Genomic DNA, 55,119 nt, shown 5'->3' on the forward strand with positions numbered 1-55,119 from the left:
GGTGATCTCCTCCGAACTCCCCGAACTGCTGGGCCTGGCCGACCGGGTGCTGGTCATGCAGGGCGGCCGGATCACCGGCGAACTGGACCACGCCGAGGCCACCGAGGAGTCCATCCTCGCCCTGGCGATGTCCGACGACCTCGCTGCGGCGCCGAGAGCCTCTGGCGTGCCGGAAGCCACTGCTGTTCCGGACACCTCGGTCGCGCGGGAAGCCGCGGTCGCACCGGAAGCCACGGCCGCACCGGAAGCCGGTGTCACGCCGAAAGCCCCTGCCACCCCCGGGGCCACTTCATGACCCCCCTCGCCCCGCTCCCCCGAAGCCCCCTCACCGCCGCACTCGGAGCCACCTCATGACCCTCACCAGCCCCGCGTCACCAGCGACGAAGGACGACACCGCATCGGCCGGCCGTCCGCCCGAGCGCTCCGGCCTGCGCGGCCTCCTCGCGGGCATCGGCGGCCAGAACCTGAGCCTGGTCGGCGCGCTCGTCCTGGTCCTGGCCCTCTTCGGACTGCTCAACGACAACTACCTCACCCTGCCCAACCTCCAGGTGATCGCCGAGGCGGCCACCATCACGGGCCTGCTCGCCCTCGTACAGACCGTCGTCATCATCTGCGGCGGCCTGGACATCTCCGTGGGCTCGCAGGTCGGCGTGGCCTCCGTCGTCAGTGCGATGGCCTTCACCGCCTCGGGTTCGAACGCCCTGGTCGGCATGGTGGCGGCGCTGGCCGTCGGCGTCCTGGTCGGCGTGCTGAACGGCCTGGTCATCGTGTACGGGCGGGTCAACCCCACCATCGCGACACTGGCCGGCCTCGCCGCGTACAAGGGCCTGGCCCAGCTCCTCTCCGACGGCCGGGCGCAGGGCTACGTCCTCAACGACGACGTCTTTGTCTTCCTGGGACGCGGCAAGATCGCCGGGCTGCCGGTCATGGTGTGGATTCTGGTCGTGGTCGCCGTCGCCGTGCACCTGCTCCTCAAGTACACGGACATCGGACGCAACATCTACGCCATCGGCGGCAACGACACCGCCGCCCGGCTGGCGGGCATCAACATCAACAAGTACCTGGTCTTCGTGTACGCGCTCATCGGCGTCGTCGCGGCCGTCGCCGGAATCCTGCTGACCGCCCGCACCGGCTCCGGCCAGCCCACCTCCGGCAGCGAGGGCCTGGAGCTGAAGGCCATCACCGCGGCGGCCCTGGGCGGCTGCGCCCTGAAGGGCGGCAAGGGAGGCATCGGCGGAACGCTGCTGGCGGTGGCCCTGCTGGGCGCGCTGGAGAACGGCCTGACCGTCGAGGGCATCAACACCTTCTGGCAGAACGTGGCACAGGGGGCGCTCCTGGTGGGAGCGGTGGTCATCCAGCAGCGCCGCACCGGCGGCCGGGCGGTGGGCCTGCCCCACTGACCCCACTGCCCCACGGGCCACACTGACCCCACTGCCCCACGGGCCGCACGGGCCACACGGCCCGACGGCCCGGACCCCGCGATCGCGCGGGGCCCGGGCCGCACCCGCTACTGCTCCCCCGCACCTGCCCACATGCTGACCGGCAGGGGCTTGCCCGTCTCGGCGTACGTCTTGAGGTTCGACAGCACCATGGTCCAGCCCCCGGCGACCTGACGGCGCGCGCTCTCGTCGGGGAGGTCCACATGGGTGACCGTGAGCCGGACGGTGTCCCCGAAGGGCTTCAGCTCGAAGGTGACCCGGGACGTGCGCCCCGCGTCCTCGTCGCCGGGTTCGGCCCAGGTCAGGACGAGCCGACGCGGCGGAACCGTCTCGACGACCGTGCCCGCGACGTCGGCCGTGCCCGACCCGTCCAGCCGCTGGTGCTCCCACGCGGACCCGGTCTGCCAGTCGGAGACGTTGCGGTGGCCCCAGTAGGCGGCGGTGGCATCGGGGTCGGTCAGGCACTCCCAGACCTTCTCGGGGGTGGCGGCGATGTAGGTGGTGTAGACGAACTGGGGCTTCGGGGTACTGCTCATGGCGGTCTCTGCTTTCTCTTTCAGCGCGCTCAGCGCTCGCAGGCGGGGGCGTTCGAACCGGTCGATCCACCGCTCCTGGATCTCGTGGAGCGGCACGGGGTTGAGGTAGTGGAGTTTTTCGCGGCCCCTGCGGATCGTGCTGACGAGGTTCGCGGCCTCCAGCAGCCCGAGGTGCTGGGTGGTCGACTGCCGGGCCATGCCGACGCCCTCGCAGAGTTCGCCGAGGGTCTGGCCGTTGTTCTCGCGCAGCCGGTCGAGCAGGAGGCGGCGGGTCGGATCGGCCAAGGCCTTGAAGACCTTGTCCAGGTCGTTGCTCACCCCTCCATCATGCAGGCAAATGCCTGCATGTCAAGCGCGCCCTCCGTCACACGCCGACCACCCACGGCGACGGTCACACCCGCACGTGGTGCGCCTCCCAGCGCCCCGGCCCCAGCTCGACGGTGAAGGACACGTGCTGCCCCTCGGCGAGCACCTGCGGCTCCGCCTCGACGTCCTCGCGGCGCACGAAGATCGGGTCGCGCCGCCCGAAGGGGACGACGAACCCGTACCCCTGGCTGCGGTTGAAGTAGTCGACGTACCCCTCGCACCTGGCTTCCACGGCCGTACTCCCTCCGACGACGACATGCGCATCCCCGAGCCCCTCCCAACATGCCGCAGACGGCCCTGTCCCGCCTCAGGAGAGACGGGACAGGGCCGTTCGGGTGAAGCCGGTTCAGCGGTGTCCCGGACCTGACACGACGATCGGGGCGTTCGCCTCCGCCCAGGCCTGCGCCATGACGGTGTGGTCGGAATCGTCCGGCACCTCGCCCACCTGGTACTCGGAGCGTGCCAGCAGCTCTTCCGTGAGCCGTACGCCGGTCAGGCGCTCGGCGAGCGCGAAGACGGCCGCCTTCCCGTCGACGTCGGCAGTGAAGCCACCCACGAGGTCATCGTCGTCGACGAGGCTGAAGCCGACCTGCGTGAGCTGGTCGTTCAACGCGTCGGGGGTCGAGCCCCACCGGCTCGTCGGGTACTCGAAGCCGGTGCGCAGCTCGCCGTCCTCGTACCAGGAGAAGTGGTCCATGGGCTTTCCGCCGTTCGTCGTGTGCGAGACGGCGCGCGAACCGGCGGAGAGCGCTTCCAGGAACTCCGGCTCCATGCCCACTCCGCCGTCGAAGTGCAGGACCACCGCCCAGTCCCCGCCGTCGCCGGGCACGGTGAACACTCCGGCGAGGAAGTCGTCGGACCAGTAGTCGTCGACGTCCAGCAGGGCCGCCTGCCGATCGGCCAGTTCGGCGGCGCCCGTGCACGCCTCGCGCTGCTCGGCACCCATGGCCCGGAACACCTCGGCGGGCGTCACGCCCCGTACGAGCGTCATGGTGTAGCCGCCCTCCAGGGCATGGCGGAACACCGACCCGTGGTCGCGTATCCAGAGGTAGTCGGCGGCGGTGACAGCTGCGGCGGCGGCAGGACCCGTACGAAAGTTCATACGAGTAGCCTGCCACCGCCCACTGACAACGGTCCCCGGCCCGACTGCGGGTGACGGGCGGTCAGGGCGCGATCGGCAGCTGGCGCTTGTGCTCGGTGGCGCGGTAGCGGCGCACGATGATGTCGTACGCGGCCGGGTCGATCGCCCTGCCCTCCAGGAAGTCGTCGATCTGCTCGTACGTGACGCCGAGCGCGTCCTCGTCGGCCTTGCCGGGGCTCAGCGTCTCCAGGTCGGCGGTCGGCACCTTGCCGACCAGCTCGCCGGGCGCGCCCAGTTCGGCGCCGACGGCGCGCACGCGGCGCTTGGTCAGCCCGGTCAGCGGCACGACGTCGGCCGCACCGTCGCCGAACTTGGTGAAGAAGCCGGAGACCGCCTCGGCCGCGTGGTCGGTGCCGACGACGAGGCCGCTCTTGGCGCCCGCGACCGCGAACTGGGCGATCATCCGCTGCCGGGCCTTGATGTTGCCGTGCACGAAGTCCTGCTGGTGGGCGTCGCGGAATTCCGTCCCACCGGCGATCAGGGCCTCCAGCGAGGCATCGCTCGCACCCTTCACGTCCACGGTGAGCACCTCGTCGGCCCGGATGAACTCCAGGGCCCGCTGGGCGTCCTTCTCGTCGGCCTGGACGCCGTACGGCAGCCGCATCGCGTAGAAGGTGGCCTCGCCACCGCCCTCCCGCACCCGCTCGACGGCGAGCTGGCAGAGCCGTCCCGCGGTCGTCGAGTCCACGCCGCCGCTGATGCCCAGCACCAGCGAGCGCAGTCCGGTGGAGGTGAGCTGCCCGGCGAGGAAGGCGACCCGCTTCTCGATCTCCTGCTGCGCGTCGAAGGACGCGCCGACGTGGAGATCCCGGGCGATTTCCTGCTGCTCGGACGTGGGCGCCTGCTCGGTCACGGTTGCTCCTCGATCGGAGTTCGGGCCCCGTGAAGGGAGGTGCCGGGGGCGAGTGACGCCTCCGGACCGGGGGCCGCCGGGGTGTCTAAGGGGACAGACAGCACTCTAAGCGACGCGAGTGGTGTCCTGATCAGGGCATACGGTCAGGCCGTTCGGGTCGTACGTACGAGACCGCGCGCTCAGTGTTCGACCAGCCCGCCGAGCGGAACCGGGGGAACATGACCGGAGGCCGGGGCGTCCCGCTCCAGCGCGAGCCCGACGTCGACGAGCGACGAACGCCGCAGCGCGGGCACGTCGGCGAGCGGCGTCCAGACCGACTCGGCGGTCTCACCGTTCGGTTCGGGCCGCATGCGGCCGCCGGTGATGCGGACCCGGTAGAAGACGCCCACGTTGTGGAGTGCGGGACGCCCCGCCACATGACGTTCCGCCGCGGGAACCGTGCGGGAGTCCACCCCGAGGATGCGCACCACTTCGGCATCGAGCCCGGTTTCCTCGGCGACCTCCCGCACCACCGCGTCGACCGGGTCCTCACCGCCCTCCACCTGACCACCGGGCAGCGTCCAGACCTGCTCCCCGTCGGGCTTCACGGCGTGGGCGAGCAGCAGCCTGCCGTCCTCGATGCACACGGCGTACGCCGCCAGTCGCAGATCCATCGGGCGAGGCTATCGGGCACCCCTCACCCCCTCGCCAGCACCGCCACCGCGTTGTGGCCGCCGAAGCCGAAGGACGTGGTCAGGGCGATGGGGCCCGGTGAAGGGCGGGGGTGGGCCATGACGGCGTCGATGTCCAGGGACTTGTCCAGCTCCGTCAGGCCCGCCGTCGGTGGGACCACGCCCGCGTTCAGGGCGAGCACCGTGAGGCCCGCCTCGATCGTTCCGGCGGCTCCCATCGTGTGGCCGAGGGCGCCCTTCGACGACGTCACCGGGGGGCGGTGGGGGAAGACGCGGTGCAGCAGGGCGCCCTCCACCGCGTCGTTGCGCGGTGTCGAGGTGCCGTGTGCGTTGATGTGGGCGATGTCCTCGGGGAGGAGGGAGGCGTCCGCGAGGGCGGCCCGTACCGCGCGTTCCGCGCCGCGGCCCTCGGGGTCCGGGGCCACCAGGTGGTGGGCGTCGGTGGAGGCTCCGTACCCGATCAGGCGGGCGAGCACCTGAGCCCCCCGCGCCTGGGCGTGTTCGGGGCGTTCGAGGACCAGCGTGCCCGCGCCCTCCGCGATCACAAAGCCGTCGCGTTCCGCGTCGAACGGGCGGGAGGCCCGGTCGGAGAGCGCCCCGAGCTGGGTGAAGCCGGTGACGATGAGCCGGGTGAGGGGGGATTCCGCGCCGCAGACGAGGGCGATGTCGCACTGGTCGGTGGCCAGCAGGTCGCGGGCCGCGCCCAGGGCGGTCGTGCCGGAGGCGCAGGCCGTGGAGAGGGCGACGGTCGGACCCGTGACGCCGAAGCGCAGGGCGATGTTGGCGCACGCCATGTTGATCAGGTAGCCGGTGAGGAAGTACGCGGAGACGCTCCCGGGACCACGTTCGGCGAGTCGCGCGGTGGCCGCCGCCTCGGAGTGGACGCCCCCGGTGCCGTGCCCGGTGACGACCGCGACCCGGGTCCCGTCCCACTCGGCGGGGTCCAGACCCGCCTGCTCCAGGGCCTGCGCGGTGGCGGCGAGGGCGAGCCGGCCCACGGGGTCGAGGGCGGAGGAGCCGCGGTGGCGCAGGACGGGGTGGTCGAACTCCGGGACCCGGCAGGTCAGGGACACCGGAAGGTCGTGCAGGCGCGGGTCGGGTGCGGCGGTGGAGCGGCCCTTGCGGACCGCGGCCCAGGTGGACTCCCGGTCGGGACCCGCCGCGGTGACCAGCCCGATGCCCGTCACCACCGGGGCGAAGGCGGGCTTCACGCGCGGGCCCTCCGTTCGTCGACGCGGGAGACGAACTCGCCGAGGGTGAGGTCGCGCAGGTCCTCCTCGCCCAGCTTGACGCCCAGTTCGTCCTGGAGGGTGATGGCCATCTCGACCACCATGAGGGAGTCGATGAGGAGCGCGGTCATCGGGGTGGCTTCCCGGACGTCGGCGGGGTCGGCCTCGAACTTCCCCACGAGAAGGCCGGTGACGATGTCCAGGGTGTCCCGGGTGTCCAGCTGTGCGGAGGTACTCATGTCGCCCTTCCACGGGGTCATTTGAGAGTTGGTCGGGGGTCGTTTGAGGGTCGGTCGGGGTGTTTGGGGTGATTCGGTGCTGTCCGGCACTGTATCGACAAGTTCCGGGCACTCCGTCGACATACTTGGCCAATTCCCCTATTGGGCTTCTGAGTACGTGAGGCGGACTGGCCGTGCAGGAGTTGGATTCCGTGCAGGAATGGGTGGAGGACGTCGGCGACAAAGCGCTGCGGGGGCTGCTGGCCTGGCTCTCCGAGGCGTATTTCCGGGTGGAGACCTCCGGAATGGAGAACATTCCGGAATCGGGTCCGGTGATACTTGTCGCCAATCATTCCGGAGCCTGGGCGCTCGACGGTTTCATCCTGAATGAAGTGCTGGACCGGGACCTGCCGCGGCAGGTCGACATCATGGCGTCGAGTCTGGTGTTCAGGTTCCCCGTCGTCGCCTCGACCGCGCGCAAGGCCGGAATCTTCGAGAACGACCCGACGGTGGGGCTGAGTCGGCTGACGGAGGGCCGGGCCGTCGGGCTGTTCCCCGAGGGCTTCGCGGGCGTGCGCAAACCGTTCCGGCAGCGGTACCGGCTGCGTACGTTCAGTACGGGATTCGCGGTGACGGCGATGCGGGCCGGAGCGCCGGTGGTGCCCGTGTCGATCGTGGGCGCGGAGGAGGCGTATCCGAAGCTCGGCGAGGTCGATTTCCTGGCGCAGTTGACCGGGCTGCCCTATTTCCCGGTCACCACGCTGCTGCCGCTGCCGTCGAAATGGCTGATCTCCTTCGGGAAGCCGATTCCCGCTCCCGTACGGTCGGACTCCTTCGCCGAACGGGCCGCGGCGGCACGGCTGTTGTGCGACGAGGCGCAGGCGACGGTGCAGAAGATGGTGGACCGGGACAGGGCGCGGCGGACGTCGCCGTTCCACTGACACTGACACTGGCCACCCGGTGGGCACCCGGTGGGCACCCGGCTCAATGGGCCAGCCAGCGCGCCGCGTTCCGTACGTCGGCCGCCGCGCGGCGGCAGCGCTCCGCGTGGGCGAGCAGCAGCATCCGGGAGCGTTCGCCGACGGCGTCGTGGTTCCAGCCGCTGTCGCGGGCGCACTCGGCGAGCCGCTGGGCGTGCTCTTCGAGGCTGCGCGCGCTCTCCCTGCTCAGGGCCGCGTAGTGGGCGGGGGTGCGGCCCTGGGCGGGGGCGGGCGCGGGCTCGGCCGACGGGGCCGGAGCGGCGGGGTCCGTACCGGTGAGGGCGATCGCGAGGGCGGCCGGGGGCAGGCTCGTGGGCAGGTCGTCCGGGTCGAGGCGGGGTGCCAGTACGACGGGTTCGACGGCGTCGACGAGGGCGCCGACCAGCGCGCGGGCGGTGAACACGGCCAGGTCCGCCGCCTCGCACGTGCCCGGCACCGCGCACAGCGAGGGCGCCGCCGCGCCCGGGCCCTCCGCGAGGTCGTTCAGCCAGGCGGTGGCGCACAGGACGTCCGTTCCGGCCTCGATGGACACGTCGTGCCAGCGGAAGGGTGCGAGCACCTCGTAACTCGTCGCCGCCCGGGGCGGATAGCGGCGCAGCGCCTCGTCGACGGCGGCTGAGACCCGTTCCTCCGGAGGCATGACGGGCTGCACGGCGAGCAGTGCGAGGGCCTGGCGCGCGGTGTGCGTGGTGGCCTGGGTGAGCAGGTCGAGGGTGTGCTCAACGGCCGCGGCGGTCTCCTCGCCACCCACCGTCGACGCGTCCGACAGGTCCGCGAGGCCGCCGCCGTCGCGCAGGTACGGGGCGAGGCGGCGGCGCAGCGCGGCGGCCCGGTCGGTGTACTCGTGGGCGTCCTCGGAACTGCCCGCCGCCGCCAGCAAGTCGCTGAGCAGGGTGTCGTCGGCCGCCGCCGCACCCAGCACGACCCGCCTGACCAGGCGTCGCGCCACCGTGCACCAGTCCTCCCAGGACACGGTGGCGTCGGCGTGCCGGGCGGCGATCAGGTGCGCCGCCTCCTGGGCGGCGAGCGTGTGCACGTCCCGCAGGAACGACGGCGGTACGGGGAGCGCCGCGTGCGGGGCGACCGGGTGGCGGCGGCCGTCGGGGGTGAGGTGGTCGGCGCGGCCGAGCGCTCCCGCGTCGTGGGCGTGGCCCAGCAGGTCGGCGGCGTCGTCGGCGTCGAGCGGGGCGAGGTAGGCGCCGAACGGGGTGTGCAGCCGGACCGGGCGGCCCGAGGTGCTGCCCTTGAGGTGGGCCAGGAGCTGCCGGGTGAGGCTCTCGCGGGTGAGGGGCGTCAGCCCGAGCGCGCGGGCGGGCGCGTCGATCCACGGAATCCGCTGGGCGGCCAGGGCGGCACCGAACAGGACGTTCTCCAGCGGCCGGGCGGTGGCGGGCCCGCGGGACTCACGGGACTCGGTCGGGTCGTCGAGGACGGTCATCGGGCGGCCTTTCGTGGCGTACGAGGGCGTGGTGGGCCGGTGGGGACGGACCGGGCGGGGCCGGGGGGCGACGCGGCCCGACGGGGCGGCTACTTGTCGAGCAGCAGATACGGCTGGTTGCCGACGATCTCGCCGTCGTAGTCAGCGATCAGCGCGTTCACGTGCTCCCGGTGCTGGGGCATGGCATTGCGCAGCGTGCCCGAGTACGACTGGGGCGCGTGGGACAGCGGATAGTCGTACGTGTCGTCCAGCCACGCCAGTTCGACCCAGTGCCCGGGAATGTCGTTCGGGGACGAGGGGCCCCGTCCGTCCAGGTTGGGGATGACGTCGTACTTGTTGACGAGGCTGATGACCTGGGTGTTCGGGTCGGCGGGCCGCTTGTTGTCGATGGGCGAGCCGACGGTGACGATGTGCGTGAGCCGGTACGTCGACACCAGGTCGAGGTCGGTGGCCAGGTTCATCGCGGTGATCCCGCCGAGGCTGTGCCCGACGACCATCAGGTCCGAGCCGACCGGGACACCCGAGCGCAGCAGCAGTTGCTTCGCGGCACGCGTGTACGTCGTGTCGGTGCGCAGCATGCCGTCGAAAGCGCCGACGACGTCCTGCGGGGTGCTGTTGCGCAGTCGGCCGAAGCTGGTGCCGGGCAGCAGCAGGACGTGCCGGACGGTGCCGTCGGCGCACTCGATGCGGCGCAGCAGGGCCAGGCCGTGGTTGCCGAGGGCGGCGATGTCGTCGATGTAGCTGACGATCTCGTTGCTGGAGCGGGTCAGGCAGCGTTCCAGGATGGCGTCGGGCTCGGTGCGTTCGGCGCGGCCGGGGCCGGGGTTGAGGTAGCGGATGAGCCCGGCGGGCAGACCGACGAAGGGATCCGTGTCGGGAACACCGCCGGCCAGGGTCACCCAGGCGAAGTCGTCGTTGGCGGGGTTCTCGTCGAGCAGGGCGATCAGCGCGAGCAGCTCCATGAGGACGGGGCTGACGGTGGTCAGGGTGCGGGTGAGGCCCATGAGGTCGACCAGGCGGCCTGCCGCGCGGATCGCGTCGAGCCGTCTGCCCGCCACCAAGGCGTCGGTGAGGTCCTTGGCCAGGGGCGCGGCGAGGTTGGGGTGCTCGACGGCGGCGGCCTCGATGCGCATCGCGAAGGCGTCGACGGCCATGGCGACGGGGGTCGACCTGAGCCGGGCGAGGGCGGCGGCCGAGCGGGTGGTCTCGCCGACGACGCCCCCGTTGGCGGTGAAGCCGAGCCCGCCGGGGTTGGTGAGCGCGCGGGCGGTGGCGGCCAGGGCGCCCATGGCCCACAGGGGCCGCTTGAGCGCGTCGAGGCCGACCCGCCAGCTGAAGGTGGCGGCGGTCATCTCGGCACCGGCCTGCTTGGCGGCCAGCGCGGCGTCGGCGAGCAGCACGGACGCCCTGATCAGGAGCTCGGGGTCGGTACCCCCGGGCGGCGGGTCCACCGGCGCCTCCAGCACGGCGGGCGCGACCGCCCCGGCCTCCTCGGACGCCCCCTTCCGCCCCGCCTTGTGCCGTACGTCGGTGTCCTTGCTGGCCGTACGGGTTGCCATCGCGGCCACCTCTATCCCTGTCGCGGTGCCTGTGTGCCCGTGCCGTGCGTGCGCGCTTCCGTACGCATCCACGCGTACCTACGGAGGCGTTACGTTCCTACACACACCCGCACCACTCCACCGGAGCCACGCACACCCGGCAACGGGACGACACCCGTTCGGGGCACAGGGCGCTCCGGCGGCCAGGGGAAACTCCGTGGCCACCGTCCCGCGCGGTGCCTGGCCTTCTGCCACCCGGCGCGCATGCGCCGCCCCCTGCACGCATGCCCATCCGGCGCACCTGCGCCCCCCTGCACGAGAGCGAGCGGACCACACCATGGCGACCGACCGGCCGACGACGACCCTGTGGCGCCCCACCGGGCCCGTGGAGCTGGAGCTCGTGCGGGAGCTGGGGTGGCGGGCGTGGCCGCCCCGGCTGCCGGAGCAGCCGATCTTCTACCCGGTTCTCAACGAGGACTACGCGATCCGCATCGCCCGCGACTGGAACGTCAAGCACGACGGCGCGGGCTTCGTGACGCGGTTCGAGGTCGAATCGGAGTTCCTGCGCCGGTATCCGGTCCAGCAGGCGGGTGGCCGGACGATCCTCGAACTGTGGGTTCCGGCCGCGGAGTTGGCGGAGTTCAATGCGCACATCGTCGGTGGGATCACCGTCGTGCACGAGTTCCGCTGAGGGGTGCGTGCACGTGGGACACCCTGCCCGTACGGTCATGTCCCGTACGGGCAGGGTGCGTTGGGGGGGGGAGGGGCGGGGTTAGGGGAGGGCGTGGACGTGGGGGCCGACCGCGTTGGACCAGGCGTTGGCGGCCGTGGCGTCCCAGTTGGTGGACCAGGTCATGGCGCCGCGCAGGGCGGGATAGGTCTTGCTGGGCTTGAAGGTGCCGCAGCCCGTGCCCTTGGCGAGGCAGTCGAGGGCGTTGTTGACGACGGCCGGGGAGACGTAGCCGCTGCCCGCGCCCCGGGTCGAGGCGGGGACGCCCAGCCCGACCTGGGAGGCGTCGAGGCCGCCTTCCAGCTGGATGCAGGCCAGTGCGGTGAGGAAGTCGACGGAGCCCTGGCTGTAGACCTTGCCGTCGCAGCCCAGCATGGCGCCGGAGTTGTAGTACTGCATATTGACGACGGTGAGGATGTCCTTCACGGCGAGGGCGGACTTGAAGTACTCGGTGCCGGTGGACTGCATGTCGATGGTCTGGGGGGCCATCGTGAGGACCATGTTCGGGCCCGCCTTGGCGGAGAGCTGGCGCAGGGCCTTGGTCAGGTAGGTGGAGTTGATGCCGTGTTCGAGGTCGATGTCGACGCCGTTGAAGCCGTACTCCTGCATGAGCGCGTAGGCGCTGTTGGCGAAGGCGGTGGCGGAGGCGTCACTGTTGATGGTGACGTTGCCCTTCTCGCCGCCGATGGACAGGATCACCGACTTGCCCGCCGTCTTCTTCGCGGCGATGTCGGCCTTGAAGTCGGCGACGTTGGCGTAGCCCACCGCGGGGTCCAGGTTGAAGGTGATCTGGCCGGGCGTGGCCGTCGAGTCGGCGAAGGAGACGGCGATGATGTCGTACTGGGCCTGTACGTCGCGCAGCTTCTGGACGGTCGCGCCGTTGTTGAAGTTCTGCCAGTAGCCGGTCAGGGCGTGCTTGGGGACGTTGGGGTTGGGGCCGGGTCCGGTGTCGACCTTGGCGGTGCGGCCGCTGACGGCTGTCGACTTGGCTGATTCGCCTGCCGCGTTCACCGCGGTGACCTGGAAGTCGTAGGCCGTGTCGGGGGTCAGGCCGGTGACGGTGGTGGACGTGCCGGTGACCGCGGGGAGCTTCGTGGCGCCCCGGTAGACGTTGTACGAGGTGGCGCCCGTGGCGCCGGACCAGGAGAGGGTGAGGGAGGTCGAGGTGGGCGAGCCGACGGTCAGGCCGGAGGGGGTCGCGGGGATGCCGGGCTCCGGGTCGGTGCCGCCGCCCCCGTCCGGGCCGAAGACCGAGACGTCGTCGACGAAGTAGGCGGCCTGGCCGTACCAGCCGTGGGTGTAGACGGTGACGGTCTTGGTGTTCGGGCCCGCCTTGAAGGTGGTGGTGAGCTGCTTCCAGTCGGTGGAGCCGGGGGACCAGGTCGACACGTCGGTGGTGCCGGTGCCGCTCGCGCCGAGGTAGGCGTAGCCGCCCTGGGTCCAGGCGGAGAGGGTGTAGGTCGCACCGGGCTTCACGGCGACGGCCTGGGAGCAGCGGGCGTTGTCCTGACCGGCGGGGGTGGCCTGGAGGGCGGAGGCCCCGGTGCGGACGGGGGTGGCGGTCGAACTGCCTGCCGTACAGGTCCAGTTGGCGAGGCCGGATTCGAAGCCCGCGTTCTTGGCGACGTTGAGGTCGGCGGCCTGGGCGGTGGGGGCGGTGGCCATGCCGACGGCGGCGAGCGCGGCGGTGGTGAGGGCGGCCGTGAGGGCGGAGCGGCGGTGTCTGGGGGCGGGGGTGCGCTGGGGGTCCACGGGGTGCCTCCGGGGAGAGGGGTGGTGGGGAGGGGGTGTGGATACGGTGGCCACCGTGGGGGGCAATCTGGTCCAGACCAATGGGCTTGTCAAGACCTTTGGCGGAGAAGGGGAATGGGGGGTTCGGGGGTTCTGTGTGCGGGCGGGTGGGTGGGTGCTGTTCGTGCCGGGGGCGCTGCCCCCGGACCACCGGGTTTCGCCCCGGTCCCGCCCCTTCACCCAGAGCGCTCGCCGCGCGGCTTGTGATGGGTTGCTCGCGCAGTTCCCCGCGCCCCTGGCGGGGCGCTCAGAGGTGGGGGTGCAGGAAGGCGGCCAGGCCGGGTCGGTCCAGTGGGCCGGAGATGGTGGCGAGGGGCTCTCCCCCGCGGAGCAGGACCAGCGTCGGGGCTCCCGTCACCCCGTACCGCTTCACCGGCAGCGGGCACCGTGTGATGTCCGCCTTCAGGACGGTCAGGCGGCCCGCGTACTCCTCGGCCGCCTCACCCACCACCACGTCCATCTCCTTGCACACCTGCACCGCCTTCGGCCACGTCCCGCCGAAGTACGCCAGCACCGGGCCCTCCACCCTCGCCAGCACGAAGTCGAACTCGGCGCTCTCCCTCGGCTGATGCATCCTGCTCGCCACCGGCACTCCTCTTTCGTTCCGTTCGCGTCCGCACATGTGCGCAGGTTCCATCATCCCCGGCGCGCAGCCTTGTCCCGCCGCAAGCGGAGGGAGTCCGGGATTCCGCGCACCACCCGCCGGGCGGGCGGCTAGGGGGCGTCGGTGCGCGTGCGGTACGAATGGGTGCCGTGCACCCCGAGAACGGCCTCCCCGAGAACTCCCCCACCACCCGCGTCTTCGTCGCCCTCGCCCCTCCCGACCCGGCGAAGGACGAGCTGGCGCGGGCGCTGGGGCCCGCCTACGCGGCGTACCCGCGCATGCGGTGGAACCGGATCGAGGACTGGCATCTGACCCTCGCCTTCCTCGGTGAGCAGCCGGTGGCCGCGGTGGACCTGCTGCGTGCCCCGCTCGCGGAGCTGGCGGCGTCCCGGGCGCCGCTGTCCTTCGCCCTGACCGGCGGCGGGCACTTCGACGAGCGGGTGCTGTGGAGCGGGATCGAGGGGGACCTGGAGGCCTTGCAGCTGCTGGCCGAGGAGGTGCGGGCGCTGGTCAGGGAAGCCGGGATCGCCTTCCCGGAGCGTCGGCTGCGGCCGCATCTGACGCTGGCCAGGACCCGGCGGGACGATCCGGCGTCCGTCGTGGAGGTCGCCGCGTCGCTGAGCGGGTTCGCCGGGACGGCCTGGCGGGCGGCGCGGCTGCACCTGGTGGCCAGCAACTTCGGGCGCGGGCCGGGGCCGATCCGGTACCGGGATGTGGCGTCCTGGGCCTTCCGGGATCCGGCGGCCGGCGGTCACAGCCGCTAGTCGCTCTTGACCAGCTTGCCCGCGTCCACCTTGTCGCCCGCCGAGTCCTTCGTGACCGACTCCGGGATCGGCTTGTCCTCGCGCAGCGACTGCCAGAGGACCTGCGACTGCTCCTTGAGCGGGATCACCCGGTACTTGTCCTTGGCGTCGTAGTCGATCGGCAGCGTGATCATCGTCATGTCCTTGGCGCCGATCCCGCTGAGCGAGTTGCCGAAGGTCAGGAGCGAGGGGACCGAGCCCAGGCCAGAGTCGGTGGTGACGGTGCGGGTGGCGCTGTCCGCGAGGTCGTAGAGCTTCTTCGGGTTGCTGATGATGCCGACGTCCTTGACCTGCTCCATCAGCGCCTTGACGAAGGCCTGCTGGAGCTGGATGCGGCCCAGGTCGCTGCTGTCGCCGACGGTCTTGCGGGTGCGGACCAGGCCGAGGGACTGCTCGCCGTTCAGCTGGTGGGTGCCCGCCGGGAGTCGCAGCTTGCTCTTCGGGTCGTCGATGTCCTTGGTGGTGGTGATCGAGACACCGCCGAGTTCGTCGATGAGCTGCTTGAAGCCGTTGAAGTCGACTTCCAGGTAGTGGTCCATGCGGATGCCGCTGAGCCGCTCCACCGCCTTGACCGCGCAGACCGGGCCGCCTATCTCGTACGCCGTGTTGAACACCTGCCGCTCCGCCTCGGGGCGCAGCTTGCCGCTGTTGCTCTGGCACTCGGGGCGGGTCACCAGGGTGTCGCGGGGTATGGAGACGACGCTGGCCTTCTCGTGGCCCGCGTGGACGTGGACGACCATGGAGATGTCGGCGCGGGCGCTGCCCACGTCCTTGCCGTACGCGCCGTTGGGGCCGCGGCGGGAGTCGGAGCCGAGGACGAGGATGTCGAGCGAGCCGTTGTCGACCTCGGCGGGGCGGTTGGTGCCGAGCGCGCCCTCGATGTCGACCTGCTTGAGGTTGCCGTCGAGGCTGAAGTAGACCCAGGCCATGCCGGTGCCGCCGAGCACCACCAGCGCGGCCAGCACCCACTTCAGCGTGCGGAACCGGCCGCGCGGCCTGCGCCTGCCCCGCCGGTTCGCGGCCCTGCCCCCACCGCCCCCACCGCCCTGGGCACGGCGGGCGGCGGCGCGGCCCTGGTAGGGCTCGGCGGGCTCGGCGTGGGACTGGCGGGTGGGCTCGTCGTACGAGCGGGCCCTCGGTGACGGCTGCGCGCGGCGGCCCCGGCTCGCCGCCCCGCGACTGTTCTTGCCTCTGCTCCCCATGCCCCGACCAGCCCCTCACCGCTTGCCCTCGCACCCCCTGCCATCACGGAATTGGGGACGGAAAAATCGACATTTTGTCCGCGCCTGACGGCAGGCGCTGCACGGTCAGACATCCGAGGAGATCGAAAGGTTGTACGGGAATTTGATTTTCCTTTGCGATCACTTGCCCTGCTGCTGACCAGCTGTTTTATTCATGGTCACCGGTTTGTTCACGGTCACCCGCCGCGCGCCGTCGCAGGACCCGGGCCGTCGCCGCCTCGTGCGCCTCGCGCAGCAGCCGGTGCAGCGTCTCCGTCGTGCGGGCGGCGGGGTTGACGACGCAGAGCCAGCCGAGCTCCCCGTACACCGGGTGCGGCAGCACGACGTCGGCGGCCGCGTGATCGCGGGGCAGCGCGAGGCTCCGGGGCTCTTCCCCGGTGAACGCCCGGAAGGTCGCGCGGTCGACGTGGACGTTGACCCGCCAGCGGCCGGGGGCGTCGAGGGCGGAATCCGTGTCGCCCGGGTAGTCCTTCGTGACGACCGTGGCGTACGGCTGGACGGTCTGCGGCACCTGTCCGTCGGGCGCGTAGTAGCAGAACGCGTCGCCCCACACCTGCTCCGGAGTGCCGTCGCCCTCGCGCGGTTCGAGGATCAGCGCGCCGGGGAGGGTGCGCACGGCGGCCAGGATCTGTTCGATACTCGTGTCGTCGGTCATGGTTCAAGTGTTGGCTTCAAGTGCTTGTGTGGGGTTCGGGTGGACGGTGGTGACCTCAGGACGGTCGACGTCGCGGCGGCGTCGGGGTATTCGGTGCAGCAGGTACGGAATCTGGAGCGGCTGGGCGTGATCCCGGTGGCGGTGCGCGGAGCCAACGGATACCGGCGGTACGGGCCTCTTCACGTGCGGGCCCTGCACGCCTACCGGGCGCTCGCGGTGGCCGCCGGACCCGTCGCGGCCCGGCGACTGCTCACCGACGCGTGGTCGGGGACGCTCGCCGAGGCCGCGGCCGCGATCGGTGAAGTCCACACCGGTCTCGCGCGGGAGCGGGAGCTGACGCTGCGCGCGCAGGAGGCGTTGCGGGCCATTCGGGGCGAGGTGCAGACGTACGAGACGGACAGCTCCGCCGACTCCATGACGATCACCGAACTCGCCGGGGCGCTGCGGGTACGGCCCTCCACGCTGCGGTTCTGGGAGGACGAGGGGCTCGTGCTGCCCGAGCGGGTGACGTCGCTGAAGGCCCGGCGGTACGGACCGTCGGCCGTCGCGGCGGCGCGCATCGTGGCCGCCCTGCGCGCCGCCGGGTACGGCGTACCGGCCGTGCGGGAGGTGATGGGCGCGCTCGACCGGCTCGACGGGCCGGGCTCGGCCGCGTACCTCCTCGGACGCAGGCTCGACGACATCGCCGCGCGGACGGTGGCACTGCTGCGTGCGGGAGCGGACCTGGCGGCGGTGGTCGAGGCCCGCCGCTGAGCGAACGGCCAAAGCCCGCCGGACGCCCCTGTCCCGCTCTGCGCGTTGCCGAACTCCCCTATCCCGTATGCGCGTTGACGTGCACCGACATCAGGGCGATGTCGTCGTTGCCGTCCGGCGGGAACCTCTCCAGGAGGTACGCACACAGGGCCTCCGGCGTGCGCGGGCCCTCCGCGTGGGCGGCGGCGAGCGCCGTCAGGGAGTCGCGGACGTCCTGGTGGCGGCGCTCGATCAGGCCGTCGGTGACCAGCAGGAGTTCCGAGCCGGGGGGTACGGGCACGCGCAGCGCGGGCGGGTGCGGCAGGCCGACGCCGAGCAGCGGGCCGTGCTCCTCCAGGAAGCGGGCCTCGCCGTCGGGGGTGCGCAGCAGGGGCGGCAGATGACCGGCGTTGGCGACCTGCACGGTGTCGCTGTCGTCCTCCAGGAGCAGGATGCACAGGGTGACGGTGACGCCGGGCTGGGTGTTGCGGAGCAGCCGGTCCAGGAGGCGCAGGACGACGTCGGGCGGGTGCCCCTCGGTCGCGTACGCCCGCAGCGCGTGCCGCACCTGTCCCATCACCATCGCCGCGTCGAGGGAGTGCCCGGCCACGTCGCCGACGGCCACGACGAGGCCCGCCGGACAGACCAGGGCTTCGTAGAAGTCGCCGCCGATCTCGGTCTGGCGGCTCGCCGGGAGGTAGCGGACGGCGAGGTCGGCGCGGGTGGTGTCGGGCAGGAACTCGGGGAGGAAGCCGCGCTGGAGGGTGAGCGCGAGGGCGTGTTCCTCGCTGTACGCGTTGAGCGCCTCGAGGGCGAGGGTGCAGGCGTGGGCGAGCTGGGCGAGGAGTTCCTCGTCGTCGAGCCCGGTGATGGCGGTGGCCGGAACGACCAGGTGGACGGGCGGTCGGGCCGGTTTGGCACGGGCCGAGACCAGGGTGAGGAGCGGGTGCTCGGCCAGGACGCCGGGTACGGAGGACCACTGGCCGGGGACGAGGGTGCGCAGCCTGGCCCCGAGGAGGAAGGTCGCCGGGGGCGCGAGCGAGGGGTAGCCGGACCGCCCGGCCACGCCCCGCGAGGCGGTGCGGCCGGAGTCGGGCGATGCGGCGGGCGGCGCGTCCGGTGCGGGCGACGTCGCCGGGGAGGCGGCGGTGTGCGGGGCGCCCTGGGGCAGTGTCAGGGACACGGCGGCCGGGGTGCCGAGAAGTTCGGCGGCGCTGTCGGCCGCCGCCTGCGCGAGGGTCCGAGCGTCGGGGGCGCTGTAGAGGGCGAGGGTGGCCTGGTTGAGGCGGTGCAGGCGGCGGGCGAGGGCCTCGGCTCGGCTGCGGGCGCGGGCGTAGCGCAGGGTCGCGGTGACCGTGGCGAGCATCTCGACGGGGGCGATCGGCTCGGTGAGGTAGGCGTCGGCGCCCCGGTTGAGGCCCTGGGTGCGGTCGGAGACGGTGATGGCCGACGCGGAGATGTGGATGACGGGGATGCTGGTGGTCGCCGGGTCGGCCTTGATGTGCTCGCACACCTCGAAGCCGGTCATGTCCGGCAGCCGTACGTCCACGATCGCGACCTCGGGCAGCGGGTCGGCCTCGCGGAGCACGGCGAGGGCCTGGGTGCCGTCGGCGGCCTCCAGTACGCGGTGTCCGGCGCGGAGCAGGGTGGTGCTCACCACGTAGCGGTTGGTGGGGTTGTCGTCGACGACCAGGACCAGTGCGGGGGCGGCTTCGGAGAGGTGTGTCATGCGGTGTCGGTCTCCTGCGCGGGAGGGCGGGGCGTGCCTTCGGTGGCCGGCGCCCGCTGGGCCAGGGCCGCGGTGATGCGGGCCGGTGTGAGGTGCGTCTTGCCCAGGACCGCGCGGGCATGTACGAGCCGGGTCCGGTCGACGTCGGTGGCGTCGGCCGAGGTGATCACCACGACCGGCAGCCGGGCCGTCGCGGGGTCGGCGGCGAGGTGCTGGAGTATCTGGTAGCCGTCGAGGGCGGGCATCATCAGGTCGAGCAGGACCGCCTGGGCCGCCGCCCGCTTGACCGTGTCCAGCACGGCCGTCGCGTCGTACACCTCGCTGATCTCGGTGACGCGCGGCGCGATCCGCTCCAGGGTGGGGCGCACCGAGGCGAGGAACGCGGTGTCGTCGTCGATGACGACCAGGGACTCCAGCAGTGCGACACCGGGCTCCGGCAGATCCGGGGCGGCATCGGACAGCCGGGTCTCGGCGGGGAGTTCGACGGTGACGACGGTGCCCTCGCCCGCAACGCTGGTCAGGGAGAGACGGCCGCCGAGGAGTTCGGTCAGCTTGCGGGCGTACGGAAGCCCGAGGCCGGTGCCGCTCCTGCCGCGCTGGTGCGGGCCGCGCACCTGGTAGAACTCCTCGAAGATCCGCTCCAGTTGGTCGGCGGGGATGCCGACCCCGGTGTCGCGGACGGTGAAGCAGAACCAGCTCTCGCCGTCCCGGTCCTCGGTGTCGAGGGTGAGGCGGACGGAGCCGTAATCGGTGAACTTCAGGCCGTTGGAGAGGATGTTGCGCAGGACCCGGGTGAGCATGACCTCGTCGGTGACCAGGTGCAGGCCCTGCGGGACGTCGGGGATGGCGAGGACGACGCCGGGCTGGGCGGTGCCCAGCAGGGTGCCGCGCAACTGGTGGAAGAGGGTGGTGAGGTCGGTGGGGACCAGGAGGGGGTCGAGGCGGCCCGATTCGGCCTTGGCGACGTCGAGGAGTTCCTCGACCAGCGCGAGCAGGGTGTTGCCGGAGGCGGCGATGAGGGAGACCTGGCGGCTCTGCTCGGCGGAGAGGGGTTCGGCGTCGGGGGCGAGCAGGAGGCGGGCGAGGGATATCACCGAGTTGGCCGGGGAGCGCAGCTCGTGGCTGACGTTCGCCCAGAAGCGGGTGCTGGCCTCACCGGCGAGCCTCAACTGCCGGGTCTTGTCCTCCAGTTCGGCGTACAGGGCGACGACACCGCTGTTGGTCTTCTCCAGTTCCTGGGCCAGCTCGGAGTAGAGGGCGACGACACCGCTGTTGGTGTCCTCCAACTCCTCGTTGAGGTGCTGGAGTTCCTCCTGCTGCCGCTTGGACTCCTCCAGGGAGAGCAGGAGTTCGTGGTTCTGGGTGCGCAGCGCCTCGACCAGGTCGACGTCGTCGGTGCGGTGCAGGGCGCTGCGGGCGCACTCGGTGCGTTCGGCGAGGGTGAGGCCGGTGGCGGGGAGGCGCTCGGCGAGGGTGACCGACGCGAGGGGGAGGGATGCGCCGGGGGTTGCCGGGGCGTCCCCGGGAACGTAACGGCAGTCGTCGAGCAGCCGGGTCGCCGCCTGTACGAGGGAGGGGTCCAGCGGCGTGTTCCCGCGCCAGTGGAACCGTACGACGAGCAACGCGTCCGGTGTGCCGTCGGCCGAGGTGCCGTGGGCCGGTGTGCCCTCGGCGGGGCCCGCGACGCGCAGCGACACCGTGAGGCCCGGTGCGCCCAGCAGGCTCTGGCCGATCTCGCTCACCACGGTGACCATACGTGCCGTGCCCGCGCCGCTGAGGCCGAGCACCTTGCAGACGGAGAGGCCGGTGCGGCGCAGGCGGAGCACGTCCTGCGCCGAGCCGAGCGCGACCTCCAGGAGATCGCGCCCGGCGTCGGGAGCGCCAGGGACTACGGGAACGCGGTGGTCGTTCATGACGCGGGCGAGGTGATCACCACGATGCCCGCGTCGTCGCGCCGCACCCCTGCCTGGCCGAGGATCTGGCCCGCGATCATGACGGGCTGGCGGGTGAACAGGCCGGGGAAGTCGGCGGGCGCCCAGCGGTCCTTGAGGCCGTCGGAGTGCAGGACGACGGTGCTGCCCGGGGGCAGTTCCGCGTCGAAGGTGCGCAGCGAGGGCAGGTGGCTGCCCACGATGCCGGGCAGCGAGATCAGGGCGGTGCGGCGGTCCCCGTCGACGACGAACGCGCTGACGTTGCCGGCGCCGCACACCTCGACGCGGCGGGCGACGAAGTCGGCGGAGACGAGGCTGACGGCCGCGCCCCGGGTGCCGCGCAGCGCCAGGTGGATCTCCTGGAGGATGTCCCGCAGGTGGGTGCGGGTGGTGCTCTGGAAGACCTGGCGGGCGCGTTCGCTGGCGCGGGCGGCGAGCGGGCCGTGGCCCAGGCCGTCGCACATCATGGCGGTGACCCGGCCGGGCGGGCGCTCGCCGGAGAGCCCGACCGTCTCGGCGAGTTCGGCCCTGGCCGCCCAGGCGTCGCCGCACACGGTCTCGCCGCTGATCGGGCGGGTGAGCCCGGCGACGTGCCGGGCGGCGGCACGTGCCACCCGGCTGCCGGAGTCGCCCGCGCTCCCCGGTGCCCAGAAGCGGGCGAGGACGAGGGTGCCCCGGCCGTGCAGGGAGTGCACGTCGAAGTCGTCCGAGAGCCGGGAGATCGCGCCGAGCCCGATGCCCAGGGTGCCGCCCTGGGAGTGCCCGTCGCGCAGCGCGGCATCGATGTCGGGGATGCCGGGGCCGGTGTCCAGGGCCAGGATCTCCAGGGCGGCGCCGTCGGCGACCCGGCTGACCCGAAGGATCAGCGAGCCGTCGTCGGCGTGCCGCAGGAGGTTGGTGGCCGCCTCGGTGGCGGCCAGCTCGACCCGGGCGGTCCGGTCGGCGCTCATGCCCAGGCGCTGGGCGAGCGCCCCGGCCTCCCGGCGGGCGGACAGGGCCAGGGCCTCGCCCGCCCGGAGCCAGACGACGTCTTCCGCTGCGGAGAGCAGCGGGGCGTTCACCGTGCCCATTTCACGACACTGACGGTGGTGCCCTTGCCGGGCGCGGACTCCAGCTCGAACTCGTCCACGAGGCGGCGTGCGCCGCTCAGGCCCAGTCCCATGCCGCTGCCGGAGGTCCAGCCGTCGGTGAGTGCGAGGCCCAGGTCCGGAATGCCGGGCCCCTCGTCCTCGAACAGTGCCCACACGCCGGTCCTGCTGCCCTGGGTGACGACGGCGATGCGGGCCCGCCCGCCGCCCCCGTACATCAGGGTGTTGCGGCCCAACTCGCTTGCCGCGGTGACCAGTTTGGTCTGGTTGACCAGGGAGAGACCGCTGCGCTGCGCCAGCGTGCGGACCGCCTGGCGGGCCTTGACCACGTCGCCGCTGCCGGTGATCGGGATCGTCTCCGCCTGTCCGGCGGCGACCTCGTACTCCCTCACCTGCTGGCCGAGGGGTTCTGGTTCAGACGCTTGATCTGCTCCATTCCCCTTTCCAGGGTGAGCGCGGTGCGCACGCCGGGCAGCGACAGGCCCAGCTCCACCAGGGTCATGGCGACGGCGGGGCGCATGCCGACGACGACGGTCTCGGAGCCGAGCACCCGGGAGATGGCGGCGATGGTGGCGAGCATCCGGCCGACGAAGGAGTCGACGATCTCCAGTGCGGTGATGTCGATCACGACGCCCTCGGCGTTGGTGTCGACGATGCGCTGGGAGAGGTCTTCCTGGAGGTCGAGGACCATCTGGTCCTCCAGGTCGGTCTGGATGGACACCAGCAGGATCTGGCCGATCTTGAGGACCGGCACGCGGTCGGTCACAGCAGCCCCTCCTTGCGGAGCGAGGCGGCCTCGTCGATCTCGGCGAGCGCGTCGTGCAGGGCGGCGGCGAGCGTCGCCTTGGTGGCGATGTCGCCGAACTCGATGCCGAGCGCCACGATCGTCTGCGCGATCTGCGGACGGATGCCGGAGATGATGCACTGCGCGCCCATCATGCGGGCGGCGACGACGGTCTTCAGCAGGTGCTGGGCGACCTGGGTGTCGACGGCGGGCACACCGGTGATGTCGATGATGGCGTGCGTGGAGTTGGAGTCGAGCAGCCCCTGCAGGAGCTTCTCCATCACGACCTGGGTACGGGCGGAGTCCAGGGTGCCGACGAGCGGCACACCGAGGATGCCGTCCCACAACTTGACGACCGGGGTGGACAGTTCGAGCAGCTGCTCGGCCTGCGAGGAGATGATCTCCTCGCGGGTCTTGGAGTGCTCCTCGACGGTGAACAGGCCCAGGTCGTCGAGCAGCCGGGCCAGCTGGAGGTACGCACGGGCGCCCTCCGGCGACTCGGTGAGCGCCTCCTCCAGCACCTGCTTGAGGGAGAACACGCTCAAAGCGGTCTCGGTCGGCGTGAAGCCCTGCCGGGCGCGGCTGCGGGAGAGCTCTATGAGCAGGCTGCGGACCTCGCTGAAGTGCTCGCCCCGGCCGACCAGGCCGCCCTGCTTGAGCGCGCCGAGGAGGGCGTTGTAGATCTCGCTGAGCTCCTGCGCCGCCTCGGCCGCGCTGAGCCGGCCGCGCAGGGTGCCGCTGACGGAGCGCACCCAGCCCTGCACGAACTCGTCGCGCCGGGACTCCATCAGGTCGAGCAGCCCGACGGCGCCCTCGTCATTGGTCACGTTTTCGGTCGTCACGCCTGTTGCACCCGCCCCACATCAGATTTTCACAACTGTTCTTGACAGTACGCCATGGTCGCGCACGTCCTCCGCGCTTTGGACGGGAGGTACGCGAACGAGGCCGACGCACGGATGCGGACCCGGTCCCCCGGCCGCTCCTGCCCCCTCTGCGGTTACTCATGCGTTCCGCACGGGCGGACGGTGACAGCGGTGACTGTCCGGCCCCCGGCGCCCCGTGACACCGTTCCATCCGTCAGCGGGTCCGGGAAGCCTCCACGAGGCTTCCGGGCACTTCCACGAGGCCGGGGAGAGCGCGTGAACAAGGGGTACGCCGTGTTCTGCGACGCGGACCGGCACTTCTACGACGCTCCGCACCGGATGGCACACACCGACCGGGGAGGCCTCTACCCGGTCGCCACCGCACCGGTCCCCGAGGGCTGGCAGCGCCACCGCACCGGCGACTGGCTCGCGCTGCGCCCCGTGGCGACCCGCCTGCCGTCCCAGGGGTGGAAGATCCACGTCTCGGCCACCCTCGACACCGCCGAGGCGGTGCTGGAGCAGGTCATGGCGTACTGCGTGCCGCGCTCGGTCGCCTTCAAGTTCGTGCCGAGCCGCTATCTGCTGCACACCCGCAACGCCAAGTACGCCGACCGGGCGGGCAGCGGCAAGTTCATCACCGTCTACCCGGCCGACGACGCCCAGTGCGCGGCCGTCGCGGCGGACCTGGACGGGCTGCTCGCCGGGTCGCCGGGACCGTACGTCCTCAGCGACCTGCGCTGGAACAAGGGGCCGGTGTACCTGCGCTACGGCAGCTTCACCCGCCGCGACTGCTACGACGACAAGGGCGAGCTGCGGCCCGCGCTGGAGAACGGCGACGGCGTGCTGGTGCCCGACGTGCGCGGCCCCGCCTTCCGGATGCCGGAGTGGATCGACCCGCCCGGCTGGCTGCGCCCGCACCTGGAGGCGCGCGCCGCGACCACCGTCGCGGACATGCCCTACACGATCGAGAAGGCGCTGCACTTCTCCAACGGCGGCGGGGTGTACGTCGGTTCGGACACCAGGACCGGCAGGAAGGTCGTCCTGAAGGAGGGCAGGCCGCACGCGGGCCTCGCCGCCGACGGCGCGGACGCCGTGACCCGGCTCAGGCGCGAACAGGACGCGCTGGAACGGCTGTCGGGGCTCGGCTGCACCCCGGAGGTGCTGGACGCCTTCGAGCTGGGCGAACACCGCTTCCTGGTCATGGAGTTCGTCGAGGGCAGACCGCTGAACTCCTTCTTCGCCCGCCGCCACCCGCTGATCGAGGCCGACCCGACGCCGGAACGGCTCGCCGAGTACACGGCGTGGGCCCGGCGCATCCACGGTCTCGTGGCGGAGGCGATGGCCGCCGTGCACGCCCGCGGCGTGGTCTTCAACGACCTCCACCTCTTCAACATCATGGTCTCCGAGGACGAGTCGAAGGTCGTGCTGCTGGACTTCGAGGCCGCCGCACCCGCCTCCGAGAACCGCCGCCAGACCGTCGCCAACCCCGCCTTCGTGGCCCCCGCCGACCGGCGCGGCGTCGACGTCGACCGCTACGCGCTGGCCTGCCTGCGCCTCGCCCTCTTCATACCCCTGACCAGCCTGCTGGTCCTGGACCGCACGAAGGCGGCCCACCTCGCGGAGATAGCGGCCCGCCAGTTCCCGGTGGCGAAGGCCTTCCTGCGGGAGGCGGTCGAGGAGATATGCCGGATACCCGACGGCACCGCACTCGTCCCCTCCCACCCCTACCTCCCCGCCGCGCCGGGCGACTGGCCGCGCAGCCGCGACTCCCTCGCCGACGCGATACGGGCCTCCGCGACCCCCACCCGCGAGGACCGCTGCTTCCCGGGCGACATCGCCCAGTTCGCCACCGCGGCCGGCGGGCAGAACGTCGCGTACGGCGCGGCAGGCGTCCTGTACGCCCTCGACGTGAGCGGCGCCGGCCGCTACGAACCCGGCGAGGAATGGCTCCTGTCCCGTACGAAGGAACTCCTGGCCGGCAAGGGGGAAGCGGCGTCCGGCACCCCGCTCGGCTTCTACGACGGGCTCGCGGGCATCGCCTGGACCCTGGAGCACCTCGGCCACCGCGCCCGCGCCCTGGAACTCGCCGAACTCGCCCTCGCCCAGCCCTGGGAGGCCCTCGCCCCCGACCTGCACGGCGGGCTCGCGGGACTCGGCCTCGCCCTCGACGCGCTCGGCGCGGCCACCGGTGAACGCACCCTGGACGACGTGGCGTTGCGCTGCGCCGACCTGGTGGCCCGGCCGCACGAGGCCGCCGCGCGGGCCGGGCTGCTGCACGGGGCGACCGGCGGCGCACTTCTCTTCCTGCGCCTGTACGAGCGCTCGGGCGACCCGGGCCTCCTCGACCTCGCGGCCGACGCCCTGCGCCAAGACCTCGCCCGGTGCGTGCGCAGCGCGGGCGGCACACTCCAGGTCAACGAGGGGTGGCGCACGATGCCGTACCTCGGGGCGGGCAGCGTCGGCATCGGCACGGTGCTGGACGACTACCTCGCGCACCGCCCCGACGACGAGGAGTTCGCGCGGGCCCGCCAGGACATCGTCGCCGCCGCGCAGGCCACCTTCTACGCGCAGCCGGGACTGTTCCGGGGCGCGGCGGGCATGGTCCTGCACCTGAGCCGCACCACCGCGCCGGGCCCCGGCACGGGTCCCCGGGCCGTGCGCCGCCAGATCGACGCGCTGGCCTGGCACGCCGTACCGCACCGCGGCCGACTGGCCTTTCCGGGCGAGCAGATGATGCGCCTGTCCATGGACCTCTCCACGGGGGCGGCCGGATGCCTGCTGGCCCTGGCCGCCGCGTGCGAGTCCCCCTCCGGAACGGCACACCTGCCGTTCCTGCCGCCGCTCGGGCGGCCCCAGAGCCGGCCCCTTCCGGGGGCCGAACCAAAGAACACCGTCCCCAGTGAGAGGAATCATCATGAGCATTCTTGACCTCCAGTCGATGGAGACCCCGACCGAAGAGGCGAACGGCGACGTCGAGCACGGCGGCGGCGGCGGCGGTGGCGGCAGCCGGGCCAGCCTGCTCCTGTGCGGCGACAGCAGCCTCAGCGTGACGACCTGTCACTGACCCTGCGGGTCCCGGCTGTGAGGGACCTCGGGCGCGGATACCGCGTCCGGGGTCCCTCCCCCTGCGGGCCGGGGCGGTGCACGGTCCCGTGCGGGTACGTCGTGGCTGGTCGCGCCCACGCGGCGAAGCCGCACATCGGCAGAGCCCCGCGCCCCTGATATGCCAGCCCTTCGGGCGGCATTCAGGGGCACACCAGCACCTCAGAAGCACCAGCACCTCAGCCCTGGCCAGGCACTTCAGCCCGTCGAGGGGGTACCCCCTGTTCGAGCGAAGCCGAGAACTTGGGGGAGTTTGAGGACGCGCGGCGAAGCCGTGCAGGGGGCGAGGGGCGTAGCCCCGTCAGGAACAGCAACCCCCACCAACAGCCTCGCGAGTTTAGGTGAAGGGGCGGGGCTGGGGCGAAAACACCCCGGTGCCGGGTGAGGGCACAGCAGGAGCCGGTGCGCAGCCCCGCACCCCGGTACCGCCTGCCGCCCCCGCCCCCGCCCCCGGCGACCAAAGGAGCCCCCGTGCAGCCCGACACGGGCAAACCCACCCCCCACCGCCTCCTCCTCACCGCCGCCCGCCACCCCCGCACCCTCACCCCCACCACCACCCTCCTCCTCACCTCCACCCTCTCCGCCGCCTCCGCCCTCACCCTCCCCGCCGCCGTCGGCCGCACCCTGGACCTCCTCCTGGCCCGCGACGCGGCCGCCCCCCGCTGGCTGGCCCTCTGCGCCCTCCTCGTGGCCGTCGGCGTCCTGGCGGAGGCCGCCGAAGCCCTCTGCTCCGGCACCGCGCAGGCCCGCGCCACCGCCTGGCTGCGCCACCACACCCTGACCGGCCTCCTCGCCGCCGCCCCCCGCGACGCCGCCCGTTTCCCGCCCGGCGACACCGCGACCCGCCTCTCCGCGAACGCCACCGAGGCGGGCGCGGCCCCCGGCGCGGCGGCCGCCCTCGCCGCGTCCCTGATCGCACCGGTCGGCGGCCTCACCGCACTGGCCCTGATCGACCCCTGGTGCGCCCTCGCCTTCGCCGCCGGGCTCCCCCTCCTGCTCCTCCTCCTGCGGGCCTTCGCCGCCGGTTCCTCCGACAGCGTGGCCCGCTACCAGCGCGTGCAGGCGACCCTCGCCGCCCGCCTGGCGGAGGCCCTGACCGGCGCGCGCAGCATCGCCGCCGGGGGGACGCTCGCCCGCGACCGTGCTCGCGTCCTGGCCCCCCTGCCCGAACTCGGCGTCCAGGGACGGCGGATGTGGCAGGTGCACGGCCGGGCCGTGGCCCGCAGCAACATCCTGCTCCCCCTGCTGATCACGGCGGTCACGGCCGTCGCGGGGCTGGGCGTGGTCTCCGGCCGCCTGACCGTCGGCGAACTCCTGGCGATTTCGCGGTACGCCGCCCTCGCCGCCGGAATCGGTGCTGTGGCCACCTTCCTCGGCACCCTGATCCGCAGCCGCACCGCCGCCGCCCGCCTCTGCGCCCTCCTCGCCCTCCCCGCACTCCCCTCGGGCACCCGGCCGCTCCCCCCGGACGGCCCGGGCACCCTGGAGCTGCACGAGGTCGGCGTGGCACAGGACGACACCCCCCTCCTCACCGGCGTCACCCTCACCCTCCCCGGCGGCACGACGACCGCCGTGGTCGGACGCTCCGGCTCCGGCAAGTCGACCCTGGCGGCCGTCGCGGGCGGCCTGTGCGCCCCGACGTCGGGCACCGTACGACTCGACGGCGTACCCCTGCCGGACGTCGAACGACACGATCTCCGCCGCGCGATCGGGTACGCCTTCGAGCGCCCGGCGCTCTTCGGGGAGACGCTGGGCGAAGCACTCGCCTCGGGCGCCCGCCGGGCGACGCCGACCGAGGTGCGGGCAGCGGCGCGGGCGGCGGGTGCGGACGATTTCGTACGGCTGCTGCCCGACGGGTACGACACTCCGCCCGCAGCGGCTCCCCTGTCCGGCGGCGAGCACCAACGCCTGGGCCTGGCACGGGCGTTCGCGCACGCCGGGCGGCTGCTCGTCCTGGACGATGCGACGTCCAGCCTGGACACGGCGACCGAGCGCCGCATCGAGGAGGCCCTGTCCCGGGACGTGGGCCCGGCCACCCGGCTGGTGGTCGCCCACCGCCTGTCGTCCGCCGCGCGGGCGGACCGGGTGGTGTGGCTGGAGGCGGGCCGGGTGCGCGGCGTGGGCCCGCACGAGGACCTCTGGGCGCAGCCCGCCTACCGGCGGGTCTTCGCGGTGGACACGGAAGGTCCCGCATGACCGGACGCCACCCCTCCCGCGCCCGGCTGCGCGCCGACGGACGCCGCTTCCTCGCCCGGCACCGGGGGGCACTGGCCCGCCTCACGGGCTGGTCGCTCGCCGAGTCGGCCCAGACCTTCCTGGGCGGCTACTGCCTGGCCCAGTCCCTGGACCGGGGCTTCCTCGCCGGTCACCCGGGCACGGGCCTGGTCTGGCTGGCCGTGGCGGCGCTGGCGATCGTGGCCGGGGGCCCGGTGGCGCGCGGTGTCTTCGCCCAACTGGCGGCGCTGGTCGAACCGTTCAGGGACGGCCTGATCCGCAGGACGGTCGACCAGTCCCTGCACGCGGCCACGGCGACGGGGACGACCGGCCCCGCCCGGGCGAGCACCCCCGGCACGGCCGTCTCCCGGCTCACGCAGCAGACCGAGATCGCCCGGGACAGCTTCGCCGGGCTGGTGCTCACCGCACGGTCCTTCGTGTTCACGGCGGTCGGTGCGTTCGCCGGGATGTTCGCGCTCGCGCCCGAACTCCTGCTGGTCACCCTGCCTCCCCTGGCCCTCGGGCTCGGCCTCTTCCTCGCGGCCCTGCGGCCCATGGCGCACGCCCAGCGGGCCGCGCTGGACGCGGAGGAGGCGTACACCGACCGGGTGCGGGCGGCGGCGGCCGGGCTGCGGGACGTGACCGCCTGCGGGATCGCGGACGAGGTCGGTGCGGCGACGGACACCTCGGCGGAGGCTGCCGCCCGGGCGGCGCGGGTGCTGGCCCGCTGGGCCGCCGTACGGACGATCGCCCTGGGCATCGCCGGTCAACTGCCCCCGCTGCTCCTCCTCCTGACGACCCCGTGGCTCCTGGAGCGGGGAGTCGGGGCAGGGGTGCTGACCGGGGCGCTCGCCTATCTCGTCCAGTCGCTGCTGCCCGCCCTGCACACGCTGATGACCGCCCTGGGCGCGGCGGGAACACGACTGCTCGTCGTCCTGGACCGGTTCATGGAACCCCCGCACCCGAGCCCGGCCCCACCCCACACCCCGACCGGACCCGCATCGGACCACCCGCCCGCCGCCGAACTCCACCGGGTCACCCTCGCCTACGGGCCCGGAGCGCACCCCGTCCTCGACGGCCTGTCCCTCGCCATCGGCCCGGGCGAGCACCTGGCCGTCGTCGGGCCCAGCGGCATCGGGAAGTCCACCCTGGCGAACGTCCTCGCCGGGCTGCTCGTCCCCGACCGGGGAGCCGTCCGGATCGCTGGGCGGCCCCCGTGCGGGCCCGCCCAGTGCGCCCTCGTTCCGCAGGAGGCGTACGTCTTCACCGCGAGCCTCCGCGAGAACCTCACCCACCTCCGCCCGGGGGCGACGCCCGCCGAGGTCGCGGCGGCCGTCGACGCGCTCGGCCTGGGCCCCCTGGTCGCGCGGCTCGGCGGGATGGACGCGGAGATCGACCCCGGCCACCTCTCGGAGGGCGAGCGGCAGTTGGTGACCCTGGCCCGGGCCCACCTCTCCCCCGCCCCCCTCCTGGTGCTGGACGAGGCCACCTGCCACCTCGACCCCGAGGCGGAGGAGCGCGCCGAACGGGTGCTGGCCGCGCGGCCGGGGGCGCTGGTCGTGGTGGCGCACCGGATGACGTCCGCGCTGCGGGCCGACCGTGTTCTCGTACTCGACGGGACCCGGGCGGACTGCGGAACGCACGCCGAACTGCTGGAAAGGTCGCCGCTGTACCGGGATCTGACGGGCTGTCGACCGCAGGTCCCCGCGCCACCCTTCTCACATCCAGCCCGCCGCACCCGCGATGCGGATCGCGTCGACCCTGTTGCGCGCGCCGGTCTTGCGGATGGCCGCCGCGAGGTAGTTCCGTACCGTTCCCCGGGAGAGGTGCAGGTCGAGCGCGATCTCGGCGACGCACGCGCCCTGCGCGGCGAGCGAGAGCACGCCCAGCTCCCTTGGGGTGAGGGGAATCTGCGTGGCGCGCAGGAGCCCGACGGCGAGTGACTCGTCGACGTACCGCTCCCCTCGCGCGACCGCGTGGATTCCCTCGACTAATCGACAGGGGGAACCCTGCTTGTCGACGTAGCCCAGCGCCCCCGCGTCGAAGGCCCTGCGCAGCACTCCGGGGCGGTTCACGGTGGCCAGGACGAGGAGTCCGGCGTCCTCGGGGGCGTCGCGGTGCGGGGCTCCGCTTGTCGTTCGGCTGGGCCGGGGCGTCAGTTCCTCCGCGTCGGCCACCCGTACGTCGACCGGCGGACAGTCCGCCGCACGGGGACCGGAGACCGCGTCCCGGCACGACACCTCCAGGCCTTCCTGGTCCCGCAACAGCGCCACCAGCGCCGACCTGAACAGACCTGCCGCATAGGCGACTTGGACACGGATCACTGCCACTCCTTCAGTGGGGGATGACACCAGTGCCCAGCCCTCCGGCGAAGGAACGCTTCTGCGCCCGCCTCGCGAAGCACAGGGGGCACATGGCCCGCCACTGTGCGCCACCGTGCGCCCTAAACACATGTGCGACCGCGTTCCGCTTCGCCCCTTATCTCAAGGCCGGAGAAAACTTACTCATCGGTATGCCGTGACTTCACAGGCCCCAAGTAGTACAACTCGCTCCTCTTCCCACAAGAGTGAGGAACCTCCCGTGAGCGACTTAACCTCGCAGACCTCGCAGACCTCGCAGACCTCGCAGACAACACAAGCAACGTCTCCCTCTCCCGGCACCTCCCGCCGCCTCTTCCTCACCGGCACCGGCGCCCTCCTCGGCACCGCCGCGCTCGCCGGCCCCTTCTCCCCCGCCGTACACGCCGCACCCCGACGCCCGGCCCTGACCAACGGCGAGCACGTCCCGGCCCTGGTCATCGGCACCGGCTACGGCGGCTCCGTCACCGCCCTGCGGCTGGCCCGCGCCGGGGTCGACGTCCACATGGTCGAGATGGGCATGGCCTGGGACACTCCGGGCCCGGACGGCAACATCTTCGCCAACACCACCAAACCCGACTACCGCTCCTTCTGGCTGCGCACCAGAACCAAGCAGCCCCTGTCCAACTTCCTGGGCTTCCCGCTCGACAAGGACGTCCCGCGCCACACCGGCATCCTGGACGCGGAGGACTTCAGCGGCATCACCGTCTACCAGGGCCGGGGCGTCGGCGGCGGCTCCCTGGTGAACGGCGGCATGGCCGTCACCCCGCGCCGCGAGCGGTTCGGCGCAGTGCTCCCCTCGGTCAACATCGAGGAGATGTACGCCACGTACTACCCCCGCGCCAACGCCGGGCTCGGCGTCACCGAGGTCGACCCCCGGTGGTGGGAGTCGGCTGCGTGTTACCAGTACGCGCGGGTCGGCCGCAAGCACGCCGAGCGCTCGGGGTTCCCGTTCGTCTTCGTACCGAACGTGTACGACTGGGAGTACATGAAGCAGGAACTGGCGGGCCTGGTACCGAAGTCGGCCCTCAACGCCGAGGTCCTGTACGGCAACAACTACGGCAAGAAGTCCCTCCAGAAGACCTATCTCGCCCAGGCGAAGGCCACCGGACGCGTCACCATCTCCCCTCTCCACAGGGTGACTTCGGTGACCCCGGCGGCATCCGGCTACACGGTCCTCGTCGAGCAGCTCGACACGACCGGCACGGTCACCGCCACCAAGTCCGTGACCGCCGACCGTGTCTTCTTCGCGGCGGGCAGCGTCGGCACCAGCAAGCTCCTCACCAAGCTGAAGGCGACCGGAGCGCTCCCGCGCCTCAACGACGAGATCGGCCGGGGCTGGGGCGACAACGGCAACGTGATGTGCGGCCGCGCCAACCACATGTGGGACGCCACCGGCAAGCTCCAGGCCTCCATGCCCACCGCGGGCATCGACAACTGGGACGCGGGCGGCGCGTTCGCCGAGGTGGCCCCGCTGCCGACCGGCATCGAGACGTACGCCTCCTTCTACCTCTCCATCACCAAGAACCCGCACCGCGCCCAGTTCACCTGGAACGCGTCCGCCGGTCGGGTCGACCTCGACTGGCAGACGGCCTGGAAGCAGCCCTCCATCGACGCGGCGAAGACCATCTTCGACACGATCAACAAGAAGGAGGGCACGATCTACCGCACCGACCTGTTCGGCGCGTACAAGATCTGGGGCGACCACCTCACCTACCACCCGCTCGGCGGCGCGATCCTCAACAGGGCCACCGACAACTACGGCCGCCTGCACGGCCATCCGGGCCTGTACGTGATGGACGGAGCCCTCATCCCGGGCAACACGAGCGTCAACCCGTTCGTCACCATCACCGCCCTCGCGGAACGCAACATCGAGCGCATCATCACGGACGACCTGCGGCTGTAGCCCGCCGGGTCCGCACCCAGCGGAATCCCTCGTGCAGGAGGGTGATCGAGAAGGCGAGGCCCAGGCCGACGGCCACGCCGAGCAGGGGTTCGTCCTCGAAGGCCGCACCGCCCAGGAAGCCGAGACCGGCGGAGTAGACCGCCCAGGTCGAGGCGGCGACCGCGTCGTAGCGCGTGAAGGAGCGGCGCGGGAAGCCGGTCGCCCCGGTGGTGAGCGTGGCGGCGGTGCGGCCGCCGGGGATGTAGCGGGCGACGACGAGGACGAGCCCGCCGCGCTGTTGGAGGAGGGCGCCCACTCTCTCGTACGCCCGTTGGGTGCGGCTGCCGGGCTTCAGCCGGGCAAAAATGCGGCTGCCGGAGGTGCGGCCTATCGCGTACGAGATGTGGTCGCCGGTGAAGGCGCCGAGCGCGGCGACCAGGACGATCAGGGGCAGCGAGGGGTCTCCGGTGGAGGCCGCGAAGACTCCGAGGGTGATGACCAGGGTCTCGCTGGGGACGACGGGGAAGAACCCGTCGAGGGCGGCGATGCCGAAGAGGAGCACGTACACCCAGGGGGTCGTGACGAATCCTTCGACTGCGTGGACGATGGCGTCGTTCATGGTCGCCACGCTAGGAATCGACGGGGGTCCGGCGCGGTGCACCTTCGTCCCGCGCCGACCCCGACTTTTGTCAGGGTCGGGGGTGGGGTTCCCGCCAGGGGCCGTGCGGTGGGTGGCGGTCAACTTCCCTTGATGCGAAGGGACTTCAGCAGCTGGTCGTCCGTGATGGTGCCCCAGGTGTCCGGCGGCGCGACCTTCACCGGGCGGCCGAGGCCGCCGATGACGATGCCGTCGGCGCCGCCGATCGTCCCGACGCAGTCGCCCTTGCCGTCGCGGCGGACGGCGACCTTGTCGCGCGAGCCGTCGGGGGAACGGAGGGTTCCGGTCATGGTGTACGTCCCGGAGGCGCGCAGTGCGGTCAGGGCGTCCCGCAGCTGCCGCCGCTCGGGGCTCGCCGCCTCGGCCGCCGGGGTGTCGCAGGCCGGCGTCCCGGCGATCGCGGCGAGGGACGCGACCCAGGCCGCCGCTCTCCGACTCCGGCCGACCCGTCTTCGTAAGCCCATGATCCCCCCCACTCCCGGCAGCGTTCACCCTTGCCTTCGCACGCTAAGCCCCCTGCGGCACAATCGGCAGCGTGACGATCTCCGCGCATGAACTGAATCGGGCCACTCTGGGCCGTCAACTCCTCCTGGATCGGCAGGACTTGACGGTGCCGGAGGCGATGACGCGCGTCGTCGCGCTCCAGGCGCAGCACGCTCCGTCGCCGTATCTCGCGCTGTGGAACCGCGTCGCGGACTTCGAGCCCGCCGACCTGGACGCCGCGTTCGCCGCGCGGGCCGTCGTGAAGGCGACGCTGATGCGGATCACGCTGCACGCGGTGGCGGCGGACGACTACCGGCCGTTCCGGTCGGCGGTCCATCCGACACTGTTCGGGTCGGGGCTGGGGACCCGGTTCACGGACACCGGGCTGACCCGCGCGGACGCCCGCGAACTGGCCGCGGAACTCCTGGTGTTCGCCAAGGAGCCCCGGACCTCCGCCGAGGTGCAGGATTGGCTGACGGAGCGGGTCGGGGCTGAGCGGAGGAGCGGCGCTTGGCGGGGCGTGCTGGTGTACGCGCCGCTGCACCATGTGCCGACCGGGGGCCCGTGGGCGTACGGTGCGCGGCCGTCGTTCGTCACGGCGGAGGCGGAACCGGCGCGGGAGGGCCGGGAGGTGGACGTACCCGCGTTGCGCCAGTTGATCCTGCGCTACCTGGAGGGGTTCGGTCCGGCGTCGGTGGCGGACGTGGCCCAGTTCGGTCTGGTGCCGCGCGGACCGGTCCGCCAGGTGCTGCGGGAGCTGGACGGGGTGGTGGAGGAGCTCCGGGGAGAGGACGGGACGCTCCTGTACGACCTGCCGGGCGCGCTCCGGCCGGATGCGGACACTCCGGCTCCGGTACGGCTGATGCCGATGTGGGACAGCACGCTGCTCGCGTACGCGGACCGGAGCCGGATGATCCCGCCGGAACTGCGGAAGGCGGTGATCCGCATCAACGGCGACGTGCTGCCGACGCTGCTGGTGGACGGTTACGTCGCCGGGGTCTGGCGGCTGCTGGACGACGGCATCGAGGTGACCGCCTTCCGGGACCTGCGGCCGGACCAGTGGGAGGAGGTGGCGGCGGAGGCGGGGGCGCTGGGTGCGCTCCTGACGGCCCGCGACCCGCGCACGTACACCCGCTACCACCACTGGTGGCCCAAGCTCCCGACCGGCGAGACCCGGACTTTCCCGCTCTAGAGAAGGATCGCCCCTTCAGGGGCGCGGGGAACTGCGCGAGCAACCCCCCACCCACCCGCACGGACACCCTTGAGCCCCCGCGGGTTGAGGTGAAGGGGCGGGGCTGGGGACCCCATGCCCCGGCGGGGCAGACCCGAACGCACCCGCCGCCGCGAGCCCCAGCCGCCTCAGGAAACCCTCTGGGCAGACTCAGCCCTCGCCCCCTCCCCCAACCTCGCCCGCCTCAGCTCCGGAAAGGCCACCGCCACCACCACCGTGGCCAGCACACAGACCACCCCACCCGTGATCACGGCCCCCCGCGCCCCCGTCACCCCCGCGAGAAATCCCAGCCCCGCGTTGCCCAACGCCGGAGAGACCGTCGCCTGCACCATCCACAAGCTGCTGACCCGCCCCCGGAGCTCGTCCGGCGTCCCGTGCTGGAGCAGAGCCGACCGCAGGGTCTCCGAGATCAGGTCCCCGAAGCCCGCCAGCGCCAGCAGCAGAAGCGCGACCGGAAGAAACGACGTCGCTCCGAAGCCGGTAAGCCCCAGCCCCCACAGCAGAACCGCACCGATCAGCGCATGACCCCCCGCACGCCCCGTCCATCCGCTCGTGGCCGCCCCGACCAACGCACCGAGTGCAGGAGCGGCGTACAACAGCCCGAGAACCCCGGGCCCACCCCCGAACTGTTCGTCCGCCAGCACCGGATACAGCGCCTGCGGCATGGTGAAGACCATCGCTGCCGCATCGATGAGCAGCAGCCCGATGACGATCCGGTCCCGGCGCACATACCGCAGCCCCGTGCCGATCGACGCGAAGGCCTGGCGGACACCCCTGCCGCTGGGGGCCGCCGCCGGCGGCAGCGGACGTACGAAGAGCAACGCGACGGAGAAGACCAGGAAGCCCAGCGCGTCCACCGCGAAACAGGCCGCGAGGCCGGGGCCCGCGATGAGGACACCGCCCAGTGCGGGCCCGAGCAGGGCCGCCAGCTGCGTGGACGAGGCCGTCAACGCCCCTGCCGCAGCCAGGCGTTGAGTACCGACGAGGGCGGGTATCGCCGCGAGCATGGCGGGGCCGCCGAGCCCCGCGAGGAGCCCCGTGAGGCCGGTGCAGAAGTAGATGATCCAGAGGTACGGGTCCGGGAGGAGCGCGTTGAACGCGAGGGCCGCCGCGACCAGGGTCAGCGGAAGCCGGGTCCAGAGCATCAGCGCACGCCGGTCCCGCCGGTCGGCGAGCACACCGCCCACCATGACCCCGGCCACCAGCGGCAGCGCACGGGCCAGGCTGACCAGGCCGACGTGCGCGGCGGAGCCGGTCAGGTCGTACACCTGCCAGGCGACGGCGACGCTGGTCATGAGCGTGCCGAGGAGCGCCCCGAGGAATCCGGCGTACAGCAGGCGGAAGTCCCGGCTCTCGCGGAGCGGGGTGAGGTCCATGGCTAAGGACATGGGTGACTCCAGGGGGAGTTAGGCGACCCTTACCCCGGTCACTCTGGCGAGCCACCTCCTTAAAGTCAACATGTGTGAAGTTCCACGCGGAGGACTCCCGGCTTGCTAGCCTCTAGTCCCGATGAGCAGCGACAGCCCCCAGCCCCCCACCCGCCGACGCCCGACCCACCGCAAGGGGCGTGCCACCCTCACCCGTGACGCGGTGGGGCGGGCCGCGCTGGAGTTCCTGGGGTCGCGGGGTCCGGCGGAGCTGACGATGCGTTCGCTGGCGGACCAACTGGGCGTCTCTCCACGGGCGTTGTACAACTACGTCGAGGACCGCCACGACCTGATCACCCTGGCCGCCGAACTCTTCGAGGCCGACTGGCTGCCGCCCGCGCTCGACCCCGCGCCCGACCGGTGGCGGGCGAGCCTGGCCGCGTTCTGCCACGACCTGCGGGCGCACTACCGCCGCCATCCCGGCATGACCACCCTCGCCCTGCGCGAGAACGTCACCCTGGCCCGGCACCCGCAGATGCTGCGGAACGTGGACGCACTGATCGGCTTCCTCGCCGCCACCGGACTGCCCCTGCGCGACGCCCACTTGGCGTGCATGGAGACGCTGCGGATGGTGGTCGGCTTCGTGGAACTCCAGGACACCCCGCACGACCGGCCGCCCACCCACCTGGACCCCGCCCTGCTGGAGGAGCCGGTGCCGCCGTGGCTGCGCGCGAAGGACGGGGCCGAACTGCCGCACCTCGCCGAGGCGGCGAAGCTCCAACCGGCCACCCCCGACGACCAGTTCGCCTTCGCGCTGGACGTGCTGGCGGAGGGACTCGCGGCGCGGGCACAGCGCTGAGCAGCCCGCGCCCTTCGCTGATCCCCGCCCCTCACCGGCTCGACGTCCGATTCCCGCCAGCCCCCGCCGCCCCGCCCGGCGAGGCTGGCCCCATGAACGCGTACACGCCCCTCGCCATCCCGCCCGCCGCCCTCGACGAACTGCGCGCCCGTGACGACGCGGGGCGGCCCCCGGTCCCGTACACGGCGGGCACCGACGACGCGCATCCCGACTGCGTGGGCAGCCCCCTGCGCTGCTGCCTGCGCGAGGGCGCGGACGGCGACCGGGTCGCCCTCGTCTCGTACGCCCCGCTCCGCCGCTGGGCCGCGGCCACGGGCGTGGACCCCGGAGCGTACGACGAGGTGGGCCCGGTCTTCGTGCACGCCGACGCCTGTACGCGACCGGCTTCCCCGGGACACCCCTTCACCCGCCCCGGCGCCCAGCGCCTCCTGCGCCGCTACGACGCGCGCGGCCACATCCTCGGCGGCACGCGCCTCGAACTCCCGCTGGACGCGGACCCCTCCGAGGCCCTGGACGCCGCCCTCGACGCGGCCTTCGCCGATGCGCGGGTGGCGCTGGTGCACGTACGGGCGGTGGAGTACGGCTGCTTCCTGTTCGAGGTGCGGCGGCCGTAGCGTCGCAGGTCAGGCCGGGTCCCCGGCACCCTCGGGCAGCGCGTACGCGAAGGTGTAGGGGACGGACTTCTCGCCCTGCGGGGCGACGAAGGTGCCCTTGCCGGTGAGACCGGTCAGCTCGTCCGTGCCCGAGCCCGGGACGACCTCGAAGGTGCAGTGCACGGTGCCGTCCGTGCCGAACCAGCCCCGCTCCTCGACCACGAACCGGCCCTCGCGGCCGTCGAGTCGGCCGGCGAAGTACTCCATGCCGGCGAAGGCGCCGGTCGTCTCCGTGGCGTAGGCGCAGATGTACTCGCACGCGGTGTCGGTGGCCTCGATGCCGCCGGTGAAGGTGTTGACGACCGAGGCGTGGGCGATCCGGGGGCTCGTCCCGGCTTCGGTGACGCTCTTCTCGTCCCAGCTCGCGAAGGTGAAGTGGCCGGTGACGGTCGTGGTCGCCGTGGTGGTGGCGGTGGTGCCGGTCATGGTGTCCCCCTGGGGATCGGTGCGGAGTGCGCGGGCCGCCTCTCTCGCTGCGCACCACTCTGGTTCCCGTACCTGACATCTTCTGTCAGGTACGGGAGGACAATGGAGGCCATGCGTGCCGACCGCCTCCTGTCCCTGCTCCTGCTGCTCCAGAACCGGGGCCGCATGACCGCGCCCCAACTTGCCGAGGAACTTGAGGTGTCGGTACGGACGGTCTACCGCGACATCGAGGCGCTCGGCGCGTCCGGCGTGCCCGTGCGGGCGGACCGGGGGCCCGACGGCGGTTACGAGCTGATGGCCGGATACCGCACCCGGCTCACCGGCCTCACCCGCGCCGAGGCCGAGTCGCTGTTCCTCGCGGGAGCACCCGGTCCGGCGCACGACCTGGGGCTCGGTGCGGTGCTCGCCACGGCCCGGCTCAAGCTCCAGGCGGCGCTTCCGGCCGAACTCGCGCAGCGGGCAAGGGCGTTGGAGGACCGCTTTCATCTCGACGCGCCCGCATGGTTCCGGGAGGCCGACCCCGTTCCGTACCTCTCGGAGATCTCGCACGCGGTCTGGGAGCAGCGGACGCTCGCCGTGGACTACCGGCGCTGGAACGGTGAAGTCCGGCGCGTGCTCGACCCGTTGGGGCTCGTGCTGAAGGGCGGGATCTGGTACTTGGTGGCGCGGGCGGACGGTGCGGACCGTGCCGACGGCTCGCGCGCCTCCGGCGGGGCGGTGCGGACGTATCGGGTGTCGCGTTTCCTTTCCGTACGGGAGACGGGCGAGGTCTTCGAGCGCCCGGCCGGATTCGCGCTGGCGGCGCACTGGGAGGAGTCCTCGCGGCGCATGGAGGCCAAGCGCTATCAGGGCGTGGCCGAGCTGCGGGTCTCCCCGGCGGCGCAGAAGCTGCTGCCCGCGCTGTTCGGGGCGGCCGGGACCGAGGCCCTCGCCGGGGCGGGGGCGGCGGACGCCGAGGGGTGGGTGCGGGTGGAGCTGCGGGTCGAGTCGCCGTCCGTGGCGGTCGCCGACCTGCTCAGGCTGCGCGACGGGGCGGAGGTGCTGGGGCCGCCGGAACTGCGCGCGGCGGTCGCGGACACGGTGGCGGCGCTGGCGGCCCGCTATGCGGCGACGCCCTGAGCGAGGTGGGCGGCGATGCGGGTGAGGGTGGTGGCGTTGTCCTCGAAGAGGTGGGCCCGCAGGCCCGCCGCGCGGGCGGCCTCGACGTTCGGGGCGGCGTCGTCCACGAAGAGGCAGTCCTGCGGGCGCACGTCCAGCGTCGTACAGGCGACGGCGAAGGCGCGGGGGTCGGGCTTGAGGATGCCGATCTCGTGGGAGTAGACGAGGTGTTCGGGGCGCTCGACCAGGGTGTCGAGTCGGTAGCGGTCGGCCTCGCGCTCGCGGGCCCCGACGAAGCTGTTGCTGAGGATGCCGATCCTGAGCTGCTGATGCCTCGTCAGGTCTCTGACGTACGAGAGGAGTTCCACGTTCGGTGAGCCGAGGTACTCGTCCCAGAGGTCGGCCATGAAGGCGTCGAGCTGCGTGGTGTCGAGGTGGAGTGCGGCGGCGGTCCGGGCGCGCACCTGCGCCTCGTCGACGTGGCCGACGCTGCCCGCCCGCCAGGTCTCACCCAGCAGGCTGTTGACGGTGCCGGGGGCGAGACCCAGGCGCTGCTCCCAGTCGGGGAGCCAGCCGGTGTCGGGGGTGAGTTCGAGGACGCCGCCGATGTCGAGGAGGAGGCAGGCGGGGCGGGGTGCGGTGGCGGTCACGGGGACTCCCTCAAGGGATGCGGTGCGGACGTGTACGTACGCACCGTGGGGCTTCCCCCAGGGGCAAGGTCAACCGCGTACGGCCTCCGAGACGTCCGCGAGCAGCTTCTCCGGGTCCGCGCCCCAGCGGGAGCTGACCACCAGGTCGCGGGCGGGGTCGACCCAGAGGAGGTGCGCGCCGCCGTTGCCCCGTGCGCAGCGGCCGGTGGCGGGGGCGGTGGGCCAGACGGTGCGGTCGTCGTTCAGCCACCAGGACAGGCCGTAGTTGGGCTTGACCCGGCACGGGGTCCACAGCTCCTCGATCCAGCGTCGGGACAGAACGCGTCGGCCGTCCCAACTCCCTTGCTGGAGGGTGAGTTGGCCGATCATCGCCAGGTCGAAAGCGCTGATCCACAGACCGCCGCCCCAGTGCGCGCCGCCGGACACGACGGGGACGGGGGTGCCGTCGACGTCGGCGAAGGAGTTCGCGTACCCGTGCCAGGACCAGGTGTCGGACGCCCCGATCGGGTCCATCACCCGCTCGCGGAGCGCCTCCGGGAGGGAACGGCCGAGGAGGACGGTCAGGGCGAGGGCGGTGAGGTTCACGCGGACGTCGTTGTACGCCCAGCCCTCGCCGGGCGGGCCGCCCGGGGACTCGGTGCCCTCACGGGTGCTCTGGGCGTCCACGGAGGTGGGCTTGCCCCACAGCTCGCCCTCCCACTGGCTGGTCTGGTCCAGGAGGTGCCGCCAGGTGACGGCGCGGCCGTGGGCGTCCGCGAACGCGGGCAGGTCGACGGTGCGGTGCACGGGTTCGTCGAGGTGGAGGAGGCCGTCGTCGTACGCGATTCCGGCGGTGAGGGAGAGGACGCTCTTGGTGGCGCTGTACGCCATCTCGACCCGTGCCGGGTCGCCCCAGCGGGCCAGTATCGTGCCGTGCCGCAGGACGACGCCGCTGGGGCCCTGGCCGTCGAGGAGCGGGCCGAGCACGTCGCGGTGGGAGGTGTCGGACACCTGGGCGTCGAGGTAGGAGGCCATGTCCTCGATGCCGGGCACGGGACGCTGGGCCTGGGCGCGGGCGGCGCGGGCCAGGGCGTCGGCGTCGACGCCGTTCCAGGGGGTGGGGACGGTGCGCAAGAGGGTGGGCTCGGTGTCGTGACTCTCCGTGGATTCCATCCGGTGGTCGGCCTTTCGTCGCGCGTACATACGTGATCTTGTACGTCGCGACCGTATCCGAATCCGACACCGCGTGGCCGAATTCGTTCCTCACAGGGGCGGTTGGGGCAGCAGGGTCCTACGATGCGTGGCATGCAGCGCAGACACGTGCTCAAAATGTTCGGCGCCCTTGCGGCGGTTCCCGTAGCAGCGCTTCCTGGAACGGCCTGGGCCGCGGGCCCGCCGGAACAGCAGTTGCTGTACTTCAACCACACCTACGGCGTCTTCGACCGCGAGACGGCCGACGCCATCGAACACTCCACGTTCCTCCGGGAGTTCGCCAACTTCCAGGTCCGCACGACCACCGGAAGCGGCGGACAGGTCTGGACGGGCCGCTACTTGATGGGCCGTCAGACCTACGTGGAACTCCTCGGGATCGGCGACGTCCCCGGCCCCGACGGCACACTCGGCGCCGCCGGTCTCGGGCTCTCCGTCGAGCGGGCGGGCGAGCTGGCGACGGTGCGCGGCCGGCTGCCCGGTCTGGGCGTACCCGAGCCGATCGACTTCCTCCAGACCCGCGACTTCGGCGACGGGGTGAAGGTGCCGTGGTTCGACGCGGTGCTCACCACGGCGGAGTACGACGCCTTCGGGGCCTGGGCGATGGAGTACCGGCCCGAGTACTTCGCCGATCCCCGCAGCAACACCGAGCACGCGGCGTTCCCCGGTGACGTCGGCCGGGAGCGCTACCTGAGCGACGACTACCGCAAGCACCTGATGCGCGACATCACCGGTGTCCACCTGGCGGTGACCCCCGGCGACCTGGGCGACACCGTGCCGCTGCTGAAGGCGGGCGGGTTCCGGGTGCGGGGCACGGTGGCGGGCGGGCAGGTGGTCGCTTCGGGCGGCGGCACCACGATCCGCTTCGAGGCGGTGCCGAGGGACCGGGCGGGGCTGAAGCGGCTCGATCTGGCGCTGAACCGGGCACCGGGCGTCCGGCGGGAGCATCGCATCGGGAAGTCGACGCTGGTGGTGGGGCCGGGAGCCCGGGCGGTGTGGACGTTCGACGGGGTGCCGGGCTGATCCGTTCCCGTACGGGTGCGGGGGCGGGCGCGACAGGTGCGGGGGCGCGCGTCGCAGCCCCCGCACCCGGTGGCGCCGAGGCTACGGTGGCACGACGCCGCGCCGTGGCGTCGTCTCGCCTCACGGCACCCGCCCCACACGGAACGGAGGCGCTTTGCCTCTCGCACGCCGTGACCTGCTGCTCGGCCTTTCCGCAGGTCTCCTCGCCCCCGCCCCATCCGCCCCGTCCGCCCCTCCGGGCCCGGATCGCGCCGCCGTCGTCCGCCGTTTCGGCGCTCGCATCCCCAGGTACTGGGGCACGGAGGCCCCCGGCGTCCTCACCCGGCTCGCCGACGGCGACCGACGCCTCGCGCTGACCTTCGACGCATGCGGGTCGGTGCACGGAAAGGGGTACGACGCCGACCTGATCGGGCAGCTGCGACGCTGGTCCGTACCCGCCACCCTGTTCCTCAACTCCCGTTGGATCGCGGCGAATCCGTCCCTCACCGGCGAACTCGCCGCCGACCCTCTCTTCGAACTCGCCAACCACGGCAGCGCGCACGTACCGCTGTCGGTGACCGGACGTGCCGCGTACGGCATCGCGGGCACACGGGACGCGGGCGAGGTCTACGACGAGGTCAGGGCCAACCAGGACGCCATGACCGCCGCCCTGCCCGGCCCGCCCCGCTTCTTCCGCCCCGGCACCGCGCACTGCGACGAGGTCGCCGCGGAGATCGTCACCGCGCTGGGACTGCGCTGCACCGGCTTCACGGTGAACGCCGACTGGGGCGCCACCCGACCGGCGGCAGGCATCGCCGAGGCCCTGGCCGACGCACCCCGGGGCGCGATCGTGCTGGCGCACATGAACCACCCCGAGGGCGACACCGCGCGCGGCTACGCCGAGGCCCTGCCACAACTGCTGGACGCGGGACAGGAGTTCACCAAGCTGAGCGGTCAAGGACGATCGGTGGCGGAGTGACGTCGCCCTCAGGCGCCGGCGAGGCCGGTTCGGGAGCGGTGGAGCAGGCGGACGGCGTCGATCGTCGGCGGCGAGAGCCGGGCCTCCTCCAGGTCGCGCCACGGCAGCCACTCCACCGCGTCCGTCGATCCCTCCGACTCCACCGACTCCCGTGCACCGGGCCGGAGTCGGACCTCGTAGAACAGTGCCGTGAGACCCCAGACGATCCCGCCCCGGTGCGTCTCGTACGTACACGCGTCGAGCAGCGTCGCCTGCGTCACCTCACGCCCCGTCTCCTCCCGGAACTCCCGCACCAGGGCCTCCGCGGGCTGCTCGCCCGGGTCGATCCCGCCGCCGGGCAGATGCCACAGGCCGGGGGTGAAGACGGGCGAGTCGTCGGCGAGGCGGACCAGCAACAGCCGGTCGTCCTCGACCACCAGGCCGTACGCGCTGACACGAATGCTGCGCCGCCCAACCGCCCCAGCCGTCCCCGGCGCCCCCGCCATCCCCGGCGTCCCCGCAGTCCCGGCCGCCCCCGCAGTCACAGCGGCCTCAGCGTGAAGCTCGCGGAGGCCCGCACCAGGCCGTTGACCTGGATGTCGACGCCGTGCTCGCCCGGATAGTAGGTGCGGGTGGTGATCTCCCTGACCGCGTGCTGCTTGCGCAGGCTCCGACGCTCACCCGCCGCCAGTGTCACGGTGGTGAGCTTGAAGACCTTGGGGAGAGTGCGGCCGCCCTTGCGGACGTGGTGGACGACGTAGTCGACGGTGAGGGTGTGCGGGCGGTCGTCGGTGTTGTGGAGGTCGAAGGCGAGGGTGACGGTCTGACCCATCGTCAGTTCGTCGGGTGTAAGGGTGAGTTGGGGGATGCGGGCGTGGTCGCCGCCGGTCGCGCCGAGGAGGGCCAGGGCCTCCTGGTCGCCCTTCTTGACGAGGGTGCGCAGCCCGTGCCGTACGGTCCAGGCGGTCTGCGGGGTCGGGCTCTCCTCGCTCCAGCGTCGCGCGGTGGCGAGGACGAGGTCCGGGTTGTCCCGGGCGATGTCGTTGAGGTTGTTCGCCACGGAGGTGCGGACGTACGGGGAGGGGTCGCTGCGCAGGACCTCCAGCACGTCGAGGACCGGGCGGGGGTCGGCGACGAAGCCGGTGAGGGTGCGCGCCCAGGGCAGGCGGGGGCGGATGCCCTCGCTGGCGAGGCGCCGGACGTTGGGGCTGGGGCTGTGCGCCCAGTCCGCGACGCGCTTCATCGTCAGGTCGTGGTGCTGCTCGACGAAGGGGCGGATCGCGAACTCGCCGGTGTGCCGCCGGGTGATCTCGTACAGGGCGTCGAGCGAGACGGTGGGGTGGTCGAGTCCGTACTCCTCGACGAAGCGGGCGACCGGCATCAGGTGCCAGCCGGCGTTGAACATGCCCTTGCCCTCGGTGATTTCGTCCCCGAGGAGGGCGACGAGGACGGCGACCGCCTCGGGGTACGACGCGGGCAGGCGGGCCCGCAGCCCCTCGGCCAGGACCCGCACCCGGTCCTTCAACTCCAGCCCCTGGACGCGGACTTCGGCCTCGGCCACGTACCCTTCGAGGTCGAATTCCGGGTGGACCGCGTGCACGAGGTCGCCGAGCCTGCGGGCCCCGGCCCCGCCGAAGTGCCGCTTCAGTCCGTACTCGTCGCTCATCCCGCTCCCTCGCCCAGGTGTCCCGCCAGTATCGCCGTGCCGGACACCGCCCGGCTACGACCCTCCGGCGAGCCCCGCCACGTACGTGTCCACCAGCGCCACCTGCCGCTCGGCCGTGAACTCCGCCGGCGCGAACAGGGCCTGCACCACCAGCCCCAGTACAAAGCTCTGCGCCGCGGCCGCCACCTCCGGTGCCGCCGGTTCCCCCGGCAGTTCCCCGGCCTCCTGCGCCGCCCGCACGTGCACGGTGAGCCGCTCGCGGGCCCGCCGGTAGCGCTGCGCGTGCTCGGCGGCGAGTTCCGGGTCGGCGAGGGCGACGTCCCAGGAGCCCACCCAGATGCGGTTGCTCGCCGCACCCGGGGCGTCCAGCGGCAGGATGTCGAGCAGCACGGCGCGCAGCATGGCCAGGCCGGTGCCCTCGCCGACGCGTCCGGCCGCCGGGCGCGGGCGGTCCAGGGAGTGCGCGTCGAGGACCCCCAGGGCGTGCTGGACGAGGGCCCGCTTGCTGGGGAAGTAATGGGTGAGCAGGCCCGTGGTCGCGCCCATCTCCTGGGCGACGGCCCGCAGCGTGAGGCCGCCGAAGCCGCGCTCGGCCAGTACCTCCCACACCGCGCGGGAGACCTCGGTGCGGCGGGCGTCGTGGTCTCCTCGGGCGGGTGTCATGCGGGCCAGTGTACGTACCCAACGTTTGTTACGTATCGTGGGTGCGCCCGCACCCCCGTGGGCACGCCGCCCCGGACCCGAGGACCCGCCGTGTACGCCGTACCCCTGACCGACCGTGCCGAGCTCCGCCCGCTGGAGCCCTGGCAGGCACCGGAGTTCCTGGCCCACATCGACCGCGCCCGTGACCTGGTGGACCCGTGGATCCCGTGGGCCACGTTCTCGACGGACCTGGCCTCGGCGCGGGCGACCCTCCAGCGGTACGCGGACAAGCAGGTCGCCGACGCGGGCCGGATCTACGGGATCTGGCTGGACGGGACGCTGGTGGGCGGCGTGATGTTCGTCCGCTTCGATGCCTCGCAGGGCACGGCCGAGATCGGCGTGTGGTCGGAGCCCGCCGCCGAGAGGCGGGGCCTGATCGGCGCGGCGGTGCACCGGCTGCTCGCGTACGCCTTCGAGGAGCGCGGGCTGCACCGGGTGGAGTGGTGGAACAGCACGGTCAACGTGCGCAGCCGGGCGGTGGCGCAGCGCGCGGGGATGCACCTGGACGGCACGCTGCGCGAGCACACGGAGTACCGGGGCGTGCGCCTCGACATGGAGGTGTGGTCGCTGCTGGCCCACGAGTGGAAGGGCCGCGAGGCATAGGGGGCGGCAGCCCCCTCACACCGTCCGGGCTCCTCGCGCCGTCCGGGTCCCTCGCGCGGCCGCCCCTCCCAGCCCTCCGCGCCGCGCGGCCCGCGCGCCTCACGCACCCGGGCCGTGCCGCGTCCCGCCCCCGCCGCGCTCAGCCCGTCGCGGTCTGCACGTCCGCCGGGTCCCCCGTCGACGTGGCCTCGCCCGTGCTGTCGTACAGCGCGAAGACCTGGTCGAGTCCGACCAGGTTCAGCACCCGCAGGGTGTGTTCCGGCACGGCGGCCAATGCTATCCCGGCGTTCGCGGCCAGGGCGTGGTTGCGGGCGGCGATCAGCGCGGTGATGCCGGTGGAGTCGCAGAACTCCATGCCCGCCAGCTCCACGACCAGCCGCTCGCCCGCCGTGAGCGGGATCTCGGCCAGGCGGGCCCGCAGGTCTCCGGCGGTGTCGTAGTCGAGGTCGCCGACGACCGCCACGACGGGCCCCGTGGCGGCCTGCCGCACGGTGATCGTCAGCGTCTTCAGCGGGGCGACGCGGTTCGTCCGATTCATTCGGGTCATACGGGCCTCTCCATGGCCGGGGCGCCGAGCGCGAGCAGTGCGGTGTCGTCGTCGAGGCCTTCCCCGAAGCCTTCCAGCAGCCCGGTCAGGGCGCCGACCAGCGAGGAGGGCGAGGTGTCGGGGGCAGTCGCGACGAACTCGCGCAGGGCGTCGTCGCCGTACCGCTCGGAGCCCTGGCCGCCGGGGGCGGTGCGGGCCTCGGTCAGGCCGTCGGTGTGCAGCAGGAGCGTGTCGCCGGGCGCGAGGGTGGTGGCGGCCGAGGCGAGCGGCGGGTCGGGAAGGATGCCGATCAGGAGGCCGCCGGGGGTCTCCAGGTACTCCGTGCTGCGGTCGGCGCGCAGCACGAGCGCCGGGGGATGCCCGCCGGAGGCCACCCGTACCGCGACCTCGCCCGTCTCCGGATCGGGCCGCAGGGTGCCGAAGACGGCGGTGCAGTAGCGGGGGTCGCTGCCGCTGTAGCGCTCGTGGAGCACGGTGTTGAGCGTGGCGAGGGCGGCGACCGGGTCGGGGTCGTGCAGGGCGGCGGCGCGCAGGGTGTAGCGGGTGAGCGAGGTGACGGCGGCGGCCTGCGGGCCCTTGCCGCAGACGTCGCCCAGGAAGAACCCCCACTGCCCGTCGCCGATCGGGAACAGGTCGTAGAAGTCGCCGCCGAGCCGGTCGGGGGAGGCCGTGTGGTAGTACGAGGCGGACTCCAGGCCCGGTACGGCGGGCAGGGTGGCGGGCAGCAGGCTCCGCTGGAGCACGACCAGTGCGTCCTGGAGGCGCGCCCGGTCCGCCTCGGCCTCGCGGCGGGCGGCCTCGGCGGCCTGCCGGGCGCGCAGCAGTTCCTCCTCGTAGGCGCGGCGGTCGCGGGCGTCCGCGAGGGTGGCGCGGATCAGCAGGGGTTCGCCCTCGCTGCCGTACTTGACGACGGCGGACACGAGAACGGGCATGCGGACGCCGTCGACGCCCTTCAGCTCCAGGGCGATGCCGTTGAGCTCGCCCTTCATGCGCAGCAGGGGCGCGAAGTGCGTCTCGTGGTAGATCCGGCCGCCGACGGTGAGCAGGTCGCTGAAGCGCATCCGGCCCACGACGTCCTCGCGGCGCAGGCCGAGCCAGCCCAGGAGGGTGGCGTTGGCCTTGGCGAGGGTGCCGTCCATGAGGGTGGAGACGTAACCGCAGGGGGCCTGCTCGTAGAGGTCTTCCGCGCTGTCCTCCAGGAGTGCGCTGAACGCGGCGTCGGTGACAGCACCGTCCCCGGCCTCGTACGGCTCGGGCTCGCTGCTGGTGCGGCTCATCATCGGCTGTCCCCGGGCAGGGGACTGCCGGTGTCGGCGGGCCGGAGGCCGTCGAGGAAGGCCCGGATCTCCGCTCCGGTCTCCTGCGGGGCGCTGAGCTGGGGGCAGTGCCCGGTGGCGTCCAGCGTCACCAGTTTCGAACCCGGTACGGCGTCGTGGACGTACGCGCCGACCTCGCGCGGGGCGATGGCGTCCCGCAGGCACTCCAGGACGAGGGTGGGCACCGTCACGTCCTTCAGCTCGGGGCGGCTGTCGGAGAGGAAGGTGGTGCGGGCGAAGACGCGGGCCATCTCGGGGTCGGTCGCGCAGAAGCTGGTGGTGAGCTCCTCGCCCAGCTCGGGGCGCTCGGGGTTGCCCATGATCACGGGGGCCATCGCTCCCGACCAGCCCAGGTAGTTCGACTCCAGGGAGCCGAGCAGTTCCTCGATGTCTTCGGCCGTGAAGCCGCCCCGGTACCCCTCCTCGTCGATGTAGCGGGGCGAGGGGGCGACCATGACGAGCGAGCCGATGCGCTCGGGTGCGCTGCGGGCGGCGAGCACGCCGATCATCGCGCTCACGGAGTGGCCCACGAACGCGGCCCCCTCCAGCTCCAGCTCCGCGCAGATGTCGACCACGTCCTGGGCGTACCCCTCCAGGCGGGAGTAGCGCGCCTCGGACCAGGCGGCGGGGTCGGCCTTCCCGGACCCGACGTAGTCGAACAGCACGACCCGGTAGCGGTCCGTGAGGGCGGGCAGGACGAGCCGCCACATGTTCTGGTCGCAGCCGAAGCCGTGCGCGAGCACCACTGTGGGGCCGTCGGCCCGGCCGGTGACGACGACGTTGTTCCTGCGACGGGTATCCATGCCCCCCATCCTGTCACCCGCTCCCCCCATGGCTGCTCACTGCATGTTCTGGAGGTGGGGGTGACGGGGGTCGTCGGCGCACACGTAGAGCTGGAGGGTGTACCCGCGCCCGATGGTGAGCCGAGTGGCGCAGGCCGGCCCGAGGAAGTGCAGTCCGGTGTACGTCGCGTCCTCGACGGGCCGCCAACTCCCGTCGCCCCCGCCCCACTCGGTGCCGTCGACCGTGAGCAGCGGCCGCACGCCGGAGCCGCATTCCGGGCAGGCCATGTCGAAGGGGTCGGAGAAGCTCCAGGGCTCGTGCCCGAGTGCCTTGAAGCCGGGGGCGACTGCCAGATCCAGCTGGTAACAGGGCCCGTCCGGTTCGTCGTCCTCCTCCCGCTCCTGCTCCTCGTCCCACGCCTCGATGCGGTCGGCGAGCTGCTCCGGGAGGATGTGCGGGGCCGGGTACTCGGTGACCTCCTCGGGGTGCAGGACGCAGGGCGCGGGCACGTACTCCTCGCTTCCGACGACCGGCGGGTGCGGTACGGACGCGGGCGGAGCCGGGTCGGTGACCTCGGCGGCGGCCCGCCAGCGCAGGGCGGTGCGCGGCACGTAGGCGTCGTCGGGGTGGTCGAAGGGGCACCACAGCACCTGGAGCAGGTCCGTGCCGTCGGGGAACGGCAGTGCGGGCACGTCGGCCGCGTAGAGCTGGGCCACCGGCAGCATCGGAAGCGGTCCCGCCACCGGAATCCGCCGTTCCGCGCGGAGCCCGTCGAGAGTCTCCCGCTCCTCCTCGCTCAGCAAGTCCTCGTCGTCCGCCCGGTGCCGGGCCCACGCCTCGGCGAGCATCCGCCGCGACTGCCGTATGTCGTCGGGTGCGAGCCCGAGCAGCCACGGCCCGCCGTGCTCGGCGCAGGCCGGCCACTTCTCCGCCACCGGCCACAGCAGCGGCCCGCCCACCGAGGAGTCCGCCGCGGTGGGCGCACCGGCCCTCGGGTGCAGCCGTATCGAGGTCCGCGCGAGGGGCGCGAGTTCGGGGAAAACGGCGGTGATGTCGACGGGTCGGGGCGGCGTGGTGCGGGTCATGGGAAAAGGCTAGACGGCACCACTGACAACGCCCTTCCCGCAAGGCCAATGCAGCTCACAACCGCTCACAGCCGCTCCCCGGCCGGTCACAGGGTGAGCTTGAACCCGTCGTGGCTGCGCTCGAATCCGAGCGAGGCGTAGAAGCCGTGCGCGCGGGTGCGGGCCTTGTTGCTGGTGAGCTGGACCAGGGTGCAGCCCCGGGCCTTCGCCCGGTCCACGGCCCGGGCGAGCAGCTCCCGGCCGAGGCCTTCGCCGCGCCGGTCGGCCCGGACCCGTACCGCTTCGAACAGCGCCCGCTCCTGCCCGTGGCGGCCGAGGCCGGGGATGTAGGTCGCCTGGAGGCAGCCCAGGACCAGGCCGTCCTCCCCTTCCAGTACGAGGAGTTCATTGCGCGGGTCGGCGTCGAGGTCGCGGAAGGCCTGCTCGTAGGCATCGTCGACGACGACGGTCGAGGGGTCCACGGTCGCGTTCTCGTGGACGACGAGGGCCAGCACGGCGGGAAGGTCGGCGCGGGTGGCGGTGCGGAGGATCACGGAAGCATTGTGCGGGGCGGGAATGAGGGCGGATGCGGCGGCCCCCGGCCGATGAGTTCGGGGCCCTGCGCCGGTCTGTACTGGTGAACGCGCTCCAGGCGCGTGGCCGACGCGCGTGGCTGAAGCGCGTGGCCGACGTATGTGCACCGAGGAGGAATTCCGTGATCGATCTGAAACCGGCCTGCCGCACCATGCGTGCCGTACTCGACGGAGTGTCCGACGCTCAGCTCACGCTGCCGACGCCGTGCGAGAAGTTCGGCGTGGGGGATCTCGTGGACCATGTGGTGGGATTCACCGGCGCGTTCACCGCCGTCGCCCGTGGGGAAGCCGCTGCCGCACCCGTCGCGGAGCCCGACGCGTCGCACTTGGCGGCGGACTGGCGCAGCACGCTGCCCGGACGGCTGGGTGAGCTCGGCGCGGCGTGGGACGACCCCGCGGCCTGGGAGGGCGCGGCCGATGCCGGGGTCGGGCTGGAGCTGCCCCGGGCCCTGTGGGGGCGGATCGCGCTCACCGAACTGGTGGTGCACGGCTGGGACCTCGCGCGGGCCACCGGTCAGCCCTTCGACGTACCCGAGCCGACCTTGCGCGTGTGCTTCGACCATGTGTCGACCTTCATGGACGGCGCACCGGTCGAGGGGCTGTGGGGCCCGCCCGTCGAGGTCGCCCGGGACGCGCCGTTGCTGCACCGGCTGTTGGGGGCGACCGGCCGCCGACCGTGACGAGACGGCCCGCCCGCCCCTGGCCGGGAACGGGCGGGCCCGGTGCGGGTTTCAGCGCACCTGGGGCCTCACGGGCCGATGACCGCTATGGACTTGACCGTCGCGCCCGGCTTGGTCTGCCCCCAGTGCTTGGGCTTGACGTCGTTGTGCGAGCCGTAGCAGGACACGTCGCTGTAGAGGCGGATGGTCCGCTTGGTCTGGTTGGAGACCGTCTTGCCGCTCCACGGGTTGCAGCCCGGCGAGGGGTTCACCCGGCTGGTGCGCTTGGTGCCGCCGAAGTCGTTCTTCGACCAGGTGCAGACCGATCCGGCGCGGCACACCGAGGAGGCGGAGGCGGTGCCGGTCGCGGCGCTGACGGGCAGCAGCGCGAGGAGCGCGGCGCCGCCGAACGCGAGCATTTTCTTCCTCAAGGGGGTACTCCAGGTTCCTTGCCGATCTTCACTCATGTACGGAATCGAGCATTCCGGCGCCCTCCGGCCCAGGTCAACGCCCTCCTGACAACCTCCACGGCCCGTGCACGACCCTGCCCCCTCGGCAGCGCGCCGCCAGAGCACCGTCAGAGCGCCGCCAGCGGTCCGCCCGGGACGAAGGCGTGTTCGGCGAAGCGCTCGGCGATGCGGCGGTGGGTGGCTGCGTCCGGGTGGAGCCGGTCCGGGAGGGGGAGTTCGGCGTGGTCCTTCTCGCCGTACAGTTCGCGGCCGTCCAGGTGGTGGAGGTTCGGGTCGGTGGCGGCCCGCTGGGCGACGATGCGGGCGAGTTCGGACCGTACGACAGTGAGAGTGAGCTTGCCCGTCGCGACCTCGGCCGGGTCGCCGGCCGCCTGGAAGCGGATGCGGCCCTCGGCGAGGGAGGCGAAGTCCGGGGCGCTGGGGCCGGGGGTGTCCTCGTGGATCGGGCACAGGATCGAGGAGACGACGAGGAGCGGGGTGGTGGGGTGCCCCTCGCGGATCGTGTCGAGGAAGCCGTGCACGGCGGGGCCGAGCGCGCGCAGGCGCATCACGTCGGTGTTGACGAGGTTGATGCCGATCTTGACGCTGATCAGGTCGGCGGGGGTGTCCCGCATCGCCCGCGCCGTGAACGGGTCGAGCAGCGCGCTGCCGCCGAAGCCCAGGTTGATCAGCTCGACGCCGCCGAGCGAGGCGGCCAGCGCGGGCCAGGTGGTGGACGGGCTCTCGGCGTCGGAGCCGTGGCTGATCGAACTGCCGTGGTGCAGCCAGACCTTGCGGCCCTCCGGCACGGGCGAGGGGGCGACGGGGGCGTCCGTGCGCAGGGCGACGAGCTGGGTGATCTCGTTGTACGGCAGCCAGATCTCGACGTCCTTCTCGATGGCGGCGAGGCCGTCGAAGCGGACGGTGCCGACCGGGCCGGGGACGGTTTCGGCGGTGCCCGTGGTCATGTCGACCAGGAGGGTGTTGCCGCCGGTGGTGCTCGCGCGGTCCGCGAGGCGGCCGTCGATCAGGAGGTCGTAGACGCCGTCGGGGCGCTCGGGGGCACCCTTGTACGCGTTCTTCGTGCGCAGGGTGTCGAGCTCGACGACGGTGGCGCGGGTGCGGAAGGCGAGGCGTACGCCGCTGGGCTGGGCCTCGGCCATGGTGAGCTGGCCGTCGGGAATCTGGGCGCGGGCCCCGGTGGGCAGCCGGTGCGGCAACAGACCGTGCGCGGTGCGCTCCAGGTCGAGCGCACCGCGTACGAGGTCGGGGGTGAGGGGGGTGGCGGTCAGGCCGGTGACGTGCGGAGTGTCCATGCCTCCACCCTGCCAAACGGACTGGGCGCCCCCGCTACGAGGGCTACCGGGGCCTGCGCGCCAGGTGCACCACGTCCGGCACGCCCCGGGCCACCGGCACCTCCAGCGTCCGTACCTCCGCGAAACCGGCCCGGCGCAGCGCGTCCTCGAACGCCGTCGAGGGCTGCGCGGACCACACCGCGAGCACGCCCCCGGGGTTGAGGCGGCGCAGGCAGGCGGCGAGGCCGGTGGGGGTGTAGAGGTTGCGGTTGTCGTCGGTGACGGTCCAGTCGGGGCCGTTGTCGATGTCCAGGCACAGGGCGTCGTACGTGTCCGCCGCCGGGCCCGTGTCGCGCAGGTGGGCGATCAGGTCGGCGAGCACGATCCCGACCCGGGGGTCGGCCTGCGCGTCGGCCGTAACGGTGTCGAGGGGCCCCTCGCGGTGCCAGTCGACGATGGCCTGCTCGCGCTCCACGACCACGATGCGGCCCCAACGGTCCTGCCCCGCCGCATGGGCGAGGGAGAAACCGACGCCGAGCCCGCCGATGAGCACGGAGGGGCGCGGCGTGCCCGGCGCGGGGTCCAGGACCTCGTACGCCGCGTCCACGAGGAGTCTCTCGGAGCGGCCGTCCGACGTGTCCATCAGGAAGCACCCGTTGGCGATGATCTCGTACGTCTCCCCGCGCTGCCGCAGCACGACGTCGCCGTACGGCCCCTGACGGTGGTCGAGTTCGACCGGGCCGGTGTGATGGAGGGCGATGGCCTGCATGAAGGGCTCCATTCCGTGACCGAGGTTTCCGGTCACCCGACGGCACAACGACGTGCGGCCGGTGAGGGTTCCAGCCTCCGCCGCGCCGACGTCACGCCGCGTGCCTCGCAGGGGAGTTGAGGGCGGCCAACGCCGAAGAGCGGCCGTCGGCACGAGGGCCGACGACCGCTGCTCGGGAGCTTCGCTCAGAATTCCGTTCCGCCGGACTCCGTTGCGCCGGAGTCCGTTCCCGTTCCGCCGGAATCCGTCAGCATTGCGCTCAGCAGGTGACGATCTTGCCGTACGAGCCGAGCTTCCACTTCCAGGTGCTGCCCTCGCCGTTCTGGTAGGTCCAGCAGGCGCCGTCGGGACCGTTGTTGATGACGACCTTCACATGCATGGTCGTCCCGCAGTTGTTGCGGACCGTGACCTGCTTCTTCTGCTTGATGACGTCCCGGGTGACGCAGGCGGGCGCCGTCCCCTGGATGCGCAGGCCGGACGCGGACTGGTCAACCGCTGCGGCGGGGGCGGCCGTCGCGGTGGCGGGGAGGACGAGCCCGCCGCCGAGTGCGACGGCTGCGGTGGCGACGGCGAGGCGCTTGCGCGGGGTGCTGAACATGATGAGGGTTCCTCTCCTCGTAGTTGCGTGGTGGTGGCGTGGTGGTTGCGTGGGTCCCGGTCGCCCGGGGCCTCCGGGGCGGGAGCGGCGAGTGGTGCTGCCGTCCTGCTCTGTCCATCAGGTTTCCGGGGCGGCCCGCCAACTGGCCAGTGATCGGCCCGAAGTGACGTCCCCTTGGGATGTCCCACCCCCTGACCTGCGGGGACACACCTCCGGAGGACGTGATCACGGGACGCCCCGCGGGGGACGAAGTGACGGGTGGGGGCGTGAAGTTACGCATGCCGGGGGGCGCGGGGTAACGGACAGCCCCGCGCCGTCACCCGTGGGGTGGAAGAACATCGGCCGATCGGCCCAGCCCTCAGGTCCTTTCGGCGGCGTCCGGCGTCCCCCCTGCGGGGCCGGTGCCAAGGTCGGGGCGTTCCGGCCCCGCGGGGCCGGAGTTCCCGGACCCGAGGATGACGAGGACACGCGCATGCACATCTCACGACGTTCCGCACTGATCGCCGGGGGCGCCCTGGCCGCCCCCCTGGCCCTGTCCGGTGCCACCGCCGCCCTGGCCGCCCACTCCCCCTCCACGGCCCCGT

The 55,119-nt window shown here is 72.7% G+C and carries 57 protein-coding genes and 1 pseudogene (2 of these 58 running past the window's edge); 20 read left to right on the forward strand and 38 right to left on the reverse strand.

Going from position 1 to position 55,119, the window contains the following annotated elements; translation table 11 throughout:
• Positions 1-295: the 3' end of a sugar ABC transporter ATP-binding protein gene (locus ACIO3O_RS35115; protein WP_401752944.1), read on the forward strand. The gene continues 1,388 nt to the left of window position 1, outside the view; the window shows 295 of its 1,683 coding nt (coding positions 1,389-1,683); its start codon lies beyond the left edge, outside the window; it ends in the stop codon at positions 293-295.
• A gap of 55 nt (positions 296-350) precedes the next feature.
• On the forward strand, positions 351-1,400 hold the full coding sequence (locus ACIO3O_RS35120; RefSeq protein WP_401752945.1) for an ABC transporter permease: 1,050 nt from the start codon (positions 351-353) through the stop codon (positions 1,398-1,400).
• 107 nt (positions 1,401-1,507) lie between these two features.
• Here the strand turns inward: ACIO3O_RS35120 and ACIO3O_RS35125 are convergent, their stop codons facing one another.
• The 7 genes from ACIO3O_RS35125 to ACIO3O_RS35155 all read right to left on the reverse strand — a co-directional run bounded on the left by ACIO3O_RS35125 (position 1,508) and on the right by ACIO3O_RS35155 (position 6,474).
• On the reverse strand, positions 1,508-2,281 hold the full coding sequence (locus ACIO3O_RS35125; RefSeq protein ID WP_401753023.1) for an ArsR/SmtB family transcription factor: 774 nt from the start codon (positions 2,279-2,281) through the stop codon (positions 1,508-1,510).
• An 85-nt stretch (positions 2,282-2,366) separates the two neighbouring features.
• Positions 2,367-2,573 (reverse strand): cold-shock protein, encoded by a 207-nt coding sequence (locus ACIO3O_RS35130; RefSeq protein WP_401752946.1) that lies wholly within the window; start codon positions 2,571-2,573, stop codon positions 2,367-2,369.
• Between the two features lie 114 nt (positions 2,574-2,687).
• On the reverse strand, positions 2,688-3,443 hold the full coding sequence (locus ACIO3O_RS35135; protein ID WP_401752947.1) for a DUF6461 domain-containing protein: 756 nt from the start codon (positions 3,441-3,443) through the stop codon (positions 2,688-2,690).
• A gap of 61 nt (positions 3,444-3,504) precedes the next feature.
• Positions 3,505-4,335 carry an ammonia-dependent NAD(+) synthetase gene (gene nadE / locus ACIO3O_RS35140; RefSeq protein ID WP_401752948.1) on the reverse strand — a complete coding sequence of 277 codons (831 nt, stop codon included), beginning with the start codon at positions 4,333-4,335 and terminating at the stop codon, positions 3,505-3,507.
• A gap of 179 nt (positions 4,336-4,514) precedes the next feature.
• Positions 4,515-4,988, reverse strand: coding sequence for an NUDIX hydrolase (locus tag ACIO3O_RS35145; RefSeq protein ID WP_401752949.1), 474 nt, complete (start codon positions 4,986-4,988; stop codon positions 4,515-4,517).
• Positions 4,989-5,011: 23 nt separating this feature from the next.
• Positions 5,012-6,217 (reverse strand): beta-ketoacyl-[acyl-carrier-protein] synthase family protein, encoded by a 1,206-nt coding sequence (locus ACIO3O_RS35150; RefSeq protein ID WP_401752950.1) that lies wholly within the window; start codon positions 6,215-6,217, stop codon positions 5,012-5,014.
• Positions 6,214-6,474 (reverse strand): acyl carrier protein, encoded by a 261-nt coding sequence (locus ACIO3O_RS35155; RefSeq protein ID WP_401752951.1) that lies wholly within the window; start codon positions 6,472-6,474, stop codon positions 6,214-6,216. Before ACIO3O_RS35155 ends, ACIO3O_RS35150 begins: the two co-directional genes overlap by 4 nt.
• Before the next feature lie 173 nt (positions 6,475-6,647).
• Here ACIO3O_RS35155 and ACIO3O_RS35160 point away from each other — a divergent pair, with 173 nt between their 5' ends.
• Complete coding sequence (locus ACIO3O_RS35160) at positions 6,648-7,394, forward strand: lysophospholipid acyltransferase family protein (RefSeq protein ID WP_401752952.1); 747 nt, start codon at positions 6,648-6,650, stop codon at positions 7,392-7,394.
• Positions 7,395-7,437: 43 nt separating this feature from the next.
• Here the strand turns inward: ACIO3O_RS35160 and ACIO3O_RS35165 are convergent, their stop codons facing one another.
• The gene (locus ACIO3O_RS35165; protein ID WP_401752953.1) at positions 7,438-8,871 is read right to left on the reverse strand and encodes a hypothetical protein; all 1,434 of its coding nucleotides are present in this window, start codon (positions 8,869-8,871) and stop codon (positions 7,438-7,440) included.
• An 89-nt stretch (positions 8,872-8,960) separates the two neighbouring features.
• Positions 8,961-10,430 carry a hypothetical protein gene (locus ACIO3O_RS35170; protein ID WP_401752954.1) on the reverse strand — a complete coding sequence of 490 codons (1,470 nt, stop codon included), beginning with the start codon at positions 10,428-10,430 and terminating at the stop codon, positions 8,961-8,963.
• 316 nt (positions 10,431-10,746) lie between these two features.
• Between ACIO3O_RS35170 and ACIO3O_RS35175 the strand changes: the two genes are divergently transcribed.
• Positions 10,747-11,100 carry a hypothetical protein gene (locus ACIO3O_RS35175; protein WP_401752955.1) on the forward strand — a complete coding sequence of 118 codons (354 nt, stop codon included), beginning with the start codon at positions 10,747-10,749 and terminating at the stop codon, positions 11,098-11,100.
• Between the two features lie 81 nt (positions 11,101-11,181).
• Here ACIO3O_RS35175 and ACIO3O_RS35180 read toward each other — a convergent pair whose 3' ends face one another.
• A complete protein-coding gene (locus ACIO3O_RS35180; protein WP_401752956.1) occupies positions 11,182-12,891 on the reverse strand; it encodes a chitinase in 1,710 nt (569 codons plus the stop codon).
• Positions 12,892-13,177: 286 nt separating this feature from the next.
• Positions 13,178-13,516, reverse strand: a complete 339-nt coding sequence (locus ACIO3O_RS35185) for a thioredoxin family protein (protein WP_401752957.1) — start codon at positions 13,514-13,516, stop codon at positions 13,178-13,180.
• Positions 13,517-13,683: 167 nt separating this feature from the next.
• On the opposite strand from ACIO3O_RS35185, the gene thpR reads away from it, so the two are divergent.
• Positions 13,684-14,298, forward strand: a complete 615-nt coding sequence (gene thpR / locus ACIO3O_RS35190) for an RNA 2',3'-cyclic phosphodiesterase (protein WP_401752958.1) — start codon at positions 13,684-13,686, stop codon at positions 14,296-14,298.
• On the opposite strand, the gene ACIO3O_RS35195 is transcribed toward thpR, so the two are convergent.
• On the reverse strand, positions 14,295-15,539 hold the full coding sequence (locus ACIO3O_RS35195) for an LCP family protein (protein ID WP_401752959.1): 1,245 nt from the start codon (positions 15,537-15,539) through the stop codon (positions 14,295-14,297). The genes thpR and ACIO3O_RS35195 overlap by 4 nt on opposite strands.
• A gap of 187 nt (positions 15,540-15,726) precedes the next feature.
• Positions 15,727-16,215, reverse strand: a complete 489-nt coding sequence (locus ACIO3O_RS35200; protein ID WP_401753024.1) for a DUF6194 family protein — start codon at positions 16,213-16,215, stop codon at positions 15,727-15,729.
• 57 nt (positions 16,216-16,272) lie between these two features.
• On the opposite strand from ACIO3O_RS35200, the gene ACIO3O_RS35205 reads away from it, so the two are divergent.
• Entirely contained in the window at positions 16,273-16,986 is a 714-nt protein-coding gene (locus ACIO3O_RS35205) for a MerR family transcriptional regulator (RefSeq protein ID WP_401752960.1), read from the forward strand.
• A gap of 58 nt (positions 16,987-17,044) precedes the next feature.
• Here ACIO3O_RS35205 and ACIO3O_RS35210 read toward each other — a convergent pair whose 3' ends face one another.
• The 6 genes from ACIO3O_RS35210 to ACIO3O_RS35235 are packed head-to-tail and all read right to left on the reverse strand — an operon-like array spanning position 17,045 to position 23,324.
• Positions 17,045-18,694 carry a SpoIIE family protein phosphatase gene (locus ACIO3O_RS35210; protein WP_401752961.1) on the reverse strand — a complete coding sequence of 550 codons (1,650 nt, stop codon included), beginning with the start codon at positions 18,692-18,694 and terminating at the stop codon, positions 17,045-17,047.
• Entirely contained in the window at positions 18,691-20,607 is a 1,917-nt protein-coding gene (locus ACIO3O_RS35215; RefSeq protein ID WP_401752962.1) for an ATP-binding protein, read from the reverse strand. The genes ACIO3O_RS35210 and ACIO3O_RS35215 overlap by 4 nt, the downstream gene beginning before the upstream one ends.
• Entirely contained in the window at positions 20,604-21,695 is a 1,092-nt protein-coding gene (locus tag ACIO3O_RS35220) for an ATP-binding protein (protein WP_401752963.1), read from the reverse strand. The genes ACIO3O_RS35215 and ACIO3O_RS35220 overlap by 4 nt, the downstream gene beginning before the upstream one ends.
• Positions 21,683-22,105, reverse strand: a complete 423-nt coding sequence (locus ACIO3O_RS35225) for an anti-sigma regulatory factor (RefSeq protein WP_401752964.1) — start codon at positions 22,103-22,105, stop codon at positions 21,683-21,685. Before ACIO3O_RS35225 ends, ACIO3O_RS35220 begins: the two co-directional genes overlap by 13 nt.
• Positions 22,102-22,479, reverse strand: coding sequence for an STAS domain-containing protein (locus tag ACIO3O_RS35230; RefSeq protein ID WP_401752965.1), 378 nt, complete (start codon positions 22,477-22,479; stop codon positions 22,102-22,104). Before ACIO3O_RS35230 ends, ACIO3O_RS35225 begins: the two co-directional genes overlap by 4 nt.
• Positions 22,476-23,324: an STAS domain-containing protein gene (locus ACIO3O_RS35235; RefSeq protein WP_401753025.1), complete on the reverse strand. Its 849-nt coding sequence runs from the start codon at positions 23,322-23,324 to the stop codon at positions 22,476-22,478. Before ACIO3O_RS35235 ends, ACIO3O_RS35230 begins: the two co-directional genes overlap by 4 nt.
• A 312-nt stretch (positions 23,325-23,636) precedes the next feature.
• Between ACIO3O_RS35235 and lanKC the strand changes: the two genes are divergently transcribed.
• The 4 genes and pseudogenes from lanKC to ACIO3O_RS35255 form a co-directional block, all read left to right on the forward strand.
• A complete protein-coding gene (gene lanKC / locus ACIO3O_RS35240) occupies positions 23,637-26,288 on the forward strand; it encodes a class III lanthionine synthetase LanKC (protein WP_401752966.1) in 2,652 nt (883 codons plus the stop codon).
• Positions 26,275-26,424, forward strand: a complete 150-nt coding sequence (locus tag ACIO3O_RS35245; protein ID WP_401752967.1) for a SapB/AmfS family lanthipeptide — start codon at positions 26,275-26,277, stop codon at positions 26,422-26,424. The genes lanKC and ACIO3O_RS35245 overlap by 14 nt, the downstream gene beginning before the upstream one ends.
• Positions 26,425-26,933: 509 nt before the next feature.
• Entirely contained in the window at positions 26,934-28,658 is a 1,725-nt protein-coding gene (locus tag ACIO3O_RS35250) for an ATP-binding cassette domain-containing protein (protein ID WP_401752968.1), read from the forward strand.
• Positions 28,655-30,364 (forward strand): annotated as a pseudogene (locus ACIO3O_RS35255) (ATP-binding cassette domain-containing protein); the annotation flags it as partial. The gene ACIO3O_RS35250 and the pseudogene ACIO3O_RS35255, both read left to right, overlap by 4 nt.
• Before the next feature lie 30 nt (positions 30,365-30,394).
• Here ACIO3O_RS35255 and ACIO3O_RS35260 read toward each other — a convergent pair.
• On the reverse strand, positions 30,395-31,129 hold the full coding sequence (locus ACIO3O_RS35260) for a DNA-binding response regulator (RefSeq protein ID WP_401752969.1): 735 nt from the start codon (positions 31,127-31,129) through the stop codon (positions 30,395-30,397).
• A 127-nt stretch (positions 31,130-31,256) separates the two neighbouring features.
• On the opposite strand from ACIO3O_RS35260, the gene ACIO3O_RS35265 reads away from it, so the two are divergent.
• Positions 31,257-32,939 carry a GMC oxidoreductase gene (locus tag ACIO3O_RS35265; RefSeq protein ID WP_401752970.1) on the forward strand — a complete coding sequence of 561 codons (1,683 nt, stop codon included), beginning with the start codon at positions 31,257-31,259 and terminating at the stop codon, positions 32,937-32,939.
• On the opposite strand, the gene ACIO3O_RS35270 is transcribed toward ACIO3O_RS35265, so the two are convergent.
• Complete coding sequence (locus ACIO3O_RS35270) at positions 32,917-33,537, reverse strand: DedA family protein (protein ID WP_401752971.1); 621 nt, start codon at positions 33,535-33,537, stop codon at positions 32,917-32,919. The genes ACIO3O_RS35265 and ACIO3O_RS35270 overlap by 23 nt on opposite strands.
• 119 nt (positions 33,538-33,656) lie before the next feature.
• Entirely contained in the window at positions 33,657-34,040 is a 384-nt protein-coding gene (locus tag ACIO3O_RS35275; RefSeq protein WP_401752972.1) for a hypothetical protein, read from the reverse strand.
• A 71-nt stretch (positions 34,041-34,111) separates the two neighbouring features.
• Here ACIO3O_RS35275 and ACIO3O_RS35280 point away from each other — a divergent pair, with 71 nt between their 5' ends.
• Entirely contained in the window at positions 34,112-35,251 is a 1,140-nt protein-coding gene (locus tag ACIO3O_RS35280) for a winged helix DNA-binding domain-containing protein (RefSeq protein ID WP_401752973.1), read from the forward strand.
• A gap of 167 nt (positions 35,252-35,418) precedes the next feature.
• Here ACIO3O_RS35280 and ACIO3O_RS35285 read toward each other — a convergent pair whose 3' ends face one another.
• On the reverse strand, positions 35,419-36,678 hold the full coding sequence (locus ACIO3O_RS35285) for an MFS transporter (RefSeq protein ID WP_401752974.1): 1,260 nt from the start codon (positions 36,676-36,678) through the stop codon (positions 35,419-35,421).
• Between the two features lie 121 nt (positions 36,679-36,799).
• Between ACIO3O_RS35285 and ACIO3O_RS35290 the strand changes: the two genes are divergently transcribed.
• Together ACIO3O_RS35290 and ACIO3O_RS35295 are read left to right on the forward strand one after the other, a co-directional pair.
• Positions 36,800-37,516 (forward strand): TetR/AcrR family transcriptional regulator, encoded by a 717-nt coding sequence (locus ACIO3O_RS35290; RefSeq protein WP_401752975.1) that lies wholly within the window; start codon positions 36,800-36,802, stop codon positions 37,514-37,516.
• 92 nt (positions 37,517-37,608) lie between these two features.
• Positions 37,609-38,130, forward strand: a complete 522-nt coding sequence (locus tag ACIO3O_RS35295; protein WP_401752976.1) for a DUF1203 domain-containing protein — start codon at positions 37,609-37,611, stop codon at positions 38,128-38,130.
• Positions 38,131-38,139: 9 nt separating this feature from the next.
• On the opposite strand, the gene ACIO3O_RS35300 is transcribed toward ACIO3O_RS35295, so the two are convergent.
• Positions 38,140-38,595: a DUF3224 domain-containing protein gene (locus ACIO3O_RS35300; protein WP_401752977.1), complete on the reverse strand. Its 456-nt coding sequence runs from the start codon at positions 38,593-38,595 to the stop codon at positions 38,140-38,142.
• Positions 38,596-38,706: 111 nt separating this feature from the next.
• On the opposite strand from ACIO3O_RS35300, the gene ACIO3O_RS35305 reads away from it, so the two are divergent.
• Positions 38,707-39,714, forward strand: a complete 1,008-nt coding sequence (locus ACIO3O_RS35305) for a helix-turn-helix transcriptional regulator (protein WP_401752978.1) — start codon at positions 38,707-38,709, stop codon at positions 39,712-39,714.
• Here the strand turns inward: ACIO3O_RS35305 and ACIO3O_RS35310 are convergent.
• Both ACIO3O_RS35310 and ACIO3O_RS35315 read right to left on the reverse strand, forming a co-directional pair.
• A complete protein-coding gene (locus ACIO3O_RS35310) occupies positions 39,696-40,343 on the reverse strand; it encodes an HAD family hydrolase (RefSeq protein ID WP_401752979.1) in 648 nt (215 codons plus the stop codon). The two genes, ACIO3O_RS35305 and ACIO3O_RS35310, sit on opposite strands and share 19 nt — an antisense overlap.
• 69 nt (positions 40,344-40,412) lie before the next feature.
• Complete coding sequence (locus ACIO3O_RS35315; RefSeq protein ID WP_401752980.1) at positions 40,413-41,525, reverse strand: serine hydrolase domain-containing protein; 1,113 nt, start codon at positions 41,523-41,525, stop codon at positions 40,413-40,415.
• 102 nt (positions 41,526-41,627) lie between these two features.
• Between ACIO3O_RS35315 and ACIO3O_RS35320 the strand changes: the two genes are divergently transcribed.
• Both ACIO3O_RS35320 and ACIO3O_RS35325 read left to right on the forward strand, forming a co-directional pair.
• Complete coding sequence (locus ACIO3O_RS35320) at positions 41,628-42,554, forward strand: DUF5829 family protein (protein ID WP_401752981.1); 927 nt, start codon at positions 41,628-41,630, stop codon at positions 42,552-42,554.
• 154 nt (positions 42,555-42,708) lie between these two features.
• On the forward strand, positions 42,709-43,512 hold the full coding sequence (locus tag ACIO3O_RS35325) for a polysaccharide deacetylase family protein (protein WP_401752982.1): 804 nt from the start codon (positions 42,709-42,711) through the stop codon (positions 43,510-43,512).
• Between the two features lie 8 nt (positions 43,513-43,520).
• On the opposite strand, the gene ACIO3O_RS35330 is transcribed toward ACIO3O_RS35325, so the two are convergent.
• From ACIO3O_RS35330 to ACIO3O_RS35340, 3 genes are read right to left on the reverse strand one after another with little or no spacing between them, the layout of a single operon-like run.
• A complete protein-coding gene (locus ACIO3O_RS35330; RefSeq protein WP_401752983.1) occupies positions 43,521-43,997 on the reverse strand; it encodes an NUDIX domain-containing protein in 477 nt (158 codons plus the stop codon).
• Positions 43,998-44,032: 35 nt separating this feature from the next.
• Complete coding sequence (locus tag ACIO3O_RS35335) at positions 44,033-45,157, reverse strand: DNA alkylation repair protein (RefSeq protein ID WP_401752984.1); 1,125 nt, start codon at positions 45,155-45,157, stop codon at positions 44,033-44,035.
• A 54-nt stretch (positions 45,158-45,211) separates the two neighbouring features.
• The gene (locus ACIO3O_RS35340; protein ID WP_401752985.1) at positions 45,212-45,820 is read right to left on the reverse strand and encodes a TetR/AcrR family transcriptional regulator; all 609 of its coding nucleotides are present in this window, start codon (positions 45,818-45,820) and stop codon (positions 45,212-45,214) included.
• Positions 45,821-45,910: 90 nt separating this feature from the next.
• On the opposite strand from ACIO3O_RS35340, the gene ACIO3O_RS35345 reads away from it, so the two are divergent.
• A complete protein-coding gene (locus tag ACIO3O_RS35345; protein ID WP_401752986.1) occupies positions 45,911-46,462 on the forward strand; it encodes a GNAT family N-acetyltransferase in 552 nt (183 codons plus the stop codon).
• A 139-nt stretch (positions 46,463-46,601) separates the two neighbouring features.
• Here the strand turns inward: ACIO3O_RS35345 and ACIO3O_RS35350 are convergent, their stop codons facing one another.
• The 5 genes from ACIO3O_RS35350 to ACIO3O_RS35370 form a co-directional block, all read right to left on the reverse strand.
• Positions 46,602-47,009 carry an STAS domain-containing protein gene (locus ACIO3O_RS35350; RefSeq protein ID WP_401752987.1) on the reverse strand — a complete coding sequence of 136 codons (408 nt, stop codon included), beginning with the start codon at positions 47,007-47,009 and terminating at the stop codon, positions 46,602-46,604.
• Positions 47,006-48,286 carry a PP2C family protein-serine/threonine phosphatase gene (locus ACIO3O_RS35355; RefSeq protein WP_401752988.1) on the reverse strand — a complete coding sequence of 427 codons (1,281 nt, stop codon included), beginning with the start codon at positions 48,284-48,286 and terminating at the stop codon, positions 47,006-47,008. Before ACIO3O_RS35355 ends, ACIO3O_RS35350 begins: the two co-directional genes overlap by 4 nt.
• On the reverse strand, positions 48,286-49,128 hold the full coding sequence (locus ACIO3O_RS35360; RefSeq protein ID WP_401752989.1) for an alpha/beta fold hydrolase: 843 nt from the start codon (positions 49,126-49,128) through the stop codon (positions 48,286-48,288). The genes ACIO3O_RS35355 and ACIO3O_RS35360 overlap by 1 nt, the downstream gene beginning before the upstream one ends.
• 36 nt (positions 49,129-49,164) lie before the next feature.
• Positions 49,165-50,193, reverse strand: a complete 1,029-nt coding sequence (locus ACIO3O_RS35365; RefSeq protein WP_401752990.1) for a hypothetical protein — start codon at positions 50,191-50,193, stop codon at positions 49,165-49,167.
• 86 nt (positions 50,194-50,279) lie between these two features.
• Positions 50,280-50,726, reverse strand: coding sequence for a GNAT family N-acetyltransferase (locus ACIO3O_RS35370; RefSeq protein ID WP_401752991.1), 447 nt, complete (start codon positions 50,724-50,726; stop codon positions 50,280-50,282).
• 161 nt (positions 50,727-50,887) lie between these two features.
• Between ACIO3O_RS35370 and ACIO3O_RS35375 the strand changes: the two genes are divergently transcribed.
• Positions 50,888-51,445 (forward strand): TIGR03086 family metal-binding protein, encoded by a 558-nt coding sequence (locus ACIO3O_RS35375; RefSeq protein WP_401752992.1) that lies wholly within the window; start codon positions 50,888-50,890, stop codon positions 51,443-51,445.
• Between the two features lie 68 nt (positions 51,446-51,513).
• Here ACIO3O_RS35375 and ACIO3O_RS35380 read toward each other — a convergent pair whose 3' ends face one another.
• From ACIO3O_RS35380 to ACIO3O_RS35395, 4 genes are all read right to left on the reverse strand, one after another.
• Positions 51,514-51,855 (reverse strand): peptidase inhibitor family I36 protein, encoded by a 342-nt coding sequence (locus tag ACIO3O_RS35380; protein WP_401752993.1) that lies wholly within the window; start codon positions 51,853-51,855, stop codon positions 51,514-51,516.
• A gap of 146 nt (positions 51,856-52,001) precedes the next feature.
• Entirely contained in the window at positions 52,002-53,189 is a 1,188-nt protein-coding gene (locus ACIO3O_RS35385) for a GDSL-type esterase/lipase family protein (protein WP_401752994.1), read from the reverse strand.
• Between the two features lie 43 nt (positions 53,190-53,232).
• The gene (locus ACIO3O_RS35390) at positions 53,233-53,937 is read right to left on the reverse strand and encodes a spermidine synthase (protein WP_401752995.1); all 705 of its coding nucleotides are present in this window, start codon (positions 53,935-53,937) and stop codon (positions 53,233-53,235) included.
• Between the two features lie 259 nt (positions 53,938-54,196).
• A complete protein-coding gene (locus ACIO3O_RS35395; protein WP_401752996.1) occupies positions 54,197-54,535 on the reverse strand; it encodes a hypothetical protein in 339 nt (112 codons plus the stop codon).
• Between the two features lie 472 nt (positions 54,536-55,007).
• Here ACIO3O_RS35395 and ACIO3O_RS35400 point away from each other — a divergent pair, with 472 nt between their 5' ends.
• A protein-coding gene (locus tag ACIO3O_RS35400) for an ABC transporter substrate-binding protein (protein ID WP_401752997.1) crosses the window boundary here: on the forward strand, positions 55,008-55,119 show its start. It continues 1,091 nt past the right edge of the window; 112 of the gene's 1,203 nt are visible here — the first part of the coding sequence; its start codon is at positions 55,008-55,010; the stop codon falls past the right edge of the window.

The sequence above is a fragment of the Streptomyces sp. NPDC087440 genome, assembly GCF_044744005.1.
In the GTDB taxonomy this organism is placed as follows: domain Bacteria; phylum Actinomycetota; class Actinomycetes; order Streptomycetales; family Streptomycetaceae; genus Streptomyces.

Coding starts and splice junctions, on each gene's coding strand:
- ACIO3O_RS35295 (WP_401752976.1), top strand. CDS start 37,609: ATGAACGCGTACACGCCCCTCGCCATCCCGCCCGCCGCCCTCGACGAA.
- ACIO3O_RS35350 (WP_401752987.1), bottom strand. CDS start 47,009: ATGACCCGAATGAATCGGACGAACCGCGTCGCCCCGCTGAAGACGCTG.
- ACIO3O_RS35300 (WP_401752977.1), bottom strand. CDS start 38,595: ATGACCGGCACCACCGCCACCACCACGGCGACCACGACCGTCACCGGC.
- ACIO3O_RS35260 (WP_401752969.1), bottom strand. CDS start 31,129: ATGTGTTTAGGGCGCACGGTGGCGCACAGTGGCGGGCCATGTGCCCCC.
- ACIO3O_RS35305 (WP_401752978.1), top strand. CDS start 38,707: ATGCGTGCCGACCGCCTCCTGTCCCTGCTCCTGCTGCTCCAGAACCGG.
- ACIO3O_RS35285 (WP_401752974.1), bottom strand. CDS start 36,678: ATGTCCTTAGCCATGGACCTCACCCCGCTCCGCGAGAGCCGGGACTTC.
- ACIO3O_RS35175 (WP_401752955.1), top strand. CDS start 10,747: ATGGCGACCGACCGGCCGACGACGACCCTGTGGCGCCCCACCGGGCCC.
- ACIO3O_RS35155 (WP_401752951.1), bottom strand. CDS start 6,474: ATGAGTACCTCCGCACAGCTGGACACCCGGGACACCCTGGACATCGTC.
- ACIO3O_RS35365 (WP_401752990.1), bottom strand. CDS start 50,193: ATGACCCGCACCACGCCGCCCCGACCCGTCGACATCACCGCCGTTTTC.
- ACIO3O_RS35355 (WP_401752988.1), bottom strand. CDS start 48,286: ATGAGCCGCACCAGCAGCGAGCCCGAGCCGTACGAGGCCGGGGACGGT.
- ACIO3O_RS35135 (WP_401752947.1), bottom strand. CDS start 3,443: ATGAACTTTCGTACGGGTCCTGCCGCCGCCGCAGCTGTCACCGCCGCC.
- ACIO3O_RS35340 (WP_401752985.1), bottom strand. CDS start 45,820: ATGACACCCGCCCGAGGAGACCACGACGCCCGCCGCACCGAGGTCTCC.
- ACIO3O_RS35395 (WP_401752996.1), bottom strand. CDS start 54,535: ATGTTCAGCACCCCGCGCAAGCGCCTCGCCGTCGCCACCGCAGCCGTC.
- ACIO3O_RS35210 (WP_401752961.1), bottom strand. CDS start 18,694: ATGACACACCTCTCCGAAGCCGCCCCCGCACTGGTCCTGGTCGTCGAC.
- ACIO3O_RS35145 (WP_401752949.1), bottom strand. CDS start 4,988: ATGGATCTGCGACTGGCGGCGTACGCCGTGTGCATCGAGGACGGCAGG.
- ACIO3O_RS35245 (WP_401752967.1), top strand. CDS start 26,275: ATGAGCATTCTTGACCTCCAGTCGATGGAGACCCCGACCGAAGAGGCG.
- ACIO3O_RS35220 (WP_401752963.1), bottom strand. CDS start 21,695: ATGGGCACGGTGAACGCCCCGCTGCTCTCCGCAGCGGAAGACGTCGTC.
- ACIO3O_RS35360 (WP_401752989.1), bottom strand. CDS start 49,128: ATGGATACCCGTCGCAGGAACAACGTCGTCGTCACCGGCCGGGCCGAC.
- ACIO3O_RS35385 (WP_401752994.1), bottom strand. CDS start 53,189: ATGGACACTCCGCACGTCACCGGCCTGACCGCCACCCCCCTCACCCCC.
- ACIO3O_RS35315 (WP_401752980.1), bottom strand. CDS start 41,525: ATGTACGCGCGACGAAAGGCCGACCACCGGATGGAATCCACGGAGAGT.
- ACIO3O_RS35120 (WP_401752945.1), top strand. CDS start 351: ATGACCCTCACCAGCCCCGCGTCACCAGCGACGAAGGACGACACCGCA.
- ACIO3O_RS35320 (WP_401752981.1), top strand. CDS start 41,628: ATGCAGCGCAGACACGTGCTCAAAATGTTCGGCGCCCTTGCGGCGGTT.
- ACIO3O_RS35215 (WP_401752962.1), bottom strand. CDS start 20,607: ATGAACGACCACCGCGTTCCCGTAGTCCCTGGCGCTCCCGACGCCGGG.
- ACIO3O_RS35170 (WP_401752954.1), bottom strand. CDS start 10,430: ATGGCAACCCGTACGGCCAGCAAGGACACCGACGTACGGCACAAGGCG.
- ACIO3O_RS35195 (WP_401752959.1), bottom strand. CDS start 15,539: ATGGGGAGCAGAGGCAAGAACAGTCGCGGGGCGGCGAGCCGGGGCCGC.
- ACIO3O_RS35390 (WP_401752995.1), bottom strand. CDS start 53,937: ATGCAGGCCATCGCCCTCCATCACACCGGCCCGGTCGAACTCGACCAC.
- ACIO3O_RS35330 (WP_401752983.1), bottom strand. CDS start 43,997: ATGGCGGGGGCGCCGGGGACGGCTGGGGCGGTTGGGCGGCGCAGCATT.
- ACIO3O_RS35290 (WP_401752975.1), top strand. CDS start 36,800: ATGAGCAGCGACAGCCCCCAGCCCCCCACCCGCCGACGCCCGACCCAC.
- ACIO3O_RS35275 (WP_401752972.1), bottom strand. CDS start 34,040: ATGGGCTTACGAAGACGGGTCGGCCGGAGTCGGAGAGCGGCGGCCTGG.
- ACIO3O_RS35335 (WP_401752984.1), bottom strand. CDS start 45,157: ATGAGCGACGAGTACGGACTGAAGCGGCACTTCGGCGGGGCCGGGGCC.
- ACIO3O_RS35270 (WP_401752971.1), bottom strand. CDS start 33,537: ATGAACGACGCCATCGTCCACGCAGTCGAAGGATTCGTCACGACCCCC.
- ACIO3O_RS35165 (WP_401752953.1), bottom strand. CDS start 8,871: ATGACCGTCCTCGACGACCCGACCGAGTCCCGTGAGTCCCGCGGGCCC.